The following is a 57671-nucleotide window of genomic DNA, read 5'->3' as shown; positions in this document are numbered from 1 at the left end:
ATAAAGTTCTAGACTCGCGGAGCTATTACGCTAATGGGACTTTATGAAAGGGTGTAGCAGTAGCTGATCTCAAATCAATCAAAAAATTTGCTTTACAGTAAGATTTCTTTTACAGCCAGATTACGGTTTGCGAAATCTTTTCCAGGGTGTCCAAGCGGCATTTGGATCGGTACTAACCTTCCACTGTGTGTGGATATCCCCAGATTGGTCAGCTACCCACACTTGCAGACGCCCGTCATTCAACGGTGCCACAGTGAAGGCGACGGGCCGGCCAGGCGCGTGGAATGACCTCCATGGGCTCCAGTCGGAGTTCGGGCCGCCAGTCTTCCACCGGCTCGACAGATGTCCATCAAGTTTGAGACGCCACAGTTGCACCCGCCCGTCGGGAAGAGTACCTGCCGAGATCTTGTCGTCCTCCCTCGTATCGTACCAAACACGCCACGGTGCCCAGTCCGAGTTGGCGTGTCTATGCACCATCCAAGTCGTCAACACGTTTAGTCCAGTAGTCACGAAGAGTTGTATTCGTCCGTCCGCCAGGATGCATGCCGAGATCCGCCTGATGCGATGCCCGCCAGGCGGCGTGAATTCGTGCCATGGAACCCAATCGGAGTTTTCGGCGGTCGTCTTCTTCTGGGTGGTGAAGATCGTGTTGGTCCTCAGGGTAACGAAGACTTGGAGACGCCCGTCGGGGAGAGCAACAGCCGCCACGCTTGTCACGCCAGCACCGTTCCAGAATAATTGCCAGTCTGACCAGCGATGCATCAAAATCTCCCACATCGTTCTGACGCTCGAATCGGAGTTCGCGATGACGAACGCTTGCAGCAACCCGCCCACCCGTGGAAACACACTACCTACTGTCACACCCCCAACTGGAACTCTCACCTTGCGCCATGGCGTCCAGCTGGAATTTGGGTCGTATCGGTTCACTTTATCGACCATCCAGAGGGTGCCATCGTTCTTGCTGATAAATACAGCTGGAGTGGGGCCGTAGCTGGTAGCTCTGTACGAAGCCATGAGTCCGCTGTACATATTGACTGCCTCCTTTGCTTGTTATACAAAACTGAATCTGAGGTTACTACAATTGTTTAGTAACCTCAGATTCACATTACTACATGATTATGATTACCTCATGAGCTTTATACGGTTCAGAAAGTAGTGTTACTACCGCCCCATACTTTCCGAACTAGACGACTTTTGGTTAAAAAGCATTAGCGTAAACAAAGGGGCCGGTATCGTGATGAATCCTAACCTTACGTGGAATGACAATATTTCCACTTCTGTCACTCATGCAGTTACAATCCAAGTGATTCAAACTGAGGGTGTGGTAGCTGTTAGCGGAACACCGACGTGGCGTTTATGTGACTGTGTTTTAATAGGGGGACCGTCCGCAAGCCAAACCGCGTTATCTTAACTCCAATGTGACAATCTAGCTGACTCGGATCTGGATTAAAGCAATTAGGAGAATTTTCTACTTCTTACATGAATGATATTTCATGAAATGGTCAGCCTACTGTTTGGAGACATTCGGAATGAAAATGCAACAAACAATTGCAAGCGTAAATCCCTTTGTAGTACGAAGACAAAAATATTATTGGGGGTTATTTATCATGCTAGAAGTAGAACTAGATATCTTTTCAGGAAGGCCCAATCCCAAATGGATTTTGTCTGAGACCGAAGAGAAGGAACTACTTAAAATAATAACCTCCGACCCGACGCAAATTTCACCAGTGTATACCCCTGAGGAGGAGTTTGGTCTTGGCTATCGTGGATTTATTGTCCGCGAGATTAAGACGGATGAAGGGATTTGGAGCAGGACCAATCGGGAAATGGAAAGTCCACTCCCCATGGAGTTCCGTGTTGGAAGTAAACCAGCGAAGCAAGCCCTCGCTACTGAGTGGCTTTTGCAAACATCAGAAAAGAAAAACAGTAAAGTAACGGACAATCTGCGTGAAGAGGCTGCAAGTGGTGTCGTTTTATTACCTTCGCCCACTGAAGTTGTTGATCCAACCATAGATACTAGTAGTGAAGTCTCCGAATCAATGGTCTGCGCTTCCATGTACTACAATAATAACGTAACCACTTTCAATGAACCTCATCAAATCGCTAATAATAATTGCTATGCCTTCGCCAGTAATCATCTGGGGGGAGGGCGCTGGGCTCACCCTGGCCTCCGCGGAGGCCGTCCAGCAAGGGAAAATACATGTAGTGAAGTGATGGGTGGTCTGTACGCCGATGGTTGGAGTCATCACTGCTCACCTAGCTCATTGAACGTATTGATGATTGGATGCGTAATTAAACCAGGCGGACCACTTGATTCGGATTTTCACTTCTATCGGCTAGTCACGGATGGATCTCATGGTGCGTTGTGGGGCCACAAACCAGGAGCGACACCAGCTAAAAACAGAGATGATTGTGGGCGGCTTATTGGTTTAGGTTATGACCCAAGAACCATTTGCAGAGGCAGATACACTGAATTCTGTGGCTTTTTCTATCATAATGGTCCAGTGGTATTCGTCAAATCTTATTAACTATTCGATGCCAGGATACAAATGATAGGAAGGATGAGAGCAGGGCAGCCAAGCCATGCTTCAGAGATTGTACCGAATGTTGGGACAACTTCAAGCTGAATCATCCTTTTGATTCAGCAGAACCTGACTGATGAGTGACGGCTCCCTTCTACCTTTTTCATTTGTCTCACTAAGAACAGACCGACAAGCGTCAGGCTCGTCGGTCTGTTTTCTTGATTATGGTTCACGAAGGTCGTTCAATGAGATTCCTTGCTCAAGCGCGAAATCAAAATCATCCACATCGTAAAATTGAACAGGCACGATATATTCCAATATCCGATCCTGATAATCAGGCTGGTCTGTGAGAAGTGGGACCTCAAACTTCATGGCCGTCAACAATAGCTGTGTCTCTACGGGATCAAATATCTCCCCCCACATGGCGTTGTCCTCCACTTTTACGACCGTCAGTGTCACACCGTTCGGAAAAGAAAAGGGAACCTTGGACCATGGGGCTATCAGTCCTTTTTCCATTCGCTTACGATTGAATGGATCGGCAAAAAATTGGCTCATTTCTTTCATAATCCGCCGGACATACTGATCATCAGCAGAGTAGGGCATGATAGGTTCAGGACTCTGGATAAATTCGTCCAATTCATAGATTGTCGACGCGGGTATCAGATATTCTACTGGTTGCGATGGGACCATCAACTCCCCGTAGATAGCCAACATGATCGCTTCTATAACGAATTGTTTCGACATTTCGACAACCCTCCTCGTTACCATCATACAAAAAATCAGGGGTACCGTACAAGGGTGGCGAGTAGGGCTCAAAAAGTTCTGGGAGGGTGCATCCTTTGTTTGAATCTGCCTTTTTTTCGTCGCTGCTACTCATCATTACCATCAACCTCGTATTAAGTGGAGATAATGCCGTGGTCATTGCCATCGCTTGTCGGAAGCTTCCTATCGAACAACGAAAACGAGCCATATTGTGGGGGACGTTTCTTGCTATCATCGTACGCGTGATCGCTACGATTCTTGCTGTTTATTTGCTGAAAATCCCGTATCTGTACATGATCGGCGGAATTATCCTGCTATGGATCAGCTACAACCTGTTACGCGAGGACGAGCGAGAGGAAGCAATCAGCTCGAGTGAAGACTTGGTTCAAGCGGTCAAGACGATTGTGGTGGCAGATGTGATGATGGGACTGGATAACGTACTCGCCATTGCAGGAGCAGCGAAAGGAGATATCGTTCTCATCGTGCTGGGCCTTTTGATCAGTGTGCCTCTCATGATTTTTGGCAGCCAGCTCATTCTAAAAGCAATGGAGCGCTTTGTATGGCTTGTTTATATTGGTTCAGGTGTCCTGGCTGTAACAGCGGTGAATATGATTCTAATGGATGATACGATGCATGAGTGGATCGCGGGGAGGGCTTGGCTCGAATATGCGATCAAAATTGGATTGGTCGCTCTCGTGTTAGTTGCGGGATATTTGCAACGTACGAAAACACCACGTACCCACGCATGAAAAAACTGAGATGAATAATAAATCTCAGCTTTGTCGCGGGCCTATAAGGTTTTGACGATCGTCACGCTCATCCATTCTTTATCGTAGAGATCGACTTCATAGGTGGAGGCTACTTCAGATCCATCTTCATTGGTAAGAATACGGATCGTCGGTCGATTCACTGCCAATGGATTCACTTTGGAAACGACCCCGGTGTGCCCTGTACTCAGCATTACAGTTGAAGCAATTGGATAAATAGCGACGTGCTGCAGGAATAGCTTGAGCAGGTCGAGGTCGAAATAGGTGTTTCCTGTAGCGAACAAATACTCGGTAGCATCACTCGGCGAGTAGCTTTTCCGAAATGGGCGCGGGGAAACCAAGGCATCGTAAACATCAGCGATTGCCACGATTCGTGCATACTCGTGAATGTTTTTCTCACAGAGCTGACGGGGATATCCTGTTCCGTTGTATCTCTCGTGGTGCTGCAACGCACAGTGTGCGGAGACGACCGAGATATTATGTTGATTCCGCAAAATATTGAAGCCTTCTTCGGTATGGTATTGGACACGTTGTCGTTCTTCTGCGCTTAACTCCGTACGCATGGTCCAGAGCACCTTAGGAACCTGTGTCATGCCGATGTCGAACAAAAGCGCACCAATGCCCAACTCCATCATCTGTTGCTGGTTGTAGCCTTTGGCCATCCCTACCACACCAGACAGAACGGCGACATTGACTGCGTGGTGAAAAAGGTAACCATCCAATACGTGAAGACTGGATAGGTTGACCAAGATATCTTTACGACTGCTCAAATCTTGAAAGATTTCCCGAAAAACCTTTTGAAAACTGCTCCCGAAATCAGGTACGGACGTACGGCGCTTGATCTGCGGCTGATCCATGAGGGTGGTCATCGTTTTGTACACGGCATCCACGGCTTCTTTACGCGTCTCATCGCGGATTACATCTTCCGGCATGATATCTTCTGTGTGCTTGTCTTGAATGTAAAGGGTATCAATTCCCAATTGAACAAGCCGTTCAATGTATCGAGGGGTTAGTTGTACCCCGATCCCCAACAAAACGTTCCCATTTTCCTGGAACAAGCTCTTGGCGATGACATCGCCCGGCTTTACCGAAGTAATATGCAATTTTCTCACAACGAAAGCCCCAGTCCTTTTATGGTGGAATGTAAATAGTCCTGATTTTCAGTCAGTTCATATAGTACCATTTTATCACATTAGAACATGGGGAGACTACCGCTGTTGAGGTTATTCTCTTAATTGTCATTTTTTTCCGTTTAAAAAAACACGATTATTGCTCGGCTGCGCGATCTGAACGTGTAAACCAGCGGAAAGGGTTGAGTGACCAGCGAGGTTCGTAGCGGGCATAGCGCTCCTTGCGACGAGTCAAGCGCTGCTGCATGAGATCCAGTTCAAAAGTAACACGACGCATTTCCAAGCGAAGGGACTCTTGCATTTCTTCTATATCCGCAATTTTTTGCAGAATGGTCGATTGCATATGATTCATAGAGGAGAGCTGTGTGAGCTCCTGCTGAAATTGGACGAGTGTCTCGTGGACAGTCACTTCCACTTCTCGCATGCCTGTTCCCAGCTTGTTTGTGGCGCTAATCGTAACGGCGGTTTCTTCTGCACCTGTGAGTTCTTCTTCCAGGAGCATTTCCTCGGACAGACGTCCTTCTTCTATCAGTTGGCGCTGAATATCTTTTAACGAGCTGTTGCCGCTGTCTTTTCTTTCCTTTACTTCCTTGAGCAGTTCAAAGCCTGCTTCGCTGATCAAATAGTGACCCTGCGGATTTTTCAGACGTTCCTGTGCAGGTACGAACAAGTCCAGCCAGTTACGCAGTGTACGAACATGCACATCAAGGCGATCAGCTACCTCTTTTGAAGCCATCCAAACTTGTACATCCATCCAGAATCACTCCTTTTTTTCCTCTCGGTATTCCCGGTGGACTCATTATAGCACCAAAATTTTCCGGGTAAGAGAGAATCGACAAAGGTTCTAAAAACTAGTGATCTTTCGTCCGATTCGGACAGATCGTCGTATTTTGTCAAATTTGGTTGACTGCTCATAATGACCGGGACAGGCGCGTACATATGGAAGGAGAAACCATGTTTTTGCTCGTTGGGTGAGGAGAGGACCGGATGATGCAATCTGTTTTCTGGATTGTCCTTTTGACTGCTGCCTTGGCGAGCAGTATCGGAGGACTGCTGTTGTGTTTGCGTGCCTGGTCATCCGAGGCATTGTTTGCGATGATCAGTGCAGGCGCTGGGCTACTGCTAGCGATAACGCTACTAGATTTGATGCCACATGTCTTTTCTGACAAGAGCTTGTGGTTGATGCCATTTGTGCTCGTTGGCTTTGTGATGCTTTTTGCTCTGGAACTAATCAGCAAGTCTAGCGGAGAGTTTGGCTCCACGGGAATCATTGGGGTCATGACAGGTTTTTTATTGCATGCATTTGTCGAAGGGGTCTCATTAGTCGCTAGCTTGCAGATGGATTCAGAAGTAGGGGTATCGGTGTTGGTGGCGATGCTGCTGCACAAAATTCCAGATGGCGTGACCATTGCCTCTCTTTTGCTGGCAGCGACCAACTCGAGAAAGAAAGCATTTTGGGGGGCGACATCCCTTGGAATCGCGACGATTGCAGGAGCTCTCAGTTTTGGCTTTGCCGAGCAAATGTTTCCTTCGAATTGGTCTGGCATTATGTTGGCCATGACGACCGGTATCTTTTTGTATGTATCCGCTAGCCATCTCGTCCCTTATATCGGACAAACCAAAAAGGCACAGTACGGAGTTTATTTTGTTGGTGCCATGGCCGTGTATTTGATTTTGTCTGCCTTTTTACACGCGAACCACTTGCATGCATAAAAGGTCCCATTCCTAGCCAGTCTAGTCTGGAGGAAGGGAGTGTGGACTGACAGTATGAACCATCAAGAACAATTGCAAACAGACGATCTCTTGCAGTCACTGACTGAATTCCCGGTCATGGGGACATCGTTGAATCCAATGCAGGAATCGTGGGCTTCCTCTGAAGCTCTAACTGCGCTAACCGATCAGGCCGGAAGTACCGATTAAATGTTTTTGTACGGCCCCTCTCGTTTATCCCCTCGTATCCATGGACAAGATCGGTTATAATGCAGGGGAATAAGTTGGGAAAGGGGCAGATACATAATGAATACATTGTTGCAAGGAAAGAACATCGTCATCATGGGCGTAGCAAACCACCGCAGCATTGCCTGGGGAATTGCGCAATCCTTACATAATGCTGGAGCGAATCTGATTTTTACGTACCAAGGGGAGCGTCTGCGTGAAAACGTGGCGGCACTCACGGAAAAATTGGGAGTAGAGTCGCTGTTGGTAAATTGCGATGTCACGAAGGATGAGGATGTCGAAGCGGCTTTTGCTGTGATCAAAGAAAAAGTGGGCGTTATTCACGGTCTAGCGCACTGCATCGCGTTTGCGAAAACCGAAGAGCTCGAAGGCGAGTATGTCAACACATCCCGTGAAGGATACGCACTGGCACAAGACATTAGCGCATTCTCCCTGGTAGCAGTTGCTCGTGCTGCTCGTCCTTTGATGACCGAGGGCGGAAGCATCGTGACTTTGACGTACCTTGGCGGTGAGCGCGTGATTCAAAACTACAACGTAATGGGTGTAGCCAAAGCTGCGCTTGATGCATCTGTTCGTTACTTGGCAAACGACTTGGGCAAAGAGAATATTCGTATCAATGCGATCTCTGCTGGTCCAATCCGTACGCTTGCTGCAAAAGGCATCCGCAATTTCAACTCCGTGCTGAAGGAAATTGAGGAAAAAGCGCCATTGCGCCGCACGATTGATCAATCGGAAGTAGGCGACACCGCTCTCTTCTTGTTCAGCAATCTCTCCCGAGGAATCACGGGTGAAATTCTGCACGTTGATGCTGGCTACAGCATTATGGGCGGTTAACCAGAAGCAAATTTTCCCGTAAAAGAATAACAGGCCCCGCTTTCTCGCATACTATACCCAAAATGCGTGAAAGGGGCCTGTTTTTTATGTTTCCATTGATTACGAACATGGAAGAATTCTTGATTTATATGGGCGGCGGCTTTCAGTACTTACCTGCCCATCTCGGCGATGAAGCGGGAGGTGCGGGTCTTTCGTCCGAATCGTTCCCGGGGGATACCGATACACAAGCTGTGACGGGCCCGGGTAATCGCGACGTATAGGAGACGACGTTCTTCTTCAAGAGCACCGGAGCCGCCTTTTCGCAGCTCATCCAATGTGTACTCATGAGGAAGGGCACCTTCTACCAGATCGGGCAAGAAAACGTGGTCGTATTCGAGACCTTTTGCCCGATGGATACTTAAAACATGAACAGCTTCGTCCGGGAGTGGTCGCATCGTGCGCCACTCTTTTTCTTGTCGGGCCATTTGATCGATATAAGCCAAGAAATCGCTGATTGTCGCATGACGCTTGGAAGCTGCCAGTATTTGTTGCAGCTCATCGCTCCAACGTTCCCGGCCATCTTCCCGGTCTTTCGCGCGTTTTTTTAGATAGTCGCGCAGTTTGCCATCCTCAAAGATGAGCTCCAATGCCTGAGCAGGTGGAACGTCCTTGCACGCGGTGAGAATCTCATTGATTTGCTGCATGTGCTTGCGCTGATACGGTTTGAGCTGTGTCAAATGCGGAAGAACGTGCAGAATCGGCTTGTCCTCGATGATTGCTTGGCTGCGCAAGGCATTCCACATTTCGGCTGAGATGTAGAGAGTCGACAATATTTCTTTAAGCGCATCGGTGTCATCCGGGTTTAACGCGAGCCGTAAGTAATTCAGCGTCCAGCGAACCGTCTGGCGTTGGTAAAAGGAATCCTCCTCTTGCGTGTAATGAAAAGGAATCCCTGCTTCGCTCAGACGCTCTAAAATGGGGCGTGCAGATTCATTGGTGCGGTACAAGATCGCGCATTCACCCAAAATGGCTCCTTGCTCACGACGATGGATAATTTCATCGACGATCCGGGAAGCTTGTTCTTCTTCGTCTTCCGGCTCGAATAAATACGTGTCGCCTTCCTCGCGATGAAAGGACTGACATTCCTTTGCCCAACGCTCCCGGTTGTGACCGATCAGCGAGTAGCCAAGACTGACGATCGAAGAATGGGAACGGTAGTTGACCTCGAGTGTAAATGTCGACGCCTGTGGGAAGTCTTTGGTGAAGCCCAAGATGTACTGGGGATCACTGCCGCGAAAGCCGTAAATGGACTGATCGTCATCCCCGATGACACACAAATTGTTTTGTGGAGCAGCTAGCAGCTTGACTGTCTCATACTGAATGCGATTGATATCCTGAAACTCATCGACCATCACATAGGTGATGCGTTCCTGATAACGGCGCAGGAGTCCTGAATCATCGCGCAGCATTTCGTAGCAGCCAATAAGCATGTCGTCAAAGTCAAACCAATGATGCTTTTTCTTCGTGGCCTCGTACAGAGGATAAAGCTGGATCGCCCGTTTTTCTGCATCGTTCGTTGCTTCCCGATACGCGACCTCATGGGGGAGGATGTATTCGTTTTTCCAACGGCTGATAATGCCGAGTGCTTCGGTGATCTCTGTTTCTTTTAACGTGGCAAGGTCATCATGACCGAGCAGTGCGCCAGTCTCGCGTATCAACCGCCATTTTTGCCAATCCTTTTTCAAGAGGCGCTGCTGATCCCAGCGTTCTGGCTGGTGATGCAGGAGCATTCGGTAAAAGATGCTGTGGAACGTACCGGCAATCAGCTCACGTGCTTGTCCAGCAGGTAGCTGCCGGGCAATGCGCTGACGGATTTCATCGGCGGCTTTGGTCGTAAAGGTCACGACCATGATTTGATTCGGCTTTACGCCCAACTCACAGATCAAATGAGTCGTGCGAGCCGTCATAACGCGCGTCTTGCCACTTCCGGCTCCGGCGAGGATGAGAAAAGGTCCCTCGGTAGCGTGCACCGCTTGCTGTTGTCCCGGATGCAGCGGTTGATCACGCATTTGCTCAGCCATGTGAGAGATGGTCTTCTTCGGCATCAAGCGTTTGCGGAAAACCGGTGGCTTCGGAGCTGGCGGGGGAGGCGTCGTGCTCGTGCCAATCGTTCTCTTTTTCGGAAGGCGAAAGGAGCCGATGGTTGTTGTATCTACTTCGTCTATGGATGCACTGTGTTCCATGGTTGAGAAAGCGAGTGGTTCTTTCGTGTTGTCGTCGCTGTCGCTGTGATCCTTTTCGGCCGTAGCAGTCAAGACAGCCTGAAAGGCAGTGGCAGCCGTCTCGTTAATCGCGTGTAGCGAATCGAGAGGAGCAGGACCATTTTCCGTCAGAAGCGGGCACTCTGCTCCTTCAGGATGGAAGAAATGCGGCTCAAAGCTGATGCCAGCATGAAGACGAAGCGCTGATGCACAGGCTGGACAGCGTACCTTGTCCTGCCGGGCAGCCATGCGCCAAAACGGTATGCGGTTGTAGTTCTCTGGTAGCAACAGGATGGGTTTGTTGTCTAGTAAAGCGTAGTTCATCATGACACCTCGGAAACAAGAAGTGCCCCCTGTCGGCAGGGGACACTTGCCATTATGGTTGTTCTTTTCGATTAGGAGTGCAGCGACACGATGTCCTCCGGGAAAGCGGACGAATCTTCTGCTCCCAAATACGTGATGCTCACCCGTGTGATGCGATGGTTTTCCAGTTCACTGATCGCAAAAAGATAGCCTTGGAATGTGACGGTTTTGCCTTTCGCGACCTCTTCATTTAACTGGCTGTAGAGCCATCCGGCAATGGTATCGACTTCGTCGGAAACGACTTCAATCGATATGTAATCATTCAGTTCTGTCAAGAGAGTTTTGCCGGAAACCGAGAGCGTATTGCTGGAGCTTTCTTCAATTTCAGGGCGCTCATTTTCATCGAACTCATCCTGAATATCACCGACGATTTCCTCCAAAATGTCCTCCATCGTTAACAGCCCTGCTGTACCTCCGTATTCGTCAATCACGATGGCGAGCTGGGAGCGGCGTTTTTGCATTAAGCGCAAGACATGGCTAATTTCCATAGACTCCGGCACCGTCAATAGAGGGCGGAGAAAATCATTTAGCTCAGCCTTTCCTGTCGTCAACGCAGAGAGGTAAAAATCTGAGGTGTGCACAAAGCCAATCAGCCTGTCCTTATCCTCATGGGCGACGGGAAAGCGTGAATGGCGAGACTCTCTCATGATTTCGAGGTTTTCGTCAAACGTGTTGTCGTCGTAAAGGCAAATCATATCAATCCGTGGGATCATAATTTCCCGGGCAAGACGTTCGGAAAACACGAAGACATTGTCAACCAACGCCATCTCGGTCTGGTCAATGTGACCACTTTTATGACTCTGGTTCATGAGAAGGCGGATTTCTTCTTCTGTATGAGCAGATTCGTTTTCCGTGGCAGGCTCGATTCCAAGGCGTCTGATCAGTAAATTGGCTGCCCCGTTTAAAAACCAGATGAGCGGATAGCTCAGCTTGTAGAAAAACATGAGTGGTGCAGCAGTCCATAGGGAAGTGGCCTCCGCTTTTTGGATCGCCAAAGACTTGGGCGCAAGCTCTCCGAAGACGATATGTAAAAATGTGATAATAGCAAAGGAGATTGCAAGTGAGGTCGGACCGACCAAATAAGTTGGGAAATGAAATAATGCCATGACGGGCGCGACGTAATGGGCGACGGCAGGTTCACCTACCCAGCCTAACCCCAATGAAGCCAGCGTTATTCCGAGCTGGCAGGCGGACAGATAGGCGTCGAGCTCTCGCGTGACTTTTTGCGCGTAGCGGGCACTTTTGTTATTGCCTTCACTGACGAGCTGGGTCAGACGTGTTTGGCGAACTTTTACCAACGAGAATTCTGCTGCGACGAAGAAGCCGTTCAGAAGAACCAAAAATACCACGAGCAGCAGATTCAGCGTAATCTCCCCTATCGGACTCTCCAAGCACACCTCCGCCTCCCGCAGTGCGAAAGGTGGAGAATTCACCTCCGATACGATAATGGTATTTTACATGTACGACCAAAAACGGATAAATATTCGATCTAAAACCTGCAATGGATATGCTTTTCATGAGCCATGCCTCAGGTTTTCTTGTTACTCGTAAGTATACCAATAGGTCAACCGAACAGTCAAAACGTTCCGATTTGAACGAGCGCATTCTTAGGCAATGCTTGGACATACCTGCTTCTTTCTGATCATAAATATAAACGAGCACGGTCCAAGGAGGGGAGCAACGTGTACTGGCTGCAAAAAGGTGTAGCGATTCTCACAGGAAGCGTGCTTCTAGGCATAGGAGTCAATCTGTTTTTGGTTCCGCACCGCCTGATGGACGGGGGCATGATTGGGATCGGTTTGTTGGCGACGTATTACATGCAGATGCCTCCGGGTCTCGTGATGATTTTGGTAAGTATTCCTGTGTATGTCATCGTCTTTTTTTATGATCGCAGATTGTTTTTTCACAGCTTTCACGGCATGCTGATTTCTGCTTTCTTTATAGATATTCTCTCGGATATGCGTGGTTGGAATCTATGGTCAACATCCTTTTCCGCAATTACTGGTGGCGTGTTAATTGGCATGGGGATCGGCTTGATGCTTGCCTACGAGACGAATACGGGCGGGACAGACCTGCTCGCGCAATTTCTTGCCAGACGATACAAGCTGCGCATTGCCTTGCTGATTTTTCTAATCGATGGGCTGATCGTACTCGGCTCGATTCAGACGATCGGGATGGAGAGAATGATTTTCTCTTTGCTGACGATCGTCGCAGTGGCAGCGACTACGCATATGTTCAGTGGACTCGGACGACCTTTACCACCGTATACGATCATTGGCCCGCTTCTTTCGCCCAAAATAGATGGTCGCTCGTCGCGGCTCTATGTAAACAAGAACACGAGAAATAGGAACGGGGAAGGGGAAGGCGATATTTTGGAGAAAATAAATAGGAAAAGGATGAAATGAGGGAGTGCTGTGTCTGGACAAGCATTTCAAATGATAACGGAGCGTGTCGGCTATTTTCCCGGTCATGTTAACATAGGCCTCGTCATTGGTGAGCATGGAGCAATCCTGATTGATTCTGGTCTGGATACCCAAAACGCAAAAAAAATCAAAAAAGGACTGGACGTTATCGCCCAGCCCTTGTGTGCAATCATTCAGACACACTCTCATGCCGACCATTTCGGTGGAAACGCCTACTTGCTCGGATGCTGGCCCGAAGCAAGGGTCTATGCGCCACCGCTGGAAGAGGCGATCATTCGGAATCCGATACTTGAGCCCATTTACTTGAACGTGGGTGCAGCACCACTTGAGGATCTCAAAAACAAGTTTTTGCTGGCGCAACCTTCTCGGGTGGACCACCTCCTTCCACTGGATGAAGGGATCGAGATAGATGGCGTACATTTCTTTATCCTTTCTCTGCCGGGGCATAGCTGGCAACAGGTTGGCGTCGTCTGTGACGAGATTTGCTTCGCTGCCGACAGTTATTTAGGCGAAGAGGTTTTGGAAAAGCACAAGCTGCCGTTTCTTGTGGATGCGCATGAGACTCTACTCAGTCTTCATAAACTGCTTGCAACCAACTACAGGGGATACTTGCCTGGGCACGGAGCATATACCACCACCTCTCATGATGCCGTGAACAAAAATATTGCTTGGCATGAGCGGATTTTCTCGGTGATCTGCGACATTTTAGTAGAGGAGAGAACACCAGAAGAAGCATTAACTCTCCTGTGTGAGCGTTTACATATTTCCATAGAAAATGCTTCGAGCTACGTCCTGTTTCGGACGGCGTTTATGGGTTACTTGGTCGGGCTTCAAAAAACAAAGAGGGTGGCATACCGGTTTGAACATAATCGGTGGTTATGGAGAACTGTTCAGGATGGAGCGGAGGGAGCAGAAAGGTAATCGGCGATTTCTGCTAGCTTATGCTCTGCAGCTTCGCGGACGGCCTTGGGAATGAAAAAAACTTCTTCGGATGCGGTGTTCATATAAAACTTTGCTTCCAAATACGGATGACCCAGTTTGACATTCAGTTCCCCTTTTCCGGTCGTTGTGCTGGTGTAATTCGTCGGGATGCGCAAAAAATATGCGCTGCTGCTGGCGGAGTCGTACATGACGACATCGTATGTTGGCATACTGTCGCCGCCTGATCGATGAAAGCCTTGTTGCCGCAGCATTTTGTCAACATAAGAGAGTGGCTGAACGACACCGGTAAGGGTCTTGTTTTTTAACCGCATGGACATCCTCCTCGGTTCAACCATTGAGAAATCGAGCTTATTCTCATACTATGTACGGCAATATCAATTCAGACTTGTAGAAAAAGAAAAGAAGGAGTGGACGAGGATGGAACTTATAGCAGATTTGCATACACATACAAAGGCTTCAGACGGTACCTGCGAACCTGCGGAAAACGTACGTTTGGCGAAGGAGTCTGGACTTGCTGCACTGGCGATCACGGATCACGACACGGTAGCAGGGATTCCAGAAGCAATGGAGGCTGCCCGCGCACTCGGCGTGGAAATCATTCCGGGAGTCGAAGTGAGCTCCGTAGGGAAGGGGCAGGATATTCACGTTCTCGGCTATTTTGTCCCGTATGAAGACCCAGCTTTTGAAGAGCGTCTCTTCCGTTTGCGAGAGACAAGACATGAGCGTAACCAACTGCTGATAGCACGGCTGCAGGAGCTCGGTATCGACATTTCATTGGAAAAGGTATACCGCCGCAAGCAGGGCACGGACAAAAACATCGGGCGACCGCATATTGCAGAAGAACTGATTGAGCTGGGGATCGTTTCAACGATCGCGGAGGCCTTTGATAAGTACTTGGGCAAAGGGGGAGCGGCTTATGTCAATCCTCCACGCATTACCCCGCAGGAAGCAATCACGCTGATCAAAGAGGCTGGCGGAGTGGCGGTGCTGGCTCACCCGGGTCTGTATGACGATGATGAGCTGGTCCAGGAGTTGATTGTATTCGGATTGGACGGGATTGAAGTGAACCACCCGGACAACGATGAGGTACAAAAAATGCGCTACAGCAAATGGGCAGCACAATACGGACTTGTTATAACGGGCGGTTCTGATTTCCATGGCTGGCGTGGAGAGGAGCCGTTTCATGCGATGCTCGGCTCTCATACCGCAACGATGGATGCTGTTGAACAGATACGTGCGATTGCGGCGAAGCGGAAGGCGTAATTCATCCATACGTAATGGTAAGGACCCTCTTCTCTTTTATGGGAAGAGGGTTTTTTGTGAGCTTATAACAAGGCGAGTAGAAATGATATCCCTAACCACAAGCATAGAGGGGTGAACAATGCCGTATCTTGACGGGCAAACTTCGTATTTTTAACTTTTTTAAAAAAGCCAATGTAGTTGAAGTCTCCCACAGCCCGCAGGACAAATACAGCGGCACAGACAATGCATCCCCATTGAATCAAAGAACGGGTTATAACGGGTGGGAGATAACCGCTCTGGGCAAGCAAAAGGTAAGCGGCACAAGTCAACAAGCAGGCAACGACGATCGTTCCGCCTTTCCGAGGGGAAAAAGTTCGACGTGAATGATCAGCTGTTGTGGGAATGACGGAATCGGTCCCCCATTTTCCTCCGAAGGCCCAATAAAAATGCAGCAAGGACACGATGACTAAGAAGATAGCAGATGAGATGGGGAAAACATGCGTCATGGGAATGCCTCCTATTGATTTAAAAGGTTTTGTGAAAGATACGAATCCGTATGTTTTGGGCAAAAAAATCTCTGCGCAGTATAGCCTGTCAGGCAGAGAGGGGAATCAAATCCAAGTCATAAAATGATGCAAGGGTTCGGACATATCGAAAGGTGCTTCTAGCTCTCGGCGCACGAGCCAACCAACATAGAGGAGGTACGCGAGCTGGGCGCGTGCCTTTGCTTCAGCGGGAGCCAGCCCTTTTTTCTCATATAATGTGGCCACGAAGCCGATTCTGCGCTTTTCGATTTCCACGAGACGTTTGGAAAGGGCAGGATGCTGCTTCGCCCAGTTGTAGATAGCGGCTTCGATTTTTCGCTCGCTGTTAAAAACACTCGACAACAGCTGTTCCAACGACATGTTGTCAGCGTGTGGCGCACGAATGATCCGCTCTGTCGCATGCTCCTCCCAATAATCGATCATGGAGTCCAGTAGCGCTTGACGATCTGGAAAGTGATGATAAAAGCTCCCTTTGCTGATCTTCAGTTTTCTGGCGAGAGGTTCCACACGAACAGCGTCAATACCTGCTTCAGCCAACATATCAAGTCCTGCCCGAATCCAATCTTCACGTACGTATTGCATGGTTCACCTCAAAAGATACGGTATCGTATGTTTCTGGTTCCATGTTATTCCACCGGGAGTGAAGTGTCAAGAAGCATTGATTTTTGTATTGACATTCACACTAGTGTAAACCTTTAGAATCGCAATCAAGAGAGATAGATCTTGCATGTAGCGTCAGATCATCTCGCTTGCAAAGTATAAAATGAATGGAGTGTCAAACGATGAAATCAACATCAATTCCAGCGTCTGTATCAGTCATTGGCCTTGGCAATATGGGAGTAGCACTCGCGGATGCTTTTCTAAATGGTGGTCATCCAACGACTGTCTGGAACCGTTCAGCAGATAGAGCCAAAGGTCTCGTCGGGAAGGGAGCAGTACTGGCGGGCAGTGTAGCAGAGGCAATCACGGCAAGCAGCTTGGTCGTTGTCTGCTTATCGACCTACAAAGTCATGCAAGACCTGCTAGAGCCCTTGGAAAATGAATTATCAGGGCGTGTCATCGTCAACCTCACCACCGGAACCCCGGAGGATGCACGCAAGTCTGCCAAGTGGGTAAGCGAGCGCGGTGGGCAATATCTCGATGGAGCGATTATGGCTGTCCCTTAAATGATTGGACTGCCTGAAACACTCATTTTCTACGGCGGGTCGAAGGCGCTATTTGAAGCATATGAACCGACATTGAAGCTGCTGGGAGGTAACGCTGCCTATCTCAGTGAAGACTATGGCGTGCCGTTGATCTACGATTTGTCCCTGCTCACCATGATGTATGGCGCTTGGTATGGTTCTCTGCATGCCCATGCCTTGTTAAGTACGGCAAACATAACGGCGACAGAGTTTCTTCCATACGCAACCAGCTGGATTCATCACTTGATTGCCCCGCTCTTATCAGATCCGGTTGCCGCACGTGCACGTGATGAAGGAAACTTCACGACCGATGTGTCCAACATGAATACGAACAAACTCGGACTTGAACACATCATCCATGCCAGCAAGGAACAGGGAATCCCCGTTGATTGGTTAACGCCGTTGCTGGCATTGGCCACACAGAAAGTAGCAGAGGGCCACGGTGCTGACTCTTTTGAACGAGTGATTGAGGCAATCCGGAAACCACAGGTGATTTAATGCCTTTCTCGGGTGCCAATGAAAAACAACCTCGCTTCGCATGATGATCATAGCGAAAACGAGGTTGTTTTTCTATCTGAGGGATGGCGCTGCACGTAGCTTCTGTTATTCGCGAATGGATTTGACCATCGCAATATGCTCGATACCCGCATCATCAAACAAGTCGCCAAAAGGTTCATAGCCGAGCTTTTCATAAAACCGTTGGGCTTGCGTCTGTGCGTTCAGCTTCAGGCTGTCATACCCGTGTTGTTTGGCCAACTCTTCCATCGCGAGCATGATTTGGCGGCCCAGTCCGGTACCGCGTTCTGTTTTGGCAACCGCTACCCGTTCAATTTTTCCTACCCCAGGTGCGTAGGTACGGAGACGGCTTGCCCCCACTGGATTTCCTTCACGGTAGACTACAAAATGAATCGTCCCGCTATCCAATGTATCATGCTCATCTATTTCCAACTCTTCTGGTACTTCCTGTTCCTCGATGAAGACGACTCGGCGTACGGACAGGGCATCCGCCAATTCTTGTTCAGTGGTGACTCTTTGGATCTGGTAGGTTTGCAGGTTCATCGGTATTCGTCCTTTGTTAGAAAATATCCCTCCCTACGACGGATACGCAGGGAGGGTTGATGATTGAGGAAAGGGTGTTTATTTTTTGAGAAGGAAAGTCTGGTAAACGCTCCAGATGCCATCCTCGAGTTGATAAACCAAGTGGAAGCGATCAATCTCGCTGTTCAGGTCAATTTTTGCCATGCTCAGTTGGCCGGTTACATCCCGCAGCTCATCGTCGGACAGGTCGCGCCCGATGGTCAGATGCGGTACGTATGCGTAGGTTTCTTTTTCATTCACACACTGATTGGCAATCTTTTGATGCAGCTCGTTAAATGGTTCTTTGTTTTGCACAGCCAAATAGATCACGTTGTTGGTAGGGTGGAAAGAAGATACCCGATGGAAATGAGCCGAAAAGCTGTCGGTAGAGGAGGCAACCTGCTCCAGATGGCTCACCAGCTCAGGAAGCTTGGCTTCGTCCAGCTCAAAGGCTTCCTTCAAACGGATATACGGAGGAACCAAAGCATAGCCCGGGTCATAACGTTTCCGGTAAGAATTGGCTACTTCTTGCACCTTGCTAGATGGGAATATAACGATACTGTACATCATCAGAACCACTCCTCCTTACTATCTATCATGCTCTACAAGATATTATTTTAACAGAAAATTCTTCATTTGTGTAATGTTAAGCGTGGGTCTGTATATTCCTTGTGTCAAAGGAAAGACTGTGTAGTGCAAGGAGGTGCCGCACTGCATGTATACGGCTATGATGATCACATTCATTTTTCTCGTTCTGCTTCTACTGTCTGTGCTGACCTTCACGATCTTGACTGCGATACGAAAAGGAGAATTCGAAGAAGCACTCGTATCGACTATCAAGGATGAAGGTCCACAAGAAGAACAGCCACGGTAAGTTTACCCGTAAAGCGTCTTTAGCATACGCGGTAGATTGCGCTGCCAATGGCTCCACGTATGGTCACCCTCAAACGTTTCATAAACGAGGGTGGCTTTTTTCGTACCCAAAATCTCGCGCAACTCTTCATTGGCCGCAAGAAGATTCAATGTGCCCCGGCCCGTGCTTACTGCCGTTTCCTCCGTCCCGATCTCCAAATAAATGGTTTGCGGCACGGAAAAGTCAGCGTCAGCTATCAGACGATTTAACTTTGCGTCCATGGCAATCGACTGGCAGGCAACTTGTCCAAACGTATGTGGATAGTAAAGAGCAGTAAACAGAGAGACAACCCCGCCCAAAGATTCGCCAAGAAGTGTTCGTGCGTTCCCCAAAGGATGTGTGGAGTAATGCGTATCGACATAGCTCACGACTTCATCGGCGAGGAAGCGACGGTAGGCCATATGCTCCTTGCCATCCGGATGATAGCGGTCGTTCCGTTTGCTTTTCTCGACCGGGAGAAAGACAGCGATGATATCAGGCAATTCTTTGTCCCGATTCAATTGATCTAGCAAAGAAGCCATCCTGCCCATTGCCAAGTAATCTTCTCCGTCCTGCACATAAAGGACTGGATACGAGTAGAGTGGCGAGTAGCGTTGGGGTGTGTAGACAATCAGCTTTTCCGGCGTCCCCAAATGCCGGCTTTCCAAGATGATTTCCTCAAGGGCCACTGCGGTGTCCTCCTTATTGGGATCTTCTATTCATTATTATACAGGAGTGAGCGGGCATGCCCAACAGTTTGGGTGCAGGGTCAGTCAGGCTGTGGGCGAAAGATTGTCGCAATTTGGTCAGCGTGTGATACTATGGTAGGAAACGACTTCACTCGATTTGTGGAAGGGGTTGTCTCTTATATGAAGAAGCAAGTACACAGCATCGAAGTCAGAAACGCTGCTCTCGCACGTTTGGCAGAACGCGGAGTGACGATGGATGATATCGCAGAGATCGTCTATCTCATGCAATCACCTTACCATCCAGATCTCACGATGGCGCAGTGCATCGAGAGCGTGAAAGCGGTCTTGGAAAAAAGGGAAATGCAGCACGCCATCCTGGTTGGCGTTGAGTTGGATACGTTAGCAGAGAAGGGCCTCTTGTCCGAGCCGCTCCAATCTATCATCGCGTCAGATGAAGGACTGTTCGGATGCGACGAAACATTGGCGCTAGGCTCCGTATTTGGATATGGAAGTATCGCGGTGACCACCTTTGGCCATTTGGATAAGCACAAGGTCGGGGTGATTAAAAGGCTGGATACCAAGTCGGGAGAGGGACGTGTTCACACATTTTTGGACGACCTCGTGGCGAGTGTGGCAGCCAATGCGTCTAGCCGTATGGCCCATCGGATGAGAGATGAGCAGGAGGCGGAATTGACACGAAATGAGGCGTTGAAGCAACAGGAAGCCGAGCTGCGTGTCGAGGAGAAAGGGAAAGGGACGGAGCAGGCGGGGTAGGTTAGGGTTGCGATGAGGAAGTTTGTCTCGATCATTACCTAATTATCTTGTTTGTTGTTGTACCCTTTATTGGATCGTCTTTAGACTGGCAGAAGCCAATTCTTCACTGGTGTAGCTCATATGCTTGATGGCGTCATGTTTGATGTGATGCCATCAAGTAGGTAATCCCCATGTTTAGTAGGGGGGATGTGGGTCGCAGCGGTGGGGAATGGCTTTTTTGTTGGGGTCTTGGGTAAGCATATATAGCTGAAACGAGATGACGAGGCTTTTTACATGGTAAAAGCAAGACTGATATCACTGGGTTTCTTAGTGTTCTTTTGGTACGAGTGAAAATTTTTACAAGAAATTATTCATTTCCTCTTGAAATCCATTTTACGATGCTGTATAGTAATAAATGTGATCGACGTCCGATACGATTCGGGCCCTTAGCTCAGTTGGTCAGAGCGGTCGGCTCATAACCGATTGGTCGTAGGTTCGAGTCCTACAGGGCCCACCATTAAACGATCACACACATATCCCATGATCCGGTAGCTCAGTTGGGAGAGCACCATCTTGACAGGGTGGGGGTCGCTGGTTCGAACCCAGTCCGGATCACCATAGTATGAACGTTAGAACCCTTGAGGAATCAAGGGTTTTTTATTTTATGCTTTTGATTAGCCACAGTCACTAACCCCCATATTCTACGATTTGGGTGGCAAATACTATTCGTTTTAAAATGGGGACTTCATGAGGAAGGAGGGTGTGAATGAGTACATTAGAAAAGGCTCTAAGGAAGATCTTCTCGAATCTGGATTTTCTCCTGAGATTGTGGGAGCAGTCGTTGCTCTAACTAGAAATGAAGGCGAGACCTACATGGAATTTGTAAAAAGAGCGAAAATTGACCCGATAGCAAGGTTCGTTAAACTGGCAGACCTAGAAGATAACTGTGACTTGACCCGCATCCCAGATCCAACAAAAATGACCATGAACGGATGTTGCGTTACAGGAGAGCCATTAAAGAACTACTCTCTACATAAATTGGGATTTGATGAGGTTAGAATAATGAAGATAACATTAGCTGATTCATGGTTAGGGAATGATGTTGTATTTTTCTTTCAGAATAACATTCAAGAAAATAACGATGGTATTTCTAATAGGGAATTTTTATGTCCAGATGGAGCATTTGCTGCTGTGCGTAGAAGGCAAGTCGTTGTAGTAATAGATGATAACCAAATTGTAGGAGCAATGCGCTTTTATCCTAGAAAGTCTGATCAAACTATTTCGCTATATCAGTTTGCAATTCGTCCAAGTCATCGAGGACAGAGGTTAATGGATAAAATGCTTCAGATCTTGGGGGAGTGCCCAATTGAGGTAATATGTCCGACTACTTCTAAAATGAATGAGTATTATGAGAAGAGTAGTTGGAGATTGAAAGAAGAAAAGACAGACAGCAACATTTGGGAATGGATGAAATGTTAATTTGATTGGAAAAGGGTGATAGAGATGGCCAAAAAAGAGGTTGTCACATTTGAGCACTTTGTGGCAATGTATTACTGCAATTTCAAAGAAAAGCCAACTCGCGCTACACTTAGACAATACAGTAACTTATATCGAACATGGAAGATCGAGAAGTAGTAAATATACTTCTGAGTGATTTGGCATTAATCAAGTCAGAAATCTATAACAATGAGCTGACTGATATTTTAAATCATTATGGTTTTGGAATTTCAATTAACGAATTTCGTTCTTTAATTGATCCATTGATAGGTGAATTGAACGAATAAAATGACACTTTTATGGGAGATTATCACCTCCTTTCTTTAGTTGCAGCAGGGTACAAATTTTAAATCTCTTTTACTTCTCCTGTTTGTGCATTGATTTTTAGAATAGTATCTGTTTTATGATCATAGTCGGTTGCTTTTATCAGCCAATGATCTTTCTGTCCACTTGCACTTTTAATAATGATTCCATCGTTATGTGTGTTCTTTAAGTAATTGATTGCGTGTTGAATCGCACTTTTTTCATCCATTTGATCAATAGGATTTTTACTTTCTTCTTTAATTACAAGTTTACTGAGTTCTGCGCCACTGGGATAAGACTGTGCTGATGGTGTTGTTGACCATGTAGATACTGTGTGACCAACTTCGATTTCATCATACGAGATGCTATTCCCCTTGCTATCAAGGAATACGGCTTCTTCTTTTGGGAAATACCACTCTGCTGCATAGAAATTCTCATCGCTCGTCTTGGTTTCATCATTTTCTATAACTAAGAGACCTTTTTTTTCATAATCTTTTTCAGTTACGTATCCTGTTAATGCTTGCTTTTCAACCTTCTTGTGATTAGTGGCACATCCAGTTATGAGCAATGCTGCAATGATTAATGTCAAAGCCTTTTTCATTGTGCTCATTTCCTTTCTTGTTCCCCATGAGAAAACCTTCTCTCATGGGGAACTTTATTTCAACTAGTTACCAGTAAAAATTGAATCAATGTTAAAATAATCTTCTATTTCGCTGATATGTGTGTAAACTCCAGTATCCGCGCTATGAACTCCTATTGCTGTTCCACCATAAAATATAGGCCCTCCGCTATCCCCTTGTACTTCTGAATAACTAGCTTGTCTCATGTTAGTAAAGTATTGTGTCTCTCCATTGGGGCTTTCTATATTCCCCCTCCAATTAGTTGATTTCAGCGTTCCACACTTCACTCTTTTCATTTGACTTCCTGAAATGCAAACAGTATCTCCAATGGTTTCATCCCTTGTTCTCTGAACCTCTGTAATAGTATTGTATTCTGATTTATAATTTCCAAAAACATAGTAAGTAGCATCATCAGATCCCTTTGTTAGTTCGATGAGTGCTGCATCCACACTACCACCGAAATTAAAATCTGCGGTTTTACCAAACCTTGTTCCTCCTTGCTCAAATATATCCCCAACATTTTCCGTGCAGTGTCCAGCAGTTAAAACATAAAAATCGTTATCCTTTTGTACTGAAAACGCAGAGGTGCAACTTCTGTCTTCTGTAGTATTTTTTATTCTTAAGCCAGCTTGAATTGGTCTAAATTTGTCGCTTGGCTGAGCCTGAGCCTTGCGTTGTTCTTCTTTCTTGATAATGAAAATGTCAGCATCAAAACCTATTTCAGCCAATGTAGCCTTTTCATCTATTTCTGCCATAAGAAGCTTTGCAGCCTTTTTTTCTGATGTCTTTTCCTTTACTCCAATGTTAATTTTTTGAGTTGGCAAGTCAACATTGACAGAAACTATATCTAACCCTTTCTTCTTAAGGTTTGCTGAATTTTGAAAGACATTTCTGTTATAAAGTACCATAATAGGTATGTTTTTGGTGTAGGTCAATCTACGATTTTTAAATCTACCAAACAATCTTACTGACATTTCCGAATATAAATATATTTTCTGTAATTTAGTTTCAATTATTCACTCAGTTAGTGAGATCTATTTCATAACTAACTCATAGTTTTACTTGTTACTTTCATATGCAATGGTTTTTTTGTTCAACCTTACGAACCAAAATGCTCTCTATTTTGTTTGCTTTACAATCCTCTAGTATCTCAAGCTCACGTTCATTGAATCCTACTTCATTCAACTTCAGCAGCATCTTTGACATCTCTTTTTGAGTAATCTGCATACCACGATATTTCTTAACATTAATGATTGAAAGAGATGTCAATAAAAGAGCTAAAAAAGGATTATATAAATTGCTAGTACCTGTTAATTTACAAGTTGTTATTGAACTAATGAAGTGGCAATTTAGAAATTACAAACCCGAGTTTGTACTAGAACCATTTAATATTGCAATCGATATTTAATGCTATATTAAGAAATAAAAAGGGAGGATGCTCATGGAAACGATCATAGTTGAGCCACGAAAAGGAATTGGGCAGATAACGTTAGGAATGACTAGAGAGGAAGTAAGAAAGTACGCCGAAGCAAAGGGTGTGAGACTCTTCAATCCAAGGAAAGATTCAACGGCGGTGCAGTCCGTTGGAGATTTCAAGGTAGAGTACGATTCGGAAGATAGAGTTATATTCATAGAACTGTCTTCTTTTAAGGGTGATCATGATATAACCTGTTTGCTCATGGATATTAATGTGTTTGAGACAAAAGCAGAGGATTTAGTTGAACGAATTGATAAAATTTCTCCATATGATCGAAATGATTGGGAGTTAGGATATAGCTATACCTTTCATGAATTGGGGCTGGCATTTTGGCGACCAAATGTTTTTAGAGATGAGGATATGCAGCAAGAATGGTTTTTATCTCATGATAAAGAGGAGCAGGAATCCTATTTGAGAGATCAATATTTCAGGACTGTAGCAATAGCAGTGGATGGGTATTGGAATAAATCCAAATGAAAGTGACATTTAATTGAGTCTTACAAACTACAAATGGTAAAATACAGGAAAATGCACTTATATCAGGAGTGAATGAACCTATGAAAGGCAAAAGAAGACTATCCCTCAGTCATTTTCCTGAGTTTGGGATAGTCTTCTTTTTACATATTCATCTGCCTGTCTAGAGAATATCATAGATGTTTTACCTATCACTAAAATCAACAAGAAGTAGATTGATGAGCATGAAGAAGCATAGAATTTATAAAGGGGTAATTAGAAAAGGATTAACAGAAAGGTTATCTTCCGAATACTACTTAAGAATCCCACTGATTGCCAAGGTTTTAGAGCTGGGATTCTCAAATACCCAACTGTTACTTTAGTACAATTTCCTTTTTCCATACCAATTCTTGATTTGCTTCGTTTTTAAAAGTGAGCGTTAGGACACCCTTCTGACCCTTCATCTTTTGAGCATCATAATTAAAACTGAGTATCTGCAAGGAGCCACCGATTGTAAATTTAGGTTTTGTACTCTCAGAAAAAGCGTTTTCCACCGCTTGTTCAACTGTATTCACAATCGTTTTCTCATTTGATTTCCATTCCATCTTCTCAAGTGTGTAACCTTTTTGGAATTTGTCTACGTAAAAAGTAAACGCATCTTTATTCATTGGATTTGTAGCATCCTGATCGACTTTCACGCCGATCATCTTGTCGTTAATGGCATACACAGAGTACTGTTCTTTCGTATTTTCTTGTGTATTTTTTGGTGCAATCCAAGCCTCACCTGTTCCAACCATTACCCCGCTATATTTCACAAAAAGCTCATTCACTTTTTGGTTTAAAAAAGCATCCTTGACGTTTTTGGTTAAAATTTGATCATATTTTTGGATAAATTCTTGCTTGGTTTTAATTATTATATCTATGTCTTCACCGTTCTTTTCCCTACTTACAGTCAACGGGAATTCGAAACGATTCGCCACACTATTTTTGTCTCCAGCTTTTATCTCTTTTTGCAGACTAGTAAAATATGACTCAAATGCCTTCGCATCATCAATGCCAGCGACAAAGTATGGATTCTTTTGTTCTACAGTTGGACTTGGATTTTTTACCGCAGCCGCTACAGACATTTCCTTTTGCAACCCCGGTAAAAAACCTACTGATAATACTGTTGCAACGATTATTGCATTTGTGACTTTTTTCATTTCAAACTCCTCCTAGATTTAGCATCAAAATAGATGTAAAAGTGTTGAACAGTGAGTCACCTTGCAAGAAATATCCTCGTTTAGAAATTAGTAACGTTGTTAATGCTAATCAAAAAATTAACCATTTTTCGGGCAAACGCTTATCTTCTGACCTTTCCTGGGAGGGAGGTTTATGATAATCAACATGCCGAAACCAATCATAAGCGTCAAAGCATTTCTAACCTCCACAGGCATCACTTCCCTTCCGAGAGGATAGCTGAACGTCCTTTTAAGCCTATTAGATTGAGTAGGATTAGTGTACCATTTATTTCCAATTATAGGATGTGCTTTTCTGCGCCCAAGCGATTCTCCTCCTTTATTTCGTGTGCTGGTTCGAACCACGTCCGGATCACCATAATATGAAAACTCAAACCCCTTGGTAGACAAGGGGTATTTATTATTTTGTATTATTTAGACTTGTCCATTTTTGATACGAATATCAGTTACTCTGCGATTTATTGAAGAGCTTACCGAATTCATCAGCGGTGTCTTTTAGAGATTCGGTAGTAGATGACAAATCATGAAAGCGAATCTTCGTACACCTGCTTTCTGAATGATGCTGTCAGTAATAGTGAGAGGATGAGTTTCATGGATAAAACAAGCAAAAAGAAACAAGGAGTTTTGATGATCGTCGGGGGGAGCTCCTGCAATTGTAGGAGCAGGGTACCGGCTACTCTCAGAGGAGCAAGTCCAGAAACGCCAACAGGTTTTTGAATTGGCTCTATCTGCATTCTAAAAGCGAAAGCCTCCTTCCGGTTAACGGGGGAAGGACTTTTATCCATAAAACAGGTTTGGAAAATTCCCTGATTTTTACACCTCAGATGTTGGCTTGCATAGTATAGTGTCGATGTGAAATCATTATGATTAGGAGGCTTGATATTCCGATGAACAATAATTGCTGGAGACCTCCACCAAGGGGTTGTCAACCTATTTTCCCCCAAGATGCACTTGTCCCCCCGGTCCTCCTGGTCCCCCGGTCCCCCTGGTCCAGGGTGTATAGATCCTCCACCAGTAGCAACTCAGATTGTTTACGTTAATAAGGGCGGGAATGATACAACTGGTGATGGTACGGAATGTAACCCCTTTTTAACTGTGACAAGGGCGATGGCGTTCATTGTAGATGCTTCACCGACAAAACGATATGCAATTTCTATAGGATCAGGAACCTACACAGAACCACTTATTCACTTGAAGGCAAACGTCCAATTAATTGGAGCAAGTACATTATTAACCAGACTTGCTATCCCATTCGATATAAATGACCCATCCTGGAATGGAAACCTAAATGTTGATAATCGTTCTGGCTTTGTGGATTTATCGTTATTGACAGCGCCCCTTGATTTTAACTTTACAACCAATGCAATTACCCCTTCTACGGGTCGATTGTTCTTTGTGAGTATCAATTTTACTCCAACACCAGTATTTACAGGAAATAGCACTTTTCTTAGTTAGATTAATATCCGCGACTCCCAGTTATTTGGTGGCTATACGCAGAATGGTGCAAATGTCACAATGTTCGCTTCTTATGTTGGAGGTGTTCCTCTGCCGTTACCCCAACCCGTCATCACAATAAATTCTATCGTGCCATACGATACTCAAGTACATCTAATTGGTGGAGGGACAGATGGCGATGTAGTAGTGAATGTGGCAAATGGAACCGTTCCAATCGATCCATTCGACCTTTTAAGTTTCGCTATAAAAGGCAGTTTGATTGTGAACGGTGTAGCAGGTGTCTCTACTAGAATTAGGGCTACAGTCGACTCGATTCCTATTAGAAGCAGAGTGACTTTAATAGGAAATTCAGCGATAGAAAAATTGGATGATGCTGCTGGCTTAGGCTATACCCCTGCCAATCCCGCTGATTGGTCATTGGGACCTGTTCCGACAACCGTTCAAGAAGCATTGGATAGAATTGCTGCCAAGATAGCCCCAGTGTGAATTTAGCTGATGAAAGAGAAAATAAATACGAATTATAATTAAGTCCTCACGTATAGAAATTTGCGGGAGGATTTTTTTGTTTGCACGTTCGCATTCTGTTCGTATATAATGCGAACAAACGATCTTGTTAAGGGTGATTAACATGGAGATGATCAACACCGTGATTGATGGCGAACTCCAAGCTGTGTGCGGTTTTAACTCCAAAGCATCTCAAAGCAATAAGCAAAATCCGCACAGGCGTGAGTCCTGGATGCGCTCCTTACATTCTTCGGGACTTAATTGAGGCTGGATTAGTGGAGGAGACGGAAACTGACCTTAATGTATGAACATCACTATGAGGAAGTAGCGGCTCCATTACCACCGATTGATCCAGATTCCTTGGTAGAAATGAACATCATCATTTATGATTCCGCACGCAAAGACTATGCGATCAAATGTTAGTTGGCACGAGGACTGTATCCGCAGGGAATGGGGCGTAGTCAAAGACATTAACCAGGATGAGTACAAAGATTAAACTTGTTCGGGATGACGGTATCTGGTGGGTGCCAATCTCCGGAACTACCCGGTTATACAGTGGGTGTGTATGGCTCTTATGCAGTGGTTGATGATATGGCGAAGCGAGGAGCCTGCAAACACTACTCGCAGACCTATGCCTGGAGCCGAGGAAAGGTATCCAAAGCCGGTTAACCTCTATCAATACAAAAATGGACAGGAGCTCGCAGGGCACACAGTAGACTTTAATGAAGCCCTAGGCGGCGAACACTGGTAGAACACTCATCCACAAAAGGAGGGTAAAGTTGTGAATAACAAACTAGATAAAGAATCAGCTGAAAAAGTGATTGGTGTCCTTGGTGCACTATGGGCGGCAAGTGCCGATTCAAAAGTAAGGGCTGCAGCCCATTATGCAGCAGATGCATTGCGCGATGCTGTTGGTATCCCTATATAATAGTGAAGCCCTCCTTCGAATCTGTGTTCGGGGGAGGGCTTTTTTAGTCTCAATCCCCTGAGCAATGTGCATTAAAAGGATCGTGCAAGTATTGATTCATATTTTTCATCCAAGGTAAAATGGTTCGAGCTGTCTTGACGTACACAGTAGACAATTCGAATAAAGAAAGACTAATTTATGTTGTATGCTTAGTTTTGTCTGCTTCGTTAATTGTTAGATACGAGAAGTGTGTGCATAAACTTCAATAAAAAACACCCATTAATCGGGTGTTGAGCAAACAAATACAATAAATTACATTAAAAAATAGTTAAGTCTTGATATTTTCCTAAATCAAATAGATCTTTTAGTAAACAATCCTCAACTTTTACTAGACCGATATCATCAAGGTTCTTTATCTGTAGATAGTCTTCTTGATTGAATGTGGTGAAGTTCCAACATCCATTAGTTCGAGTAATGGAGTATCTTGATGTTTTATATTCAAACTCTATTTCACGTCCAATTTTCAAATCGGCCATTAAAGATTCATATGTATAGTCCATACTTCCTCCTATAATCACGGCTTGATTTTTCTTAGTTTAATATCTTATTCAAAAAAAGTCGATGGGCGTTCATAATGCCCCATCGACTTTTTAAGTTTTACTAGTTTGTTTGGATTAGTACCATTCTCCTCTAGAAGGAGGTCCCACTGGTGGCCAAAACCAATCGTGTCTGTGTGGAACATTTGGATGGCTTTTAGTATTGCCATGGTTTGTGTAATCTATATCCATTTCAGCTTTTCCGTCCCCATCATAATACCAACGCTGATAGAGTTCACCATCTTTTATCGAGTCTATTGAAGAATAACCATCTTGGTCTTTTGAAGGAGGGCTCTTAGTAGTTGTGGAATGATTAGCTGTTTCATCGCCGTCTTCCTTAGCTTTCTTATTTTTTATTTTGTTGCATGAGAAGTGAGACGTAAGGAACGGGGATTCTTTCGAGTATCCACTTGTAAAAACATTTGTTAGAACCCTTGAGAAATCAAGGGTTTTTTATGCCCTCAACTATCCACCCTGATTACAAAACCCCAAGATGTTGTGGCTTGACAATATTTTAACAGCCTAGATTCAACCAAAGCTAGTTTCATCTTTCACTCGAAGCTGTTAGCAGCTTCTTTTTGCATTTTTGGCGTCACATGGAAATTTTAGTCTATTGTAATCCATGTTGCAGGTATGTCGAGCGGGGTAGACTCCGCACCGAATAAGGCGGCTTATTGAACACAAAGGTGTATTTGCAACTTTATACCTATTTCTCGGGAACATTCTATATCCGATACACCAAAATGTGGTCATTATTTCCTTTTTATATATAGATTGGATATCGGACGTATCGATCGACATGAGCATCTTCCATTTGTATGGAAACCTTTACAGAGAGGAGGAGACTGAATGCCCAATATTGAAGGTATCAATATCCAGCAGTCAAGCGCTGAACGCAAGAGCTACGTGGTTGTGGGAGCCATTTTATCTTGCAGCAGCGGAAGTAAACAGAGTCGGTTGAAAATGTCGTTCAGCCATGGTGTTTTTGTAAAAGGAAAGCCGCAAATGAACATCATGGATTTTGTTCCCAACGTAAATATCATGCCCTTTGGAAAGTGCAATAGCTTACAAAATCCCACAGTCGCTTCTGCCACGGCAGCTAACAACGGTGTACTTACGCCAATGCCGTGTATACCTCTGACAACAATGCCATGGATAGAAGGGAAAGCGGACAAAATGGTCGGCGGCCATCTGGCATTGCTAAATAAATCAACAAATATGTGTTTCTATTGTGGGCAGATCAAGATTGAAGATGACGGGCAGGATTTGGGTGGTGTGACGATAGGAAATCAGTCGTCAACAAATAGCGGTCCGTTTGCTGCTGGTTTTGGACAAGGACCAGCTTGCGAAAAGCCACAGGAAAAGCCAAGCATGTGGGATAATTTCGTCAAAGGAATCTCGATGCTGGGAAGATGTTCCTGCTGCGATGCAAAAAGCGGCAAGTGAGTTGCCAGGGGCTTTGGAGAAAGCTGCTAATGATTTGCCAAAAGGCTTGAAGAAGGCAGCAGAGGATTTACCAAAGGGTATTGAGGTGTTTGCGAGGGAAGGCTATATCGAGCCAATGCAAGAAGACTTGGATACGTTGCGGGATGAGGATATCGATCTTGATGATGCACTTGCATTCAGTGGGCTTGCCGTACATGCACTGACATTGGGAAGAAGTAAAAACGTTAAGGATTTAGTGAATGCGTTAAAGAAGGGGACGGGAAAAACCCCTGTTCCTACAAAAATCGGTGGGGGAAGCAATCCCAAAGATTTTGTCAATCCACATTCTGAAAAACACCTGTATGACCCAAGTAGACCATCTACTCCTAATAGGTCACAATATGGGAAAGATGTTGATGTAGAGAAATTAAGGCAAGAAACAATGACTAATCCTGATAAGGCATTTTCAAACTGGCCAAATCCTAATAATCCGAATCCAAACCGGATAACCAAGTATTATAAAGAATTTGACGGAAATATCAGTACCCCTGATACTCCAACGGGAAGTCACAGAGTTTTTGAACACCTAGATGACCCTACCAGAAGTTCACACTTCCCTTATGTGCCAAGAAATAAAGAATGAGTGGGTGAGAGAAAGTGAGTTTATTGTTGTATCATGCTTATTTACCTGAAAATCACGCACATTTTGTTTCGGAAGAACAAGTCATGCAAGAAGGAATACAATACTTTACAAAGTCTAATAATCGGTATAGTAACGGTGGTAGAGTAAAAATTGAAAAGACTGAAAGTTTGAGACCTTTTGGTATACCTGATTGGGTTAATTTTAAAGAAGCTATAGGTGTTGATATATCTAATCGCTTTTTTAAGTCGTTTTGTTTTCCTGTGTTTACGGATAAAATTCTCGTATATGATAGTGAGATATCCATTTCTATCTATGACCAAGCGTTCTACGATGATTTCAAGGATTTTGATGAAGAAGCCTTAAACTTTGAGACAGGAGAAAGCATTGAGCATTGGATTAAGTTGTATTGGGATAGCATGGTGACACTTCAAGAATACTTGTTAAAAAGACCTTATCCAAAACCAGAGATATTAGTATTTGAGTCAATACCTAAAGAGATTATTCGAGTGTGTGAAGAAAAATCGTAAACTGTGCTTATTTGGTTTGGTGGGGATACCCAGTGCCGAATGAGTCCCTTCATCTTACAATCCTTAACATAACCTTTGTTCTACATGAAGAACACTTAATTATGATTTGAAGGCCGACGCTCTATACTAAGGCTACGCACGATGAATAAGCCGCTCGGGTAAATAACCGGGCGGTTTTTGTTTTGGGTACACGAATTTGGAAGGAGTAAGAGTATTGAGCCAATCGGATGAATGCATGTCCTAATCTTTCACTTACCACTGTAGGATTGACACCTTGAATAAGAAGAAGCGTAGCATGAGCATGTCTTAGAAACGTACTTTTCGGTTTATGACTAGTTTGTAGGTTCTCATCAGATTTCGGGGGAATTGTGGTGCCTCTAATGTCGTACAAACACCAAAACTATTATCTTGATAACTTATACCTCAAGCTCTCTTTTCTTCAAAAATATACTCCCGTGCTCAGTGACGCTTGAACGCTCTAAAATGTCAAAACTGGTAAATTCAAGCAGGAATCTGTCGTTTCTAGTAGAATATAACCCTCAATAAGTAATTGAGGTGAAAAAGTTACATGCTGTTTGTCCTATTTTCAACATTGGAATACCTCGCAATATTTGCTCTTATGACTACGTTATTTAGGTTTGGTTTTTTGGTGCATATCAACAGGATTCTCTTTGTGAGTCTGGTATTAATGCTATTCTCGTTTGGGCTACGACAATTTACGCCATATGGAGACTATGCAACCATAGCACAAGTCGTCATCATCTTTGGAGCATTAATCCTGGTATGGAACGTGAATTGGGGACATGCTGCCTTAATGACCATGATAACAGCAGGAATATACTTGGGGATTCAGATGGTGGAAGTGTTCTTCCTGACCGTCATAGGAGCCCTAGAGACAATCGAATCGTTACGGGATCGAACCATCAACACAGGTTTCATATTCCAGACAATCTCCGCATTATTTACCTTTGCATTATGCTATGGGCTTCGAAAATTTGGACTGCAATTTACATTTGTCAGAGACGGAGCGCCTTTCTTTATTTACCATAGAATCAACATGGTTATTTTGTCACTGATTGTTGTAACAGGTGTATTGATAACGGTCTTGTTTAAATTAGCAAGTACATATGGAATTGCTTCCATAGTCTGGATCTTCTTTGGGATGGCAATCGGAATCACGATACTGGCATGGCTGGCTATAAAAAGGGATGGGGAATATGATTGAAACTCTTGCTGAAAGAATAGCAATCCAACTAAAGTCGATCAATCCACATGAAACGAAGTCAGTGCCTACAATGAAATTTGGGTTAATCCTTATCATCAACATGCTTCTCATCATTACGAGTAGCCTTACCATTTCACTAATGATAGGGACATTTCAAGGAACATTAATCACATTGGCTGGATTTTTAGTACTACGCCAATTTTCAGGAGGATTTCACTATTCATCGTCTGTCTACTGCACCATGACAAGTATAGTGGGAGCTGTATTAATCCCTCTCATTACCCTACCTAATGATTTTGTCACCCCGATTATTATTATCACATTAGTCCTAGTAGCACTTTTTGCACCGCAAGAAATGGAATTGCAATCACGACTATTCAAACAGAATCAGACTTTGCTCCTCAAGACCATCTCCATTATCATCGTCAGTTCATTATTTTTCATAGACAGCGAGACACTGGTTAAGACCTTCTTTGTGCAATCACTGACGCTAATTCCACTGAAAGGAGGTGGAAAAGATGAAAAATAAAGCGATGATGTTCGTAGCGAAACATGTTTCAGCAGTTGCTTCATTTGTTGCGGTACTGGCGGTAACTACAGCATCCTTTGGATTCGTGGGGAAACCTGAAATTCCAGAGGAATTAAAGAAATAAGGAGCAATGAACGACACAGACCATTTCTCACTCGACTTAACATCGAACGGGGAAAACTGGTTGCCCCATTGCCCCATTGTAAATCATAACTCTATAAACAGAACATCCGTGTTTGAATGTATTGTACTTATCGACTGCTTCTTTCACATCGTTACTAATAATCTCAACCCCTCTGTAGACAAGGGGGGTCTTTTTTTGCACCTGGTTTATTGACGTCAACAACGCTGATTTTCGAATTGTTAATGAATCCAAGCGGGCTGTCTCTTTGGCGAGAAATCGACTTTTGAGACAGCCCTTACTGTTTTACATACGCTTAACGCTTATTAAAACTTGGAAAGAGCGAATTTAGCTGTAAAATTCATTTTCTTCATATAGGAAGAATTCGCTCCGGCTTGAAATTGTACAGAGATATTGCCGTCTTTTTGCGCTTGGAATACACGTCCGTATGGTGAATTAGCTTGGTATGTACCAATCGCTTGATTATCTGCATCAAAGACTGTATAAGAAATCGGGAATCCTGAATTGTTTACAAAAATCGTAAGCTCTTCACCCTTTTTAAGCGGAAAAGATTCTTTTTGGGTCACTTCGTATGAACTCAGAGAATAGTATTTCGTAACCTCTTGAATGTCTAAAGCCGTTGCTGCTGCGTTAACTTTTGAGACTTCCAATCCTGGCAAATTTGCACCTGAAAGTACTGCAATCCCTAATGCTCCTGCTAAAATGGCTTTTTTCATAATCGTAATGCCTCCTTTTTTGCTCATCCATGAGCGAAAGTAAATATTTGGAAATTATAACCATTATAATATCATTGAAAATGGTTATCAATAAGTTTTTTTGTAGATTACCTCTCACGGCGTGATAAAGAGGGCATAAAAAAAGAGAGTGATTCCATTGAATCAACATCCCCCTAAAAAAGGCACACACATCCCTGTATCCGGACAAAACCCCTCATTCTCGGCACACAACCTCTCCGTAAACCTAGGCTCCTCCTGCGCCAGAAACTTAAAATAACAAACAATTTCATGATTCCTTACAGCTACACTATTCAACTGAAAATCCAACAAATACTTCCGATCCACATGCTGGTAGTACAATCCTTTCTTCGTAAACGGAGGTGGGTACGCCTTGGATGGCAAAGTTGGAATAATATCATGAACATTCACGATCCGAACACTGTTCTTTACTGTCTCATTAAACCGCGAAGAAAAGACAGGATCTCCGACACGAGGACTCCCATACGTATACACAAAAGGATGCGCAAATTTCGTATTCACCGCAATATCCAAACCAGCTAGGGCGGCCAACCCTCCCCCTAAACTGTGCCCTGCAACAAATAGTTTTTTCGATCTGGAGAGCTTGCTCAGCTCCCGAATCAATTCATCTCTCGCGGATTGATACATACAAGTAAACCCACGGTGGGTTTTTCCTGCCTTTCTGACGAAACGATAGGGGACTTGATACAAATCTTGATCAGTCTCATTGTCGTTAAACGTGCGTGTTCCTCGAAAAGTTACTACGATTCTGTCGGATGACTCGGCTACAAAACCAAACACCTCTGACTCCGGAGTCTCAACACCAGCCAATGCTCGAATAGTCGAGAGCTGACGATACCCTTTTGGCAAGACAAGTGAATCTGTTTCAAATAGCTGATAGGCCTGATGGATCATAGCCGCAAGTAAAATCGCATCTTTGCTGTTATAAATACGATCGATCATTCATGTGTCTCCCTTTCTGAGTTTCAAGGCTGTAAAAAAGCTAGCATTTGCCTAGAAACGGAATACACGTATCGGTATTGGGACAAAACCCCGGATTTTCCACACAGAGCGTTTGGGCATAATCAGGGTCAAGCTGAGTGAGGTTATGAAAATAGCAGGCGATACTATCGTTGCGAGGCGTATTATTCAGTTGAAACGAGAGAGGAAACTTGTTTTTTACATGTTGATAATAGATACCTTCCTGGGTAAAAGGAGGCGGATACTTTTGATCGGGGAATGTAGGAAAAGAGTCGTGGACATTTACAATGCGTAGACTATTGACAACGACTTGATTGAAGCGTGAGGCGAACTGGGGGTCACCAATACGTGGACTACCATAGGTGTAAACGATTGGTTGCCTAATCTTTGTGTTTACCGCAATATCTAAAGCTGCTAGTACAGCTAGCGCGCCGCCGTAGTTGTGGCCAGTAATAAACAGCTTTTTTGATGCGGGAAACTGATTGATTTTTCTGATGAACTGATCCCGTGTTGATTGATACAGGCAGGTAAATCCACGTGAGGTTTTCCCTGCATCTGGAACAAAAGGATAGGGGACTTGGAGGATGTCATAGGCCGCCAAAAGGTCTGCCGGATACGCTGCGTACCCTCTGAAGGCAATGATGATTTCATCTTTTGATTCTGCCACAAAACCAAATACATGTTCTGTTGGATTCTCTACATCTGCAAAAGCCTGAATCGTGTATCGAAGCTGAAAACCTTTGGGTAAGGTGAGCTTCCCATCAAAATATAATGGATAAGTCTGATAGCTCATGGCTGCTAGGAAAATGGCAGCCTGACTAGTAAACATGTTGTCTTCGTCCGAGAAAACCATGTAGACAATTTCCTTTCCAAACAAGAATAAGGATCCAACACTTTTGAAAAGTCGTACATCGGAACTCTTGTTTGTCTCTCCCAAATGAAAGCAGGGCAGTCCTACTCGAATGATACTTACCATGAGCCTATGTTTTTACGATGGAATGCGTGCTTGTATGAAGAAAATAAAAAGGGGAAGCGTACGAAACGCTTCCCACTTACAAAGGTTTTGAGAGGATTTCAATTCCCACATCAATTGTTTTCTCTACTCCCATGAAGGTTAAAAATATTTTAGCCCTGTTTTTGTGCTTATCCACTTTTTTGATAAGACCTTCCAGTCCTTTTAGGGGACCAGATTCTACGATCACTTTAGAATTTTCTAGATAAACCTTTGAATAATCGACAACTTCACCGTTTCCCATGAGTTGGAGGATCGGGGTGATTTCTTTTTCATCAATGCTCGAATAATAAGTACCCTCATCTTGCGAATAGTAACTACCGTTATTGACCAAACGCAAATTTCTAGGAATTTTTTTGATTTTGTGGAACATTTCGTTAGTCATTTCAGTCTTAATAAGTACATATCCAGGAAAAATATTCTTCATGACACTATTCGCAATGCCTGACTTTTTCTCAGGAACCAATCTCTTCGGCACAACGGACTTTAAAGACTGCTCATTAAAATAGAGTTTGAGGTACTTTTGAACGACTTCTTCTTTACCAGATTCTACAAAGATGGCATACCATTTCAAGGTGAGTAATCCTTTCATTATGAAGTAGATTCGCAAGTATCTTGAGCGCTTACTGCTTCCACAAAAATAGGAATGATTGAGTAGATAAAATCCTAAAATTTGTGGTATTATACTAAATATATCCAATTCTTTCGCGTTATGCAATAAACGTGGTTGTTGGAACTTTCTGCATAAATATAAAGAGTTAGCTGTATAAGTTTTTTATTGAAAGGAAAATCCCTTAGGGAATTTAATCGATGTTTCGGCACGTTAAAGGAACGTAGGGAGGACATACGATGAAACGGTAGTGTGTATATTTATTTACCCACGAACTGGGGAAGCTCTGCCCTTTGGCACAGTAGGAGAACGGAAGGCGGAGATTGAATTGCATGTGTTTCCACAGATCTTTACGAAAGAATTCGTTATAAAAGGTAAGGATAGAGAGTATCGTGCCAGTTTGTGCATGGGCTACTTTTCTGTTCCCGCTGATTTTTTAAAAATAGTAAAATTCTTGCACCCAAAAGAATTCGAGTACTATTTTCATCTGGAGTATGAGCGGAGAGTAAAAAGCTACCTGACAGGGAGATATGTCGCCAAAAGAGCCGTTTCGTTTTTGGTTGGAGACGAAAGCTTAGAGCGAATATGTATTGAACAGGGCATTTTTCATCAACCAGTCGTGAACTTACCGAATGCAACCAACGTCCAGGTGAGTATCACCCATTGTGACGATCTTGCAGCCGGCATTGCTTTTTCGGAAGAACTGCCGATGGGGATTGATATGGAGAGAATTAGCGTGGATAGAAATAAAGTTCTGGAGACGCAGATGACTGTGAAAGAGAGCAGCTTGTTTTCATGCTTGCCTTATTCTTATGAAACGACGCTCACTCTTTTCTGGACAGTCAAGGAAGCGTTATCCAAAATTTTGAAAACAGGTTTAACCACTTCTTTTCATATCTATGAAATAAGCCAAGTAGAGGCAAGGGATGGGGTTGTTTATAGTCTTTTTGAAAACTTTCCTCAATACCGTACTGCATCCTTTATCCTTGGTGACTATGTGTGTTCGATCACCTACCCGAAAAAGACAGAGTGGAGTGTTGCTGTCGTAAAAGATGTACTTCAGGAGATAGAACACTCCATGACAAATCGCTTATGAATTCCCCACAACGGTCAATTGACCAGGCTGTGGGGAGTTTTTATTATAAAAAACTGTTTTTAAAAACAAGGGGTGCATCATACATGGAAAAGCCTGTTGTGTTTATGTTTTCTGGACAGGGGTCTCAGTACTATCAGATGGGGAGAGACCTTTTTGATCAGAATCCGGTATTTCGCAAATGGATGCTTAGTTTAGATGAAAAGGTACATTCCCTGATCGGGGAGTCTGTCCTTGCCCAGTTATATGATGACACGAAGCGTCGAGACGACATATTTGATCGCACCCTTTTTACGCATCCCGCCATTTTTATGGTGGAATACGCTCTGGCTCAAGTTCTCATGGAAAGCGGAATTAAGCCTGACTATTGTCTGGGGAGCAGTTTGGGGGAGTTTGCGGCGGGGGCTGTGTCTGGGATCATGCCTGTGGAAGAATTGCTACAACTCGTGGTTGAACAAGCCATCCTTTACGAAACGTATTGTCAGAAAGGGAGTATGCTTGCGATTCTCCACAATCCTGATTTGTATGATCAAGACCCTTTATTGCATCGAAATAGTGAGTTGGTAGCAGTGAATTTTCATTCGCATTTTGTCATTGCTGGGAGCAGTCATCAGCTACAACGCATGGAGGATTATGTAAAAGGCAAGGGGATTATTTGTCAACGACTACCCGTATCGTATGCTTTTCACTCAGCTTACATCGATCCGGCTGAACCACATTATCGGGAGGTATTGAAACAGAAATCGTTTGGAATTCCCCAGATTCCCTTTGTCTCGTGTGTTCACGGTGAAATCATGAAGGAACTGCCAGCTGACTACTTTTGGCAAGTGGTAAGAAAACCAATGCAGCTTCCAAAAGCTGTCCAAGAGCTGGAGAAACAGCAAAGCTACATCTATTTGGATTTGGGACCAGCAGGAAATTTGAGTAATTTTACAAAGCGAAATCTGCGACAAGATTCACAATCAGAATGCTACTCGATTATCACTCCTTTTAAAAAGGATGGCGAAAATGTAGAGCGCATCAAGCAACTATTCTCAAATAAAAGTTTGCATACAAACAGAAAGGAAGACAGAAAAATGACCACATATGTTTTCCCAGGGCAGGGCTCCCAAATAAAAGGAATGGGGGGCTCTCTGTTTGATGAGTTTCCAGAAATAACGGCCAAAGCTGATCAGATATTAGGTTATTCCATCAAAGAGCTTTGTCTGCATGATCCGGACAAACAGTTAAGTAAAACCCAGTTTACCCAGCCTGCTTTGTACGTGGTAAATGCGCTTAGCTATCTGAAAAAGGTAAAGGAAACCGGGAAAAAACCAGATTATGTGGCGGGGCACAGCTTGGGTGAGTACAACGCACTTTTTGCATCTGGGGTGTTTGGTTTTGAGACAGGGTTACACTTGGTGAAAAAAAGAGGCGAGTTGATGAGTCTGGCCGTCGGTGGAGGTATGGCGGCAGTGATCGGGTTTACTTTGGAGCAAGTAGAACGTGTGTTACATGAAAATAATTTGACCAGTATCGATATTGCCAATCACAATTCTCCCTTCCAATTTGTGATTGCAGGTCGAAAAGAAGATATAGAGCGTGCCAACCCTGTTTTTCAGGAAGCGGGTGTAAAAGTATACATACCCTTAAAGGTGAGCGGAGCATTCCATTCCCGTTACATGAGTGATGCGAAGCAACGCTTTGAGGACTATTTAAATCAGTTTGCCTTTTCCAGTATGACCATCCCTGTGATTTCAAATGTTCACGCAAGACCCTATAAACAGAGCGATGTGAAACGAAATTTGGTGGAACAAATTACACACCCAGTGAAATGGAGTGACAGCATTCGATATCTCCTGGCCTTGGGGGAAAACGAAATAGAAGAAGTTGGTCCTGGTACTGTGTTGACCAAGTTAGTTACTACGATACGAAATGAAGCAGAACCCCTGATCACGGAAGAGGAAGCAGAGAAAGAAAACATGGAGCAAGAGATATCGAACAGCATGGAGCAGCCAAAAGGGATTACCGCTTTTTCGCTGGGAAATCAGCAATTTAAACAGGACTACAAACTGAAATATCCCTATCTGGCAGGAGCGATGTACAAGGGAATCTCATCGGAAAAGCTGGTCATTAAAATGGGGAAAGCCGGGATGATGGGCTTTTTCGGAAGCGGTGGCTTACAGCTGGATAGAATCGAGCGTGCCATCCAACAGATTCAACGTGAACTACAGCATGGCGAGCCGTATGGTATGAATTTGTTGCATCATCCAAGTGACCCGTCCATGGAAGAAAAAACCGTCGATCTGTATCTTGCTTATCAAGTGAGGGTGATGGAAGCATCTGCGTTTATGGCGATTACCCCTGCGTTGATCATCTATCGGGCCAAGGGATTAAAGCGGGGGATGAACGGGCAAGTGGAGGCGGCAAACAAAATTTTTGCCAAAGTATCACAGCCTGAGGTTGCGGAAGCCTTTTTAAGTCCCGCACCTGAGTATCTGATAGAAAAATTGGTGCAAGAACATAAGCTTACGACAGAAGAAGCGAGTCTGTTACGAGAAGTTCCGATGGCGGACGAGTTAACGGTAGAGGCCGATTCTGGCGGAAATACCGATCACGGTGTAGCTTCTGCTTTGATGCCAGCGATGATCAGACTACGAGATAACATGATGCACAAGTATGGATACCGGAAGCCAATCAGAATCGGGGCTGCGGGAGGGATTGGAACTCCTGAGGCTGCAGCGGTCGCTTTCATGCTTGGGGCAGATTATATTGTTACAGGCTCGATTAACCAGTGCACAGTGGAGGCCGCGACCAGCGAGTCTGTGAAGGATTCGTTGCAGTTGGCCAATGTTCAAGACACAGAGTATGCTCCGGCGGGTGAAATGTTTGAAATGGGAGCCAAAATTCAAGTGTTGAAAAAAGGCTTATTCTTTCCAGCCAGAGCGAACAATTTGCACGACCTCTATCGTCAATACAACTCGCTTGATGAAATCGATGAGAAAACCAAGAAGCAGCTCCAGGAAAAGTATTTTAAACGTAGCTTTGAAGAGGTGTATGAGCAGATGAAAACCACTTGCCCGCCTCAGGAACTGAAAAGAGCGGAACGAACGCCTAAATACAAGATGGCGTTACTTTTCAAATGGTATTTTAACCGCTGCTTTGACTGGGCTTTAGACGGAGCCGAAAGCTATAAAGTGGATTATCAGATTTACTGCGGTCCAGCATTAGGTTCTTTTAATCAATGGGTGAAGGGAACGGCTGTTGAAAACTGGAGAGACCGTCATGTTGATCAAATTGGTGAAATGATGATCAAGGAGACAGCCAACCTTTTGAATCAGCGTATCCACGCCCTAACAGGTTCAAGCAAGTAGAGAAGCAATGACCCTTAAATACGAAAGGAACGGCGAAAATGAATTTGGAACTAGTCGAATACCATCCTGAGGGCGTTTCTAGCGAAGCGTCTCTTCTTTTTGTCCATGGAGCATGTCACGGAGCATGGTGTTGGGAAAAAAACTTCCTTCCTTATTTTGCTGACAAAGGCTTTTCTTCCTATGCGCTGAGTCTTCGTGGACATGGTGAAAGTGACGGCTATGAAAATCTTCATTCCTACACACTTCAGGATTACACGGATGATGTTCTTGAAGTGATCGGGCGTCTAAAAAGCAAGCCAGTGCTGGTCGGACACTCCATGGGTGGAGGAATTGTGCAGAAGATCTTGCACCAGCATCCAGATATAATCTCAGGTACCGTTCTGGTTGCCTCGATTCCTCCGCATGGTGGAATGGGTGACTTATTCCGATTGATGTTCAAAAACTTTAAAGAAGCTATGCAATTATTTACATATAACGAGAAAAGAGATGCATCACTGCTCGCCAATGTCTTTTTTTCCAAGGAGCTGCCGATTGAAAAAAAGGATGAGTGGGTGAAGCTCTTGCAGCCTGAATCACTGAAAGCAAGAACGGAGATGAATGGGAAAATTGTTCCAAAAACCGTCCGTGCGAAAACTCCGATACTGGTTCTCGGCTCCAAGCAGGATCGGATGATTTCTGAGAAAACAACGCGCCGAATTGGCAAAACATACGGAATCGAACCCGTTCTGTTCCAAAATACTAGTCATGATATGATGCTTGATCCTGAATGGGAAGCTGTTGCTGGCCACATTTTGACTTTTTTGAGCGAATCTATATCTGAATAGCGGAGGTAGGAAATAACATGGAAGGTTCTTATCAAATCGCAAACATTGCCACGAATGTTGAGGTAGAAATAGAACGTTTGAAATCGCAGGTGGAGTTGTTTTGGGATAAAGAGCTGAAGCATTATATCGAGTTCGGTCTGATAGATGGAATGTCGGTGATAGAGCTAGGCTCGGGACCAGGATTCGTAATGGAAAAGGTCATGCAGGAATTTCCAAATTGCAGAGTGACGGGATTGGAGCTTGATCCTCTTCTCGTTGATTATTCAAGAAACTATTTGACTCAAAAGCAGTCGGATCGATTTGAGATTGTCGCGGGATCGATTATGGAAACTGGCTTACCTAGCGATTCCTATGATTTTGCCATTACTAGACTCGTATTGGAACATTTACCCGACCCAGTCGGTGCGGTTCGTGAAGTGGCGAGGTTATTAAAACCAGGCGGCAAAGCGGTATTTATCGACAATGATTTCGAGATGCACATCATGACCACCCCACATGTACCAGAATTGCGAGAGCTGTATGATGCCTATTGTGCGGCACGCTATGCGGAAGGCGGCAACCCGAAAATCGGTCGAGAACTGCCGACGGTCCTCAAGCAAGGCGGACTTGGAAATTTAGATTTCGAAGTCATATGCGCTCACAGTGAGCTACTCGGGTACGAAATGTTTCTAAAGTCGGAGGGTGTAGGCATTCCTGTGCAGTTGGTGCGTGACGGTTATTTATCCAGCAAGGCGTTGGGTAAGCTATCTGTGGCATGGCGAAACATGCTGAATACGGAAGGTCATTCTATTCTCAGACAGCTCTACATGGCTGTTGGTGAGAAATCGGTGTAGAAGAAAGGGGGGAGTCGAGTATGAAGGTACTTTTTCATTCATTTCATGATGTGGAAACCATAGTGAAAGAAGTAATGACCGACTTATTAAAAGATACGACGAATCCCTTGGATTTCGATAAAAACTTCATAGAATTAGGTATCAGCTCGGTGTTGTCTGTAGAAATGGTAGAGAGGATGAATAGGAAGCTAGGCATAGACTTGGGGATTGAGGTCGTTTTTGATCATGAGAATACCAAGCAACTAGCCATGCACATTTTCGAAAAATATCAGGAAATCGCTCAAGCAACACATCGTATCCAGGCTGATCATGGCTCAACAACGATTGCGAGCAAGATAGGTAAAATCATGGCTCAACTATTGGATACACCTGTGGAAACTCTTAATTTCGATAAAAGTTTCATAGAGCTGGGCATTCATTCTGTGTTGGCGGTCGAATTAATAGAAGCAATCAATGCTGACTTGGGGATTCATCTTGGCGTAGAAGTTATTTTTGATTATACAGAGGTGGGTGAGCTGGCTGAGTATATCTCTCTGCAATTTGCGTCAGAGATGGTAGCAGACGACAGCCAAATCCTGCCTACTGTTTTAGCAAATGAAATTCGCCACTCCGATATCGCGATCATCGGAATAGCAGGCAGATTTGCTGGCTCAGATTCGGTGGAAGAGCTTTGGAAGCATCTAGCGTCTGGCGACAGTTGTATCGAGGAAATATCACGCAGTGGTTGGGAAGCAGATCAATATTACGGCGGGCTTCTCAAGGACATTGATCAATTTGATGCATCCTTTTTCAATATTTCGTCTGACGAAGCAAAAAGTATGGACCCTCAACAACGGTTGTTCCTACAAGAATCCTATAAAGCTTTTGAAGATAGTGGATACTCGGTTGAACAGTTATCCGGGAGAAAAGTAGGTGTGTTTGTAGGGGGGCGCCATTCAGACTACAAAGAGAAATCTGTGTTAGCTGAAGGTATCTCTTCCCAAACGATGCTAGGCAATGAAATGTCGATGTTAGGGGCAAGACTCTCCTACTTTTTAAATCTCAAGGGACCAAGTCTTGCTGTTGATACAGCTTGCTCCTCTGCTTTGGTAGCCATTCATTTAGCTTGCGACAGTCTGCGCAGGGGAGAATCCGAAATGGCTCTTGCAGGCGGAGTGGCGATTCACAGCTCCCCTGACTTTTTTGTGATGTCCTCCAAAATGGGCGTGGTCTCACCTGATGGAACATGCAACACCTTTGACAATCATGCGAATGGAATGGTGTTTGGAGAAGGAGTGGGAGCAGTCATACTGAAGCCAGTTGCGAAAGCAATGGAAGATGGCGACCATATTTATGCGATCATCAAGGGCTCGACCGTGAATCAGACAGGAAAATCAAACGGTATTACAGCACCGAGCATGCTTGCCCAAAAAGAATTGATTGTGGATGCTTATGAAAATGCAGGGATTGATCCGGAGACGATCAGTTATATCGAAACGCATGGGACAGGAACGCAACTGGGTGATCCTATTGAAGTGAAAGCATTGATGGAAGCATTTCGTTCGTTTACCGATAAAACACAATTTTGCGCGATTGGCTCACATAAGCCCAACATCGGTCATGCCACGATGACATCTGGGCTGGCGAGTCTGTTTAAAGTGGTCATGGCGATGAAATATAAGAAGATCGCCCCGACGATCAGTGTCAAGGAAGTCAATAAGCATATCAAATTGACCGGAAGTCCCTTTTTCATCAATACCGAGCTCATCGAATGGAATACCAGTGATGCGACTCCACGAAGAGCAGGAGTGAGCGCTTTAGGATCGAACGGAACCAATTGTCATCTGATTCTGGAAGAAGCGCCGACGGTACAACCACAATCAAGCAAGCAGCAAGCAGGAGCCTATTACTTGTTCCCGTTTTCAGCCAAGAGCGAGTTAGCTCTCACGCAAAAAATGGATGAAATGTCCCAATGGTTAGCAAAAGAAGCGGGACGTTTTCACGAACAAGATATTTCCTATACCTTGTTCACAGGGAGAAGTCATTTTTCGCACCGTTGCATGTTTATTGCCAAGGACGTAGAAGAATTGCGGCAAAAAATCGCGGAAGTAAAAGAAACGGGAACAGCTGCTGATTATTTTGTCCATGATGAAACGGATTCCGTGGGGCTAGAAAAGAGCTTGAAAGAGTTCGGAGAAAAATTAATTACAGAAGTAGTAGAGAACAGTTCGCTAACCACCCAAGCAAGGAAAGAGAAGCTGTCCACGCTTGCTGATTTATTTGTAAAAGGGTACAAGCTGGATTGGAGCTCCTTATATAAAAACGGCAAATACACCCGGGTGCCTTTGCCAGCCTATCCATTTAGAGGGGAACGCTATTGGTTGCCCAAAACAAAGAGACAGGATCGCTTGCCCAATACTCACCCCGAATTGTGGAAGGAGATGGACGAGCTTCTCTGCAAACTGTTGTGGGGGCAAATGCAGTCCATCGGTTGGTTTACGGACAAGAGTGTGAATGTCGCCGATCTCAAGGCAAAAACAGGCTTCCATCACCGTTACGAAAAATGGCTGGAAGAAACTATCGCGATGTTAATTCGTCACGGCTATCTCGATGGCTTTGATGGAGAGCAATGCCTGGTGGTTGATCCGACTTTGATCGAGGTAGATGCTGTATGGGCAGAATGGGATCGACGTAAGGTAGCATGGCGTAAGGATGCCAATCTAGAAGTGCGGATCAGATTGCTGGAAGCTACGATGAAATCTCTGCCGCACATTGTAACAGGCAAGCGACTTGCTACGGATGTCATGTTTCCAGGCTCTTCTATGGAATTGGTACAACATATTTATAAAAATAACCCGGTGGCAGATCACTACAATGAAATGCTAGCGGAAACAGTTGCCACCTATGTGGAAGAACGGTTGAAACAAGATCAGTCTGCAAAAATTCGCATCATAGAGATAGGTGCGGGGACAGGCGGAACAAGCACGTTTGTATTTGAAAAGCTGAAGCCTTATCAGCAGTTTATAGAAGAATATTGCTATACCGACATCTCCAAAGCATTTTTGATGTTCGCACAAAAGGAATATGGACCGAACGTTCCGTATCTGACCTATCAAATTTTTAATGTGGAAGCGCCTTTTGCTGAGCAAGGCGTTCGAGAGGGCTATTACGATCTAGTAATTGCAGCTAATGTGTTGCACGCCACCAAAGATATTCGCAAAACCTTGCGCCATACCAAAGCTGTTTTACGAGAAAACGGTTTGGTTCTTTTAAATGAGATTAGCAGTAATTCCTTGTTCCTTCATCTGACCTTTGGTCTTTTGGAGGGATGGTGGCTGTCTGAAGATACGGATGTACGTATTCCAGGTTCTCCTGCCTTAACTCCGGCAGATTGGGAAACGGTACTGGAAAAGGAAGGATTTCACGCAATCTCTTTTCCAGCGCGGGAAGATCATGATCTGGGGCAACAGATTGTCCTTGGAAAAAGCGATGGCGTCCTCCACCCTGATGTTCGTGTCGATACGACTGTTTCACCTATCGCGCGCGAGACTGTCCATCAGGCAAAAGAAGAAGGGAAAGTCTCTTCGCAGCCAGCACCCCAAAACATTCCAAGCCAGTCTGTGGTGACCGAGCAGACGGTGACGGATTATGTGAAGGATATGATTATAGAAAAGCTGGTCACCGCATTGGAAGTCGATGTCGATTCGATCGATGTGGACGAACCTTTTAGAGATTATGGATTGGATTCCATTCTCGGGGTTCGTTTGGTTCAAGAGATTAATCAAGCGATGATCATTGAAATAGAGACGACCATTCTTTTTGATTACAGTACAGTCAATCAACTTGCCAGCTATATTTTGTCTGAGTACAAAGAGGTCATTGCTCAAGCGTTAGGGCAGGAAGTCAGTCTATCCGAGCAGAGGGAAGGTTCCGTCTCTGCTATTCAGACTGAGCCATTCATTCAAGCAGCTCCTATGCTTTCAGCGGAAAAAGGGCGCGCATCAGAAAAAGCTGCGTTCCTCACTGAACCCATTGCGATTATTGGAATGAGCGGTACGTTTGCCTCATCTGACAACACTGACGACTTATGGGATCACTTGGTGAACGGCTCGGATTTACTTACGAAAGTGACTCGTTGGGATTTATCGGAGCACGGTCTGGATGAGGCAGAGGGTTATCAATATGGCGGACTTGTAGAGAATATTGACTTGTTTGATCCGCTTTTTTTCAACATCTCCGGTCTGGAAGCTGACTATATGGACCCGCAGCAACGCTTCTTTTTGGAGGAATCCTGGAAGGCGTTGGAGGATGCTGGCTATGCAGGTCAAGGCGTGCAAGGAATCCAATGCGGCGTCTACGCAGGATGTGCCAAAGGTGATTACGATCGTCTCGTGGGAGAGAATCCTCCTGCCCAAGCCTTCTGGGGAAATATGGAGTCCATTGTGCCTGCTCGGGTTGCTTATCATCTGGACTTGCAGGGACCTGCCGTCACGATTGATACGGCTTGCTCCAGTTCCTTGGTGGCGATTCATATGGCGTGCCAAGCCTTGCGTACAGGTGAGGTCGATATGGCATTGGCAGGTGGTGTCTTCATTCAATCTACGCCGGGATTCTATTTGTCTGCCAAGCGAGCAGGTATGCTGTCACCGACAGGACGCTGCCATACATTTGATGAGCGGGCCGATGGCTTTGCGACGGGGGAAGGCGCTGGTGTCGTTGTACTGAAACGACTCTCGGAAGCGATCGCTTGCGGTGACCATATTTACGGTGTCATCTGTGGCTCGGGAATCAATCAGGATGGGACGACGAATGGGATTACTGCACCGAGTGCGAAATCTCAGGAGCGCTTGGAACGCAATGTTTACGATACATTCGACATTAATCCTGAGCACATTACGATGGTCGAGGCTCATGGAACGGGAACCAAGCTGGGAGATCCGATTGAGTATCAAGCACTCACTCGCGCTTTTCGGGCCTATACGGATAAAAAAGAATTTTGTGCAATTGGATCGATCAAGACGAATATTGGTCATACCCAGATCGCAGCAGGCGTTGCAGGGGTCATCAAAATCCTTTTGTCATTGAAGCACAAACAAATCGCGCCATCTCTGCATTTTAAAGCAGGGAATGAAAACATTACGTTTGCAGGCAGCCCATTTTATGTCAATACAAGCCTGAAGGAATGGTCAGTGGAGCCGCAAGCCAAACGTTGTGCGGCGATCAGTTCCTTTGGAGCCAGTGGTACAAATGCGCATATGGTCATCGAAGAGGCGCCTCAGGTAGAGCGGAATCATGCGAAAAAGCCAGGCTATTTGATTGTGTTGTCGGCGCGCACTTTTGAACAGCTACGCCAGCAGGTTGCCCAATTGCTTTCGTTTTGTGAAAAAGCACCGGAGACGGATTGTGGAAATATCAGCTATACGCTGTTAGTAGGCAGAAAGCATTTCCATCACCGCTTCTCTTGCATGGTTCAGCATACAGCCGAGCTTGTCCAGCTTTTGAAAAAGTGGCTGGACACAGGAAAAGTATCTCAGGCTTTTGTTTCCGAGTTAAATGAAAAAGATCATCGTGAACAAACCGCATTGAAACGTTACGGTAATCAAAGCATCGAGAATTTGCATGGGACGAGTCAGGCGAGCGAATATTTGGAACAGTTGTCTGTGATTGCAGAATTGTTTGTGCAGGGATATGGATTGGACTATGACAAGCTGTTTGCGAACGATCCGTATGCTCGTATTTCACTTCCCACGTATCCTTTTGCCAAGGAACGCCATTGGGTACTTGAGAGTGAAACAAAAGCAAATGCAAGGGTAGCAGCAAAAAACACCACAGCGTCCGTGATCCATCCCATGCTGCATCAGAACACTTCTACTTTCTCCGAGCAACGGTTTAGCTCCACCTTTACGGGAGAAGAGTTTTTCTTGGCGGATCACGTAGTCAAAGGGCAGCGGGTGTTACCGGGAGTTGCCTATCTTGAGATGGCAAGAACCGCGATGGAGCACGCTGTAGGAGAGAGAGTCCACGGGGATACGGCGATGAAACTACAAAATATCGTATGGGCTCGTCCGATTGTTGTAGGCGATCAGCCTGTTCAGGTACATACGGGTCTCGTTCTCGAAGAAGATGGTGAGGTGTCCTACCAAATCTATAGCGAGGCAGAGGGCAGTGATGCTGAGATCGTGGTACACAGTCAAGGAAATGCTGTGCTTAGTCCGCTTTCGGAGTTGCAAATGCTTGATTTGCCCGTTTTGCAAGCACAGTGCAGCGAGCATGTGATTTCATCCGAGGAATTCTATGAGTTCTTTAGAGCGATTCAGATTGATTATGGATTCGGACATAAAGGAATAGACAAGGTATATGTCGGGCCAGGACAAGTCTTGGCAAAGCTGGTTTTACCGTTATCGGTCACCGGCTCAGAGGATCAGTTTGTCTTGCATCCAAGCTTGATGGATTCAGCTTTGCAGGCCTCTGTGGAGTTAACACTCTCTTCCCGCCACGTGATGTCGTCGGATAGTAGGGCAAAACGCAAGCCAGTGATGCCTTTTGCCCTGGAGGAGATTGAAATCATTAGCCCGTGCACCCCTGAGATGTGGGCGTACGTGCGATACAGCGACGGAAGCCAAGCGGGGGATAAGGTAGAAAAATACGATATGGATCTATGTGACGACACAGGAACGATTTGTGTACGAATGAAGGGATTCACATCTCGGGTACTGGAAAGAGAGATCCAAACCGATCGGACAGCGACGAATGCGCCAGTTGAGACCTCTAGCGAATCGCTGATTGGAACGATGCTGCTCAGTCCTGTATGGGAAGAGGTTGTGATGGACCGTGGTTCGGAAACGCCACTTGCAAGTGATCGTATTCTGATTGTTTGTGCGGATGACGAGAACCGAAGCCTTGTTCAACAACGCTATCCCCGGGCAGCTATTATGGAGCTTACACCCGCAGAAAGTATAGATGAAATAGCGGTGAAGCTAGCGCAGGTTGGTTCGATTGATCATATCATCTGGATTGCCCCATGGATTGATTTAGAATATCTGGCAGAAGAGGCACTCATCATCGAGCAGGAGCGCGGTGTATTTCATGTGTTTCGCTTGCTAAAAGCGCTGCTCAAGCTGGGCTACGATACCAAGGAGCTAGGATGGAGTTTCGTAACCTTCCAGACCCAACCGATTCATCCAAACGATGTGGTCAACCCTATGCATGCCAGTCTTTACGGATTAGTCGGTTCGATGGCAAAAGAATACACAAACTGGCGTATCCGACTTGTTGATCTGGAAGCTGGTCGTGCTTGGCCAATGGAAGAGGTGTTCACCCTTCCGCCAGATGCCGAGGGGAATGCAACGGTTTATCGTGGAGGGAAATGGTATCGTCAGGAATTGATTCCATTACGTCAACCGCAATGGGCACATGCTTCCTACAGGCAGGGGGGAGTCTATGTTGTGATTGGAGGTGCTGGCGGTATTGGCGAAGTCTGGAGCGAATATATGATCAGTACTTATCAAGCGCAAATCATCTGGATTGGACGCCGAGAAAAGAATGCAGAGATCCAAGCCAAAGTGGATCGACTTGCGAAGCTCGGACCTGCTCCTGTCTATATGGCGGCGGATGCAACGAATCGCAAGTCCTTGTATTTTGCCTATGAAGAGATCAAAAAGCGATACAAGCAAGTAAACGGAGTCATTCATTCCGCGATTGTCCTGCTAGATAAAAGCCTCGCGAATATGGACGAAGAGCGCTTCCGTGCCGGACTTTCGGCAAAGGTAGATGTAAGCGTGCGGATTGCGCAAGTATTTGATCGGGAGCCGTTGGATTTTGTCATGTTCTTTTCATCGATCAACTCATTTACCAAGTCTCCTGGACAAAGCAATTATGCGTCAGGTTGTACGTTTAAAGATATATTCGCGCACCAGCTTTCGTTGCATAGCCTCAGTGCAGTGAAGGTGATGAATTGGGGATACTGGGCGAACGTAGGCATAGTTGCCACCAAGGATTATCAGGAGAGGATGGCACAGGCAGGATTAGGCTCCATTGAACCTAGTGAAGCGATGATGGCCTTGGAAAACCTGCTTGCTGGACCGATGAATCAAGTCGCGTTGGTGAAAACAACGAAAGCACAGGCCATGCTAACGATAAATTCGGTTAAATCGATTCACATCTATCCAGAAAAACTGGTATCACACATCGAAAGTGTAAAGAATGATATGCCCAAACTAGAGTTTTCGTCTCAACGTAGACAATCTAAAATGGAGGCTTATAAATGAACACAATGGATAAGCTTCTCAGTGAACTACTCTATGGTCAATTACAGTCAATCGGGCTGTTCACGGTAAAAAAACAGACAATAGCAGAACTCAAAGCCAAATTGCATGACAGGTACGGCAAATGGCTGGAAGAAAGCATAGCCGTTCTCGTGCAAAACCATTATCTTGCGTACGACGGAGAGTCACTCATCGCAAACGATATCACCCCTATTGATCTCGATACAGCATGGAAAAAATGGGAGGAAGAAAAAACAGCATGGCTCAACGACCCGAATAGTAAAGCTCAGGTGATTCTGGTAGAGGCAACTATGCGAGTATTGCCAGAGATTTTACTAGGAAAGATTCCAGCTACAGAGATCATGTTTCCTAATTCCTCGATGGAATTGGTGGAAGGGATTTATAAACATAATGTGGTTGCGGACTACTTTAACGAAGTGCTAGCCAATACAATTGTTACCTATGTGAAGCAGCGTACGGAGCAAGATGCTTCTGCACGGATTCGAATTTTGGAAATCGGGGCAGGTACAGGTGGAACCAGTGCGATCGTACTGCCAAGGCTAAAACCCTTTCAGAAGCATATCGAGGAATATTGTTATACCGATGTTTCGCAAGCCTTTTTACTTCACGCCGAAAAAGAGTATGGAGCCGAAAATCCATATCTTACGTATCGGATATTTAACGTGGAAAAGCCTGTTGAGGATCAGGGGATCGCTGCGGACACCTATGAACTGGTGATTGCCACAAACGTGCTGCATGCGACGAAAAATATTAGCCAAACCTTACTCCATGCCAAAACAGCTTTACAGAAAAATGGCTTACTGATTCTGAATGAGTTGACGAGCAATACCTTGTTTGCTCACTTGACGTTTGGCTTGCTGGATGGTTGGTGGCGCTATGATGATCCAGAATGGCGTATTCCTGGATGCCCTTTGTTAACGGTTGAAACATGGCAAAAGATGTTGAAGAAGGCAGGATACCGATCTGTTTTCTTGCCAGCAGAAGAGCATTTGGATTTATGCCAGCAGATTATTGTTGCAGAAAGCGATGGGGTTATACGTCGTAGCAGTCAGCCGAGGCAGTCGGCGGTAACAGTTGCGGATTCGCCTATAAAAAAGCAAGCCACAAAGTTGAAGACGAAACCACTCAAGAAACAAGTGCCTGTACGCACAACACCAGCGAAAAAATCAGGCAGAGTCACTGAGGAATTGCTTCGCGAAAAAAGTACGATTTATATGAAAAGGCTGATTGGTGAAACGCTTAGAATTCCGACCCATCAGATTCAATCATCAGCCCCATTAGAGCAGTATGGGATTGATTCGATTCTGGTTGTGCAATTGACCAATTCTCTTCGCAAAGATTTTGCGAATATGAGCAGTACGATATTTTTCGAGTATCAAACGATTGATGCCTTGATAGAGTACCTCATCGAGACGCAAAAGGAAGTGTTGATCAAGGTAATAGGTTTAGAAGCACAGGAAGCAATTGACGAAACATACCAGAGCGAGATAGAGAATGAGGAAATGACCGTTTCTGCTTCAACGGCGTATACCAATCTTCCTGTGAGAAAAACGAGACGCTTTTTATCCGTTCGAGAACAAGAAAGCAAGGAATCCATTTCGCCTTCATCTGTGGTGCGGGATGTGGCGATCATCGGTCTTTCCGGGCGTTATCCGCAGGCGAAAAATGTGGATGAATTCTGGAACCGTTTAAAAGAGGGGAAAAACTGCATTTCTGAAATCCCGAAGGATCGCTGGGATTGGAAGAATTATTTTGACGAAGAAAAAGGAAAAAAGGAATCTATGTATTCAAAATGGGGCGGATTTATCGATGATATGGATAAATTCGATCCCTTATTTTTTCAAATCTCTCCAAAAGATGCCGAAGAGATGGACCCGCAGGAACGGTTATTTTTACAAGAAGCCTATGCGAGTATCGAGGATGCTGGATATACGCCTACCAATCTGTGTGAAAGCAGAAAAGTAGGCGTTTTTGTCGGCGTGATGAATGGAAATTATCAGACGGGAGCCACTTATTGGTCGATCGCGAATCGCCTCTCTTATCTCTTAAACTTTCAAGGTCCAAGTGTGGCGGTGGATACCGCTTGCTCCGCTTCTCTCACAGCGATTCATTTCGCCTTGGAAAGCTTGTACAGCGGTACAAGCGAGTGTGCAATCGCAGGGGGAGTCAATCTCATTGTCGATCCCGTCCACTATATGAAATTGTCAGCTTTGACGATGCTCTCTCCCTCGGATCAATGCAAGTCCTTTGGCGATCAAGCGGACGGTTTTGTGGATGGAGAGGGTGTGGGCGCTATCGTCTTGAAGCCTTTGGATAAGGCGATAGCCGACAGTGACCATATTTACGGGGTCATCAAAGGAAGTATGATGAATGCCGGTGGGAAAACGAATGGCTATACCGTCCCTAATCCGCAGGCGCAGGCGCAGTTAGTGGCAGATGCCTTACAACGTGCCAAGGTACATGCAAGAACAGTCAGTTATCTGGAAGCACACGGAACAGGGACGGAGCTGGGAGACCCGATCGAGGTTGCTGGACTTACTCGCGCCTTTGAAAAAGACACCCAGGACAAACAGTTTTGTGCATTGGGATCAGCGAAGTCGAATATTGGACATTGTGAAAGTGCGGCAGGGATTGCTGGCGTAACGAAAATATTATTGCAGCTGAAGCACGCGCAATTAGTGCCATCCTTACATTCCAGCACACTCAATCCCAATATTGATTTCACCAAGACTCCGTTTGTGGTTCAGCAAGAGTTGGTGGAATGGAAACGCCCAATCGTTGAAATCAATGGCACAACCAATGAATATCCACGAATTGCAGGGATTTCCTCGTTTGGTGCGGGGGGAAGCAATGCCCATGTGATTATTGAAGAATATATTCCGGAAGAGCAACAGCGATCCAGTATAAAAATCACACCTCAGAACCCGGCTATTCTTGTTTTGTCAGCAAAGAATGTGGAGAGGTTGTATGAGAAAGCTCAGCAGTTGTTAGCCTTTATCGAAGAACACTCCTTATCTGATGCGAACTTAGCCGACATGGCGTACACGCTTCAGGTAGGACGTGTCGCCATGGAAGAGCGTCTTGCTGTCCTTACTGGCTCTGTGAAGGAGTTGCAACAAAAACTAACAGCTTATGTAGAAGGGCAAGAGCATATTGCTGATTTGTATCGGGGGCAGGTAAACCGAAATCAGGAAATGCTGGATATTTTGACGTCCGATGATGAATGGGAAGAAACGATTGCGAGATGGATGGAACGAGGCAAATACAGCAAGCTTCTCGACCTGTGGGTGAAGGGCTTACCTATTGATTGGAACAAGCTTTATCAGGAAGAGCAACCGAGTCGTATCAGTTTGCCGACGTATCCTTTTACCAAGGAATCTTATTGGATCGAAGCCAAGCCTGTTAGCAGTAGCGCAGGGGGAGGTTCGATTCATCCTTTGTTACACAAAAATACATCCGACTTCATGGAGCAGCGGTTTAGCTCCACGTTTACGGGACAGGAGTTTTTCCTGAGTGACCATGTCATCAAGGGTCAACGTGTCTTGCCAAGTGCGGCTTATCTGGAGATGGCACGGGCAGCGATACAATTGGCGACGGGAGGTCTGGGTTCGGAGCAAGAACAGGAAGGACTTCGTTTCAAAAATGTGGTCTGGACTCAACCTTTGGTTGTCGGGCCAGAGCCCGTTCAGGCTCATATCGAACTCTATCCTGAGGCGAATGGTGAGATTGTTTTTGAAATTTACAGCGATAGCAGGCAAGACCAGGAGCAAAGAGCGGAGATTGTACACAGTCAGGGAAGTGCCGTGTTGTGCTCCATTCCAGATATTCTACCTTTCGATCTCACCGCATTGCGGGAACAGTGCAACCTAAGCACACTCAGCGCGGAACAATGCTATGAGGCTTTCAAAAAGATGGGAGTCGACTATGGGCTTGCACATCGTGGGATCGAGCAAATTTTGATCGGTCAGGGGCAGGTGCTGGCAAAGCTGTCTCTGCCTTCTTCCGTGATGAAGACCCAAGGACAATTTGGTCTGCATCCGAGTTTGCTCGACGCAGCCCTACAGTCGTCGCTTGGCTTGATGATGGCAACCAGTGATTTTTCGCTGATTCTTCCCTTTGCTCTTGAGGAATTGGAGATCGTAGGTGCTTGCTCCGCTTCCATGTGGGCACTCATTCGTTATAGTGAGGGCAGTAAAGCTGGAGATATCGTGGAGAAGTTTGATATCGACTTGTGTGATGAGAACGGAAATATCCAGGTGCGGATGAAGGGCTTTTCTACGCGCAAGATCGCAAATGAATCTGTTGGATCAGGAGTAGAAGCGTCAAAAGCTTCTGTTCCTTTCGTAGAGGAGAATGCCGTGGATTCCTCCTCACTAATGGAACAGGCAACCCATTATTTAAAAAAGCTGCTTTCCTCCGTCATCAAATTGTCGGCAACGAAAATGGAAGCAGACGCCTCGTTGGAAACATACGGTGTCGATTCCATTGTGGCTATGCAGATGACCAAGGAGTTGGAAAAGCGATTTGGCTCGTTACCAAAAACGCTATTTTTTGAATACCAAACAATTAAAGAATTAACAGGTTATTTCGTTGAAAACTACCGTGAAAATCTGATGCACATCCTGGGGATGGGGGAAAATGCGGAAGCTCCCCTCACGCAAGTGCCAGAAACAACGATTGTGGACGAGAGGACAGCACAGACAGAGCGCAGGAGCAAAAAACGCAAGTCTCAACGTTTCGCGTCCCTGCGCATGGAAACCCAACGATCAAAAGGAGCGTTGGACATTGCCATTATTGGTATTTCTGGACGCTATCCGCAAGCTTGGAACATACATGACTATTGGAAAAATCTGCGCGACGGCAAGGATTGTATTACCGAAATCCCAAAAGACCGTTGGGATCACAGTCTGTACTTTGATGAAGCAAAGAACAAGGGCGGTAAGTCGTATTCCAAATGGGGTGGCTTTATAGACGGTGTCGATCAATTTGATCCGCTGTTCTTCCATATTTCCCCGCGGGAAGCAGAGCTGATGGACCCACAAGAGCGGTTATTTTTACAGTGTGTCTATGAAACGATAGAGGATGCAGGGTATACGCGCGATGCTCTTGGCAAGCACGATGGCTTGGGAGGCAATGTAGGGGTTTACGTAGGAGTTATGTACGAGGAATATCAGCTCTATGCGTCCGCTGAACAGGCGTTGGGCAGAGCGCTTACGATTGCGGGAAGTCCAGCTTCCATCGCTAACCGCGTCTCCTATTTTTGCAATTTCCACGGTCCGAGCATGGCGGTCGATACGATGTGTTCTTCATCGTTGACGGGAATTCATTTAGCGTGTCACAGCCTGCAACGCGGTGAATGTGAGGTTGCGATCGCAGGTGGTGTGAATGTTTCTATTCATCCAAACAAATATTTGTATTTGTCGCAGGGCAAATTCGCTTCCAGCAAAGGACGATGCGAAAGCTTTGGGGAGGGCGGAGACGGATATGTACCTGGCGAAGGAGTCGGAGCGGTATTGCTCAAGCCTCTGGCGAGAGCAATCGCAGATGGAGACCACATCTATGGTGTGATCAAAGGAAGCGCCATTAATCATGGTGGAAAAACGAACGGCTATACGGTTCCCAATCCTCATTCTCAATCAAGAGTGATTCGCCGTGCTTTCGAAGAGGCAGGAATTCACCCGCGAACGGTCAGCTACATAGAGGCACATGGTACAGGGACTTCATTGGGGGACCCGATTGAAATTGCCGGATTGACGAAGATCTTTCAGGAATACACGAAGGAGAATCAGTTCTGCGCGATTGGTTCGGCCAAGTCAAATATCGGGCATGCTGAGAGTGCGGCAGGGATAGCAGGGTTGACCAAGATATTGCTGCAAATGAAATACAAGAGGCTAGTTCCGTCCCTTCACTCCCGCACACTGAATCCGAATATTGATTTCAGCAAGACTCCATTTGTCGTGCAGCAAGAGCTGGCGGAGTGGAAGCGACCGGTGGTTGAAATCAATGGGGTAACGAGAGAATATGCAAGGATTGCGGGGATATCCTCCTTTGGGGCGGGAGGGGCAAATGCTCATCTCGTCATGGAAGAATACATCGAAGAGGAAC

Annotated in this window: 48 protein-coding genes, 2 tRNA genes and 1 pseudogene (1 of these 51 running past the window's edge); 31 read left to right on the top strand and 20 right to left on the bottom strand. The window is 45.3% G+C overall.

The window, feature by feature from the left end:
• Positions 1-120 precede the first annotated feature (120 nt).
• On the bottom strand, positions 121-939 hold the full coding sequence (locus HPY28_RS31035; RefSeq protein WP_483296510.1) for a DUF8189 domain-containing protein: 819 nt from the start codon (positions 937-939) through the stop codon (positions 121-123).
• A gap of 590 nt (positions 940-1529) precedes the next feature.
• On the opposite strand from HPY28_RS31035, the gene HPY28_RS07715 reads away from it, so the two are divergent.
• Positions 1530-2528 (top strand): hypothetical protein, encoded by a 999-nt coding sequence (locus HPY28_RS07715; RefSeq protein WP_217444732.1) that lies wholly within the window; start codon positions 1530-1532, stop codon positions 2526-2528.
• A 216-nt stretch (positions 2529-2744) separates the two neighbouring features.
• Here HPY28_RS07715 and HPY28_RS07710 read toward each other — a convergent pair whose 3' ends face one another.
• Positions 2745-3266: a hypothetical protein gene (locus HPY28_RS07710; protein WP_017250326.1), complete on the bottom strand. Its 522-nt coding sequence runs from the start codon at positions 3264-3266 to the stop codon at positions 2745-2747.
• An 86-nt stretch (positions 3267-3352) separates the two neighbouring features.
• Here HPY28_RS07710 and HPY28_RS07705 point away from each other — a divergent pair, with 86 nt between their 5' ends.
• Entirely contained in the window at positions 3353-4033 is a 681-nt protein-coding gene (locus HPY28_RS07705) for a TerC family protein (RefSeq protein WP_017250325.1), read from the top strand.
• 41 nt (positions 4034-4074) lie between these two features.
• On the opposite strand, the gene HPY28_RS07700 is transcribed toward HPY28_RS07705, so the two are convergent.
• Together HPY28_RS07700 and HPY28_RS07695 are read right to left on the bottom strand one after the other, a co-directional pair.
• The gene (locus tag HPY28_RS07700) at positions 4075-5163 is read right to left on the bottom strand and encodes an HD-GYP domain-containing protein (protein ID WP_174230342.1); all 1089 of its coding nucleotides are present in this window, start codon (positions 5161-5163) and stop codon (positions 4075-4077) included.
• Positions 5164-5317: 154 nt separating this feature from the next.
• Positions 5318-5935 carry a MerR family transcriptional regulator gene (locus tag HPY28_RS07695; protein WP_017250323.1) on the bottom strand — a complete coding sequence of 206 codons (618 nt, stop codon included), beginning with the start codon at positions 5933-5935 and terminating at the stop codon, positions 5318-5320.
• A gap of 233 nt (positions 5936-6168) precedes the next feature.
• On the opposite strand from HPY28_RS07695, the gene HPY28_RS07690 reads away from it, so the two are divergent.
• From HPY28_RS07690 to fabI, 3 genes are all read left to right on the top strand, one after another.
• Positions 6169-6894, top strand: coding sequence for a ZIP family metal transporter (locus HPY28_RS07690; RefSeq protein WP_017250322.1), 726 nt, complete (start codon positions 6169-6171; stop codon positions 6892-6894).
• A gap of 39 nt (positions 6895-6933) precedes the next feature.
• Positions 6934-7101 (top strand): hypothetical protein, encoded by a 168-nt coding sequence (locus tag HPY28_RS07685; RefSeq protein WP_174224066.1) that lies wholly within the window; start codon positions 6934-6936, stop codon positions 7099-7101.
• 96 nt (positions 7102-7197) lie between these two features.
• Complete coding sequence (gene fabI, locus HPY28_RS07680; RefSeq protein ID WP_016742464.1) at positions 7198-7971, top strand: enoyl-ACP reductase FabI; 774 nt, start codon at positions 7198-7200, stop codon at positions 7969-7971.
• A 149-nt stretch (positions 7972-8120) separates the two neighbouring features.
• Here the strand turns inward: fabI and HPY28_RS07675 are convergent, their stop codons facing one another.
• Together HPY28_RS07675 and HPY28_RS07670 are read right to left on the bottom strand one after the other, a co-directional pair.
• Positions 8121-10535: a UvrD-helicase domain-containing protein gene (locus tag HPY28_RS07675; RefSeq protein WP_174224470.1), complete on the bottom strand. Its 2415-nt coding sequence runs from the start codon at positions 10533-10535 to the stop codon at positions 8121-8123.
• A 71-nt stretch (positions 10536-10606) separates the two neighbouring features.
• Entirely contained in the window at positions 10607-11971 is a 1365-nt protein-coding gene (locus HPY28_RS07670; protein ID WP_174224432.1) for a hemolysin family protein, read from the bottom strand.
• Between the two features lie 285 nt (positions 11972-12256).
• On the opposite strand from HPY28_RS07670, the gene HPY28_RS07665 reads away from it, so the two are divergent.
• Positions 12257-12979, top strand: a complete 723-nt coding sequence (locus HPY28_RS07665) for a YitT family protein (protein ID WP_173622278.1) — start codon at positions 12257-12259, stop codon at positions 12977-12979.
• A gap of 9 nt (positions 12980-12988) precedes the next feature.
• Complete coding sequence (locus HPY28_RS07660; protein WP_174224431.1) at positions 12989-13918, top strand: MBL fold metallo-hydrolase; 930 nt, start codon at positions 12989-12991, stop codon at positions 13916-13918.
• Here HPY28_RS07660 and HPY28_RS07655 read toward each other — a convergent pair.
• On the bottom strand, positions 13888-14250 hold the full coding sequence (locus HPY28_RS07655; protein ID WP_017250316.1) for a hypothetical protein: 363 nt from the start codon (positions 14248-14250) through the stop codon (positions 13888-13890). The two genes, HPY28_RS07660 and HPY28_RS07655, sit on opposite strands and share 31 nt — an antisense overlap.
• A gap of 106 nt (positions 14251-14356) precedes the next feature.
• On the opposite strand from HPY28_RS07655, the gene HPY28_RS07650 reads away from it, so the two are divergent.
• Entirely contained in the window at positions 14357-15202 is an 846-nt protein-coding gene (locus HPY28_RS07650) for a PHP domain-containing protein (protein ID WP_017250315.1), read from the top strand.
• A 62-nt stretch (positions 15203-15264) separates the two neighbouring features.
• On the opposite strand, the gene HPY28_RS07645 is transcribed toward HPY28_RS07650, so the two are convergent.
• Together HPY28_RS07645 and HPY28_RS07640 are read right to left on the bottom strand one after the other, a co-directional pair.
• Entirely contained in the window at positions 15265-15687 is a 423-nt protein-coding gene (locus HPY28_RS07645; RefSeq protein ID WP_017250314.1) for a DUF3995 domain-containing protein, read from the bottom strand.
• 105 nt (positions 15688-15792) lie between these two features.
• On the bottom strand, positions 15793-16308 hold the full coding sequence (locus HPY28_RS07640; protein ID WP_174230341.1) for a TetR/AcrR family transcriptional regulator: 516 nt from the start codon (positions 16306-16308) through the stop codon (positions 15793-15795).
• A gap of 200 nt (positions 16309-16508) precedes the next feature.
• Here HPY28_RS07640 and HPY28_RS30385 point away from each other — a divergent pair, with 200 nt between their 5' ends.
• Positions 16509-16892 (top strand): NAD(P)-binding domain-containing protein, encoded by a 384-nt coding sequence (locus HPY28_RS30385; protein ID WP_254613076.1) that lies wholly within the window; start codon positions 16509-16511, stop codon positions 16890-16892.
• Positions 16893-17408, top strand: coding sequence for an imine reductase family protein (locus HPY28_RS30380; protein ID WP_254613075.1), 516 nt, complete (start codon positions 16893-16895; stop codon positions 17406-17408).
• A gap of 105 nt (positions 17409-17513) precedes the next feature.
• Here HPY28_RS30380 and HPY28_RS07630 read toward each other — a convergent pair whose 3' ends face one another.
• Both HPY28_RS07630 and HPY28_RS07625 read right to left on the bottom strand, forming a co-directional pair.
• Entirely contained in the window at positions 17514-17969 is a 456-nt protein-coding gene (locus HPY28_RS07630; RefSeq protein WP_017250310.1) for a GNAT family N-acetyltransferase, read from the bottom strand.
• A 78-nt stretch (positions 17970-18047) separates the two neighbouring features.
• Positions 18048-18557, bottom strand: coding sequence for a YjcG family protein (locus tag HPY28_RS07625; protein WP_017250309.1), 510 nt, complete (start codon positions 18555-18557; stop codon positions 18048-18050).
• A gap of 145 nt (positions 18558-18702) precedes the next feature.
• Between HPY28_RS07625 and HPY28_RS07620 the strand changes: the two genes are divergently transcribed.
• Positions 18703-18861: a hypothetical protein gene (locus tag HPY28_RS07620; protein ID WP_017250308.1), complete on the top strand. Its 159-nt coding sequence runs from the start codon at positions 18703-18705 to the stop codon at positions 18859-18861.
• A gap of 2 nt (positions 18862-18863) precedes the next feature.
• On the opposite strand, the gene HPY28_RS07615 is transcribed toward HPY28_RS07620, so the two are convergent.
• The gene (locus tag HPY28_RS07615; protein ID WP_174230340.1) at positions 18864-19568 is read right to left on the bottom strand and encodes an alpha/beta hydrolase; all 705 of its coding nucleotides are present in this window, start codon (positions 19566-19568) and stop codon (positions 18864-18866) included.
• Positions 19569-19748: 180 nt separating this feature from the next.
• On the opposite strand from HPY28_RS07615, the gene HPY28_RS07610 reads away from it, so the two are divergent.
• From HPY28_RS07610 to HPY28_RS30375, 4 genes are all read left to right on the top strand, one after another.
• Positions 19749-20342 (top strand): phosphatidylglycerophosphatase A family protein, encoded by a 594-nt coding sequence (locus HPY28_RS07610; RefSeq protein ID WP_017250306.1) that lies wholly within the window; start codon positions 19749-19751, stop codon positions 20340-20342.
• 419 nt (positions 20343-20761) lie between these two features.
• A tRNA-Ile gene (locus HPY28_RS07605) sits at positions 20762-20838 on the top strand.
• Positions 20839-20863: 25 nt separating this feature from the next.
• Positions 20864-20939: transfer RNA gene (locus tag HPY28_RS07600), tRNA-Val, on the top strand.
• A gap of 129 nt (positions 20940-21068) precedes the next feature.
• The gene (locus tag HPY28_RS30375) at positions 21069-21800 is read left to right on the top strand and encodes a GNAT family N-acetyltransferase (protein WP_254613074.1); all 732 of its coding nucleotides are present in this window, start codon (positions 21069-21071) and stop codon (positions 21798-21800) included.
• Positions 21801-22164: 364 nt separating this feature from the next.
• On the opposite strand, the gene HPY28_RS07585 is transcribed toward HPY28_RS30375, so the two are convergent.
• Together HPY28_RS07585 and HPY28_RS07580 are read right to left on the bottom strand one after the other, a co-directional pair.
• The gene (locus HPY28_RS07585; RefSeq protein WP_254613073.1) at positions 22165-22722 is read right to left on the bottom strand and encodes a DUF3221 domain-containing protein; all 558 of its coding nucleotides are present in this window, start codon (positions 22720-22722) and stop codon (positions 22165-22167) included.
• A 63-nt stretch (positions 22723-22785) separates the two neighbouring features.
• The gene (locus HPY28_RS07580; RefSeq protein ID WP_174230337.1) at positions 22786-23703 is read right to left on the bottom strand and encodes a S1 family peptidase; all 918 of its coding nucleotides are present in this window, start codon (positions 23701-23703) and stop codon (positions 22786-22788) included.
• A gap of 479 nt (positions 23704-24182) precedes the next feature.
• Between HPY28_RS07580 and HPY28_RS07575 the strand changes: the two genes are divergently transcribed.
• The gene (locus tag HPY28_RS07575) at positions 24183-24695 is read left to right on the top strand and encodes a hypothetical protein (RefSeq protein ID WP_017250301.1); all 513 of its coding nucleotides are present in this window, start codon (positions 24183-24185) and stop codon (positions 24693-24695) included.
• Positions 24696-25045: 350 nt separating this feature from the next.
• On the opposite strand, the gene HPY28_RS07570 is transcribed toward HPY28_RS07575, so the two are convergent.
• Complete coding sequence (locus HPY28_RS07570; protein WP_174230336.1) at positions 25046-25873, bottom strand: hypothetical protein; 828 nt, start codon at positions 25871-25873, stop codon at positions 25046-25048.
• Between the two features lie 1620 nt (positions 25874-27493).
• On the opposite strand from HPY28_RS07570, the gene HPY28_RS30890 reads away from it, so the two are divergent.
• From HPY28_RS30890 to HPY28_RS30370, 3 genes are all read left to right on the top strand, one after another.
• Entirely contained in the window at positions 27494-27850 is a 357-nt protein-coding gene (locus tag HPY28_RS30890) for a hypothetical protein (RefSeq protein WP_371813444.1), read from the top strand.
• Between the two features lie 318 nt (positions 27851-28168).
• A complete protein-coding gene (locus HPY28_RS30695) occupies positions 28169-28291 on the top strand; it encodes a hypothetical protein (RefSeq protein WP_256437584.1) in 123 nt (40 codons plus the stop codon).
• 358 nt (positions 28292-28649) lie between these two features.
• Entirely contained in the window at positions 28650-28796 is a 147-nt protein-coding gene (locus HPY28_RS30370; protein WP_254613072.1) for a hypothetical protein, read from the top strand.
• A gap of 296 nt (positions 28797-29092) precedes the next feature.
• Here HPY28_RS30370 and HPY28_RS07550 read toward each other — a convergent pair whose 3' ends face one another.
• Positions 29093-29335, bottom strand: coding sequence for a hypothetical protein (locus HPY28_RS07550; protein WP_174230335.1), 243 nt, complete (start codon positions 29333-29335; stop codon positions 29093-29095).
• Positions 29336-30220: 885 nt separating this feature from the next.
• On the opposite strand from HPY28_RS07550, the pseudogene HPY28_RS07545 reads away from it, so the two are divergent.
• The 6 genes and pseudogenes from HPY28_RS07545 to HPY28_RS07520 form a co-directional block, all read left to right on the top strand.
• Positions 30221-30637: pseudogene (locus HPY28_RS07545) on the top strand (DUF4280 domain-containing protein); the annotation flags it as partial.
• A 160-nt stretch (positions 30638-30797) separates the two neighbouring features.
• On the top strand, positions 30798-31439 hold the full coding sequence (locus HPY28_RS30365) for a hypothetical protein (RefSeq protein ID WP_254613071.1): 642 nt from the start codon (positions 30798-30800) through the stop codon (positions 31437-31439).
• Between the two features lie 14 nt (positions 31440-31453).
• Complete coding sequence (locus HPY28_RS07535; protein WP_174230334.1) at positions 31454-31966, top strand: DNA polymerase III; 513 nt, start codon at positions 31454-31456, stop codon at positions 31964-31966.
• 673 nt (positions 31967-32639) lie between these two features.
• Positions 32640-33191 (top strand): hypothetical protein, encoded by a 552-nt coding sequence (locus tag HPY28_RS07530; RefSeq protein WP_238144487.1) that lies wholly within the window; start codon positions 32640-32642, stop codon positions 33189-33191.
• Positions 33184-33720, top strand: coding sequence for an accessory gene regulator ArgB-like protein (locus HPY28_RS07525; protein WP_017250294.1), 537 nt, complete (start codon positions 33184-33186; stop codon positions 33718-33720). The genes HPY28_RS07530 and HPY28_RS07525 overlap by 8 nt, the downstream gene beginning before the upstream one ends.
• The gene (locus HPY28_RS07520; RefSeq protein WP_017250293.1) at positions 33710-33844 is read left to right on the top strand and encodes a cyclic lactone autoinducer peptide; all 135 of its coding nucleotides are present in this window, start codon (positions 33710-33712) and stop codon (positions 33842-33844) included. The genes HPY28_RS07525 and HPY28_RS07520 overlap by 11 nt, the downstream gene beginning before the upstream one ends.
• Before the next feature lie 323 nt (positions 33845-34167).
• Here the strand turns inward: HPY28_RS07520 and HPY28_RS07515 are convergent, their stop codons facing one another.
• The 4 genes from HPY28_RS07515 to loaP all read right to left on the bottom strand — a co-directional run bounded on the left by HPY28_RS07515 (position 34168) and on the right by loaP (position 37163).
• A complete protein-coding gene (locus tag HPY28_RS07515) occupies positions 34168-34578 on the bottom strand; it encodes a hypothetical protein (RefSeq protein WP_173622274.1) in 411 nt (136 codons plus the stop codon).
• Positions 34579-34740: 162 nt separating this feature from the next.
• Complete coding sequence (locus tag HPY28_RS07510; RefSeq protein ID WP_174230333.1) at positions 34741-35559, bottom strand: lipase family protein; 819 nt, start codon at positions 35557-35559, stop codon at positions 34741-34743.
• 40 nt (positions 35560-35599) lie between these two features.
• The gene (locus tag HPY28_RS07505) at positions 35600-36430 is read right to left on the bottom strand and encodes a lipase family protein (protein WP_174230332.1); all 831 of its coding nucleotides are present in this window, start codon (positions 36428-36430) and stop codon (positions 35600-35602) included.
• A 199-nt stretch (positions 36431-36629) separates the two neighbouring features.
• A complete protein-coding gene (loaP, locus tag HPY28_RS07500) occupies positions 36630-37163 on the bottom strand; it encodes an antiterminator LoaP (protein WP_174230331.1) in 534 nt (177 codons plus the stop codon).
• A gap of 370 nt (positions 37164-37533) precedes the next feature.
• Between loaP and HPY28_RS07495 the strand changes: the two genes are divergently transcribed.
• The 6 genes from HPY28_RS07495 to HPY28_RS07470 all read left to right on the top strand — a co-directional run.
• Positions 37534-38295 carry a 4'-phosphopantetheinyl transferase superfamily protein gene (locus tag HPY28_RS07495; protein WP_371813443.1) on the top strand — a complete coding sequence of 254 codons (762 nt, stop codon included), beginning with the start codon at positions 37534-37536 and terminating at the stop codon, positions 38293-38295.
• Between the two features lie 83 nt (positions 38296-38378).
• Positions 38379-41645, top strand: a complete 3267-nt coding sequence (gene fabD / locus HPY28_RS07490; RefSeq protein ID WP_174230329.1) for an ACP S-malonyltransferase — start codon at positions 38379-38381, stop codon at positions 41643-41645.
• 38 nt (positions 41646-41683) lie between these two features.
• Complete coding sequence (locus HPY28_RS07485; protein ID WP_174230328.1) at positions 41684-42469, top strand: alpha/beta hydrolase; 786 nt, start codon at positions 41684-41686, stop codon at positions 42467-42469.
• Positions 42470-42486: 17 nt separating this feature from the next.
• Positions 42487-43302: a class I SAM-dependent methyltransferase gene (locus HPY28_RS07480; protein ID WP_174230327.1), complete on the top strand. Its 816-nt coding sequence runs from the start codon at positions 42487-42489 to the stop codon at positions 43300-43302.
• Between the two features lie 20 nt (positions 43303-43322).
• Entirely contained in the window at positions 43323-51548 is an 8226-nt protein-coding gene (locus HPY28_RS07475; protein WP_174230326.1) for an SDR family NAD(P)-dependent oxidoreductase, read from the top strand.
• A protein-coding gene (locus HPY28_RS07470; RefSeq protein ID WP_174230325.1) for an SDR family NAD(P)-dependent oxidoreductase crosses the window boundary here: on the top strand, positions 51545-57671 show its 5' portion. Its footprint extends 5804 nt past the window's final position; the window shows 6127 of its 11931 coding nt (coding positions 1-6127); it begins with the start codon at positions 51545-51547; its stop codon lies off the right edge, out of view. The genes HPY28_RS07475 and HPY28_RS07470 overlap by 4 nt, the downstream gene beginning before the upstream one ends.

Origin of the sequence: Brevibacillus sp. HB1.2, from assembly GCF_013332495.1 — a bacterium.
Classification (GTDB): Bacteria; Bacillota; Bacilli; order Brevibacillales; family Brevibacillaceae; genus Brevibacillus; species Brevibacillus porteri.
This window is presented reverse-complemented; position numbering and strand designations above follow the sequence as displayed.

Excerpts from the sequence above, each read along its gene's own strand:
- HPY28_RS31035 (WP_483296510.1), bottom strand. The coding sequence starts at position 939 with ATGGTCGATAAAGTGAACCGATACGACCCAAATTCCAGCTGGACGCCA.
- HPY28_RS07715 (WP_217444732.1), top strand. The coding sequence starts at position 1,530 with ATGAAAATGCAACAAACAATTGCAAGCGTAAATCCCTTTGTAGTACGA.
- HPY28_RS07710 (WP_017250326.1), bottom strand. The coding sequence starts at position 3,266 with ATGTCGAAACAATTCGTTATAGAAGCGATCATGTTGGCTATCTACGGG.
- HPY28_RS07695 (WP_017250323.1), bottom strand. The coding sequence starts at position 5,935 with ATGGATGTACAAGTTTGGATGGCTTCAAAAGAGGTAGCTGATCGCCTT.
- HPY28_RS07690 (WP_017250322.1), top strand. The coding sequence starts at position 6,169 with ATGATGCAATCTGTTTTCTGGATTGTCCTTTTGACTGCTGCCTTGGCG.
- fabI (WP_016742464.1), top strand. The coding sequence starts at position 7,198 with ATGAATACATTGTTGCAAGGAAAGAACATCGTCATCATGGGCGTAGCA.
- HPY28_RS07675 (WP_174224470.1), bottom strand. The coding sequence starts at position 10,535 with ATGAACTACGCTTTACTAGACAACAAACCCATCCTGTTGCTACCAGAG.
- HPY28_RS07655 (WP_017250316.1), bottom strand. The coding sequence starts at position 14,250 with ATGCGGTTAAAAAACAAGACCCTTACCGGTGTCGTTCAGCCACTCTCT.
- HPY28_RS07650 (WP_017250315.1), top strand. The coding sequence starts at position 14,357 with ATGGAACTTATAGCAGATTTGCATACACATACAAAGGCTTCAGACGGT.
- HPY28_RS07645 (WP_017250314.1), bottom strand. The coding sequence starts at position 15,687 with ATGACGCATGTTTTCCCCATCTCATCTGCTATCTTCTTAGTCATCGTG.
- HPY28_RS07640 (WP_174230341.1), bottom strand. The coding sequence starts at position 16,308 with ATGCAATACGTACGTGAAGATTGGATTCGGGCAGGACTTGATATGTTG.
- HPY28_RS30385 (WP_254613076.1), top strand. The coding sequence starts at position 16,509 with ATGAAATCAACATCAATTCCAGCGTCTGTATCAGTCATTGGCCTTGGC.
- HPY28_RS30380 (WP_254613075.1), top strand. The coding sequence starts at position 16,893 with ATGATTGGACTGCCTGAAACACTCATTTTCTACGGCGGGTCGAAGGCG.
- HPY28_RS07630 (WP_017250310.1), bottom strand. The coding sequence starts at position 17,969 with ATGAACCTGCAAACCTACCAGATCCAAAGAGTCACCACTGAACAAGAA.
- HPY28_RS07625 (WP_017250309.1), bottom strand. The coding sequence starts at position 18,557 with ATGATGTACAGTATCGTTATATTCCCATCTAGCAAGGTGCAAGAAGTA.
- HPY28_RS07620 (WP_017250308.1), top strand. The coding sequence starts at position 18,703 with ATGTATACGGCTATGATGATCACATTCATTTTTCTCGTTCTGCTTCTA.
- HPY28_RS07610 (WP_017250306.1), top strand. The coding sequence starts at position 19,749 with ATGAAGAAGCAAGTACACAGCATCGAAGTCAGAAACGCTGCTCTCGCA.
- HPY28_RS30375 (WP_254613074.1), top strand. The coding sequence starts at position 21,069 with ATGAGGAAGGAGGGTGTGAATGAGTACATTAGAAAAGGCTCTAAGGAA.
- HPY28_RS07585 (WP_254613073.1), bottom strand. The coding sequence starts at position 22,722 with ATGAAAAAGGCTTTGACATTAATCATTGCAGCATTGCTCATAACTGGA.
- HPY28_RS07575 (WP_017250301.1), top strand. The coding sequence starts at position 24,183 with ATGGAAACGATCATAGTTGAGCCACGAAAAGGAATTGGGCAGATAACG.
- HPY28_RS07570 (WP_174230336.1), bottom strand. The coding sequence starts at position 25,873 with ATGAAAAAAGTCACAAATGCAATAATCGTTGCAACAGTATTATCAGTA.
- HPY28_RS30695 (WP_256437584.1), top strand. The coding sequence starts at position 28,169 with ATGTATGAACATCACTATGAGGAAGTAGCGGCTCCATTACCACCGATT.
- HPY28_RS07550 (WP_174230335.1), bottom strand. The coding sequence starts at position 29,335 with ATGGACTATACATATGAATCTTTAATGGCCGATTTGAAAATTGGACGT.
- HPY28_RS30365 (WP_254613071.1), top strand. The coding sequence starts at position 30,798 with ATGCAAAAAGCGGCAAGTGAGTTGCCAGGGGCTTTGGAGAAAGCTGCT.
- HPY28_RS07525 (WP_017250294.1), top strand. The coding sequence starts at position 33,184 with ATGATTGAAACTCTTGCTGAAAGAATAGCAATCCAACTAAAGTCGATC.
- HPY28_RS07520 (WP_017250293.1), top strand. The coding sequence starts at position 33,710 with ATGAAAAATAAAGCGATGATGTTCGTAGCGAAACATGTTTCAGCAGTT.
- HPY28_RS07515 (WP_173622274.1), bottom strand. The coding sequence starts at position 34,578 with ATGAAAAAAGCCATTTTAGCAGGAGCATTAGGGATTGCAGTACTTTCA.
- HPY28_RS07510 (WP_174230333.1), bottom strand. The coding sequence starts at position 35,559 with ATGATCGATCGTATTTATAACAGCAAAGATGCGATTTTACTTGCGGCT.
- HPY28_RS07505 (WP_174230332.1), bottom strand. The coding sequence starts at position 36,430 with ATGGTTTTCTCGGACGAAGACAACATGTTTACTAGTCAGGCTGCCATT.
- fabD (WP_174230329.1), top strand. The coding sequence starts at position 38,379 with ATGGAAAAGCCTGTTGTGTTTATGTTTTCTGGACAGGGGTCTCAGTAC.
- HPY28_RS07485 (WP_174230328.1), top strand. The coding sequence starts at position 41,684 with ATGAATTTGGAACTAGTCGAATACCATCCTGAGGGCGTTTCTAGCGAA.
- HPY28_RS07480 (WP_174230327.1), top strand. The coding sequence starts at position 42,487 with ATGGAAGGTTCTTATCAAATCGCAAACATTGCCACGAATGTTGAGGTA.
- HPY28_RS07475 (WP_174230326.1), top strand. The coding sequence starts at position 43,323 with ATGAAGGTACTTTTTCATTCATTTCATGATGTGGAAACCATAGTGAAA.